Source organism: Bradyrhizobium sp. CCBAU 51627 (assembly GCF_028128765.1).
Lineage (GTDB): Bacteria > Pseudomonadota > Alphaproteobacteria > Rhizobiales > Xanthobacteraceae > Bradyrhizobium.
This window is the reverse complement of record NZ_LBJG01000083.1, coordinates 56723-98601: the sequence shown is the minus strand read 5'-3', so window position 1 is coordinate 98601 and position 41879 is coordinate 56723. Positions and strand designations below refer to the sequence as shown.

The 41879-nt window shown below is 61.0% G+C and carries 35 protein-coding genes; 22 read left to right on the top strand and 13 right to left on the bottom strand.

Annotated elements, in window-relative coordinates; translation table 11 throughout:
* From XH88_RS29495 to XH88_RS29485, 3 genes are all read right to left on the bottom strand, one after another.
* Positions 1–306: sugar phosphate nucleotidyltransferase (locus XH88_RS29495; protein WP_271671736.1), on the bottom strand; the 306-nt coding region annotated here is incomplete at its 3' end.
* A 23-nt stretch (positions 307–329) separates the two neighbouring features.
* A complete protein-coding gene (locus tag XH88_RS29490) occupies positions 330–1340 on the bottom strand; it encodes an NAD-dependent epimerase (protein ID WP_271671734.1) in 1011 nt (336 codons plus the stop codon).
* Between the two features lie 229 nt (positions 1341–1569).
* The gene (locus XH88_RS29485) at positions 1570–1956 is read right to left on the bottom strand and encodes a hypothetical protein (protein ID WP_271671733.1); all 387 of its coding nucleotides are present in this window, start codon (positions 1954–1956) and stop codon (positions 1570–1572) included.
* On the opposite strand from XH88_RS29485, the gene XH88_RS29480 reads away from it, so the two are divergent.
* The 8 genes from XH88_RS29480 (at position 1948) to XH88_RS29445 (ending at position 12432) form a co-directional block, all read left to right on the top strand.
* Positions 1948–2745 carry a glycosyltransferase family 4 protein gene (locus XH88_RS29480; RefSeq protein WP_271671732.1) on the top strand — a complete coding sequence of 266 codons (798 nt, stop codon included), beginning with the start codon at positions 1948–1950 and terminating at the stop codon, positions 2743–2745. The genes XH88_RS29485 and XH88_RS29480 overlap by 9 nt on opposite strands.
* 67 nt (positions 2746–2812) lie before the next feature.
* On the top strand, positions 2813–3973 hold the full coding sequence (locus tag XH88_RS29475; protein WP_271671731.1) for a glycosyltransferase: 1161 nt from the start codon (positions 2813–2815) through the stop codon (positions 3971–3973).
* A 657-nt stretch (positions 3974–4630) separates the two neighbouring features.
* On the top strand, positions 4631–5860 hold the full coding sequence (locus tag XH88_RS29470; RefSeq protein ID WP_271671730.1) for a polysaccharide biosynthesis/export family protein: 1230 nt from the start codon (positions 4631–4633) through the stop codon (positions 5858–5860).
* Positions 5861–6084: 224 nt separating this feature from the next.
* Positions 6085–7287: a glycosyltransferase family 4 protein gene (locus XH88_RS29465; RefSeq protein ID WP_271671729.1), complete on the top strand. Its 1203-nt coding sequence runs from the start codon at positions 6085–6087 to the stop codon at positions 7285–7287.
* 51 nt (positions 7288–7338) lie between these two features.
* Positions 7339–8538, top strand: coding sequence for a glycosyltransferase family 4 protein (locus tag XH88_RS29460; protein WP_271671728.1), 1200 nt, complete (start codon positions 7339–7341; stop codon positions 8536–8538).
* 211 nt (positions 8539–8749) lie between these two features.
* Positions 8750–10021 carry a hypothetical protein gene (locus tag XH88_RS29455; RefSeq protein WP_333909276.1) on the top strand — a complete coding sequence of 424 codons (1272 nt, stop codon included), beginning with the start codon at positions 8750–8752 and terminating at the stop codon, positions 10019–10021.
* A 178-nt stretch (positions 10022–10199) separates the two neighbouring features.
* Entirely contained in the window at positions 10200–11642 is a 1443-nt protein-coding gene (locus XH88_RS29450) for an oligosaccharide flippase family protein (protein WP_271671726.1), read from the top strand.
* Between the two features lie 43 nt (positions 11643–11685).
* On the top strand, positions 11686–12432 hold the full coding sequence (locus XH88_RS29445) for a hypothetical protein (RefSeq protein WP_271671725.1): 747 nt from the start codon (positions 11686–11688) through the stop codon (positions 12430–12432).
* A 34-nt stretch (positions 12433–12466) separates the two neighbouring features.
* Here XH88_RS29445 and XH88_RS29440 read toward each other — a convergent pair whose 3' ends face one another.
* Positions 12467–13567, bottom strand: coding sequence for a glycosyl hydrolase 53 family protein (locus XH88_RS29440; RefSeq protein WP_271671724.1), 1101 nt, complete (start codon positions 13565–13567; stop codon positions 12467–12469).
* 238 nt (positions 13568–13805) lie between these two features.
* Here XH88_RS29440 and XH88_RS29435 point away from each other — a divergent pair, with 238 nt between their 5' ends.
* From XH88_RS29435 to XH88_RS29420, 4 genes are all read left to right on the top strand, one after another.
* The gene (locus XH88_RS29435) at positions 13806–14933 is read left to right on the top strand and encodes a glycosyltransferase (protein ID WP_333909275.1); all 1128 of its coding nucleotides are present in this window, start codon (positions 13806–13808) and stop codon (positions 14931–14933) included.
* Positions 14934–15201: 268 nt separating this feature from the next.
* Positions 15202–19332: a beta strand repeat-containing protein gene (locus tag XH88_RS29430; protein ID WP_271671722.1), complete on the top strand. Its 4131-nt coding sequence runs from the start codon at positions 15202–15204 to the stop codon at positions 19330–19332.
* 208 nt (positions 19333–19540) lie between these two features.
* Positions 19541–20638 (top strand): acyltransferase family protein, encoded by a 1098-nt coding sequence (locus XH88_RS29425; RefSeq protein ID WP_271671721.1) that lies wholly within the window; start codon positions 19541–19543, stop codon positions 20636–20638.
* Positions 20639–20741: 103 nt separating this feature from the next.
* A complete protein-coding gene (locus XH88_RS29420; RefSeq protein WP_271671720.1) occupies positions 20742–22106 on the top strand; it encodes an acyltransferase family protein in 1365 nt (454 codons plus the stop codon).
* 19 nt (positions 22107–22125) lie between these two features.
* On the opposite strand, the gene XH88_RS29415 is transcribed toward XH88_RS29420, so the two are convergent.
* The 4 genes from XH88_RS29415 to XH88_RS29400 all read right to left on the bottom strand — a co-directional run bounded on the left by XH88_RS29415 (position 22126) and on the right by XH88_RS29400 (position 26921).
* Entirely contained in the window at positions 22126–23220 is a 1095-nt protein-coding gene (locus tag XH88_RS29415; protein WP_271671719.1) for an acyltransferase family protein, read from the bottom strand.
* The gene (locus XH88_RS29410) at positions 23217–24320 is read right to left on the bottom strand and encodes an acyltransferase family protein (protein ID WP_271671718.1); all 1104 of its coding nucleotides are present in this window, start codon (positions 24318–24320) and stop codon (positions 23217–23219) included. Before XH88_RS29410 ends, XH88_RS29415 begins: the two co-directional genes overlap by 4 nt.
* Before the next feature lie 10 nt (positions 24321–24330).
* On the bottom strand, positions 24331–25602 hold the full coding sequence (locus tag XH88_RS29405) for a hypothetical protein (protein ID WP_271671717.1): 1272 nt from the start codon (positions 25600–25602) through the stop codon (positions 24331–24333).
* Positions 25603–25694: 92 nt separating this feature from the next.
* Entirely contained in the window at positions 25695–26921 is a 1227-nt protein-coding gene (locus XH88_RS29400; RefSeq protein WP_442868491.1) for an acyltransferase family protein, read from the bottom strand.
* Between the two features lie 374 nt (positions 26922–27295).
* Between XH88_RS29400 and XH88_RS29395 the strand changes: the two genes are divergently transcribed.
* The 6 genes from XH88_RS29395 to XH88_RS29370 all read left to right on the top strand — a co-directional run bounded on the left by XH88_RS29395 (position 27296) and on the right by XH88_RS29370 (position 34037).
* The gene (locus XH88_RS29395) at positions 27296–28678 is read left to right on the top strand and encodes an O-antigen ligase family protein (protein WP_271671715.1); all 1383 of its coding nucleotides are present in this window, start codon (positions 27296–27298) and stop codon (positions 28676–28678) included.
* A gap of 23 nt (positions 28679–28701) precedes the next feature.
* Positions 28702–29352 (top strand): hypothetical protein, encoded by a 651-nt coding sequence (locus XH88_RS29390; protein ID WP_271671714.1) that lies wholly within the window; start codon positions 28702–28704, stop codon positions 29350–29352.
* 160 nt (positions 29353–29512) lie between these two features.
* Positions 29513–30151, top strand: a complete 639-nt coding sequence (locus tag XH88_RS29385) for a transglutaminase-like cysteine peptidase (protein ID WP_442868492.1) — start codon at positions 29513–29515, stop codon at positions 30149–30151.
* A gap of 222 nt (positions 30152–30373) precedes the next feature.
* On the top strand, positions 30374–30991 hold the full coding sequence (locus XH88_RS29380; protein ID WP_271671712.1) for a hypothetical protein: 618 nt from the start codon (positions 30374–30376) through the stop codon (positions 30989–30991).
* A 27-nt stretch (positions 30992–31018) separates the two neighbouring features.
* Positions 31019–33268 carry a polysaccharide biosynthesis tyrosine autokinase gene (locus XH88_RS29375; protein ID WP_271671711.1) on the top strand — a complete coding sequence of 750 codons (2250 nt, stop codon included), beginning with the start codon at positions 31019–31021 and terminating at the stop codon, positions 33266–33268.
* Positions 33269–33389: 121 nt separating this feature from the next.
* Positions 33390–34037 (top strand): hypothetical protein, encoded by a 648-nt coding sequence (locus tag XH88_RS29370; protein WP_271671710.1) that lies wholly within the window; start codon positions 33390–33392, stop codon positions 34035–34037.
* Positions 34038–34115: 78 nt separating this feature from the next.
* On the opposite strand, the gene XH88_RS29365 is transcribed toward XH88_RS29370, so the two are convergent.
* Positions 34116–35540 carry an undecaprenyl-phosphate glucose phosphotransferase gene (locus XH88_RS29365; protein WP_271671709.1) on the bottom strand — a complete coding sequence of 475 codons (1425 nt, stop codon included), beginning with the start codon at positions 35538–35540 and terminating at the stop codon, positions 34116–34118.
* Positions 35541–35883: 343 nt separating this feature from the next.
* Between XH88_RS29365 and XH88_RS29360 the strand changes: the two genes are divergently transcribed.
* Together XH88_RS29360 and XH88_RS29355 are read left to right on the top strand one after the other, a co-directional pair.
* Positions 35884–36159, top strand: a complete 276-nt coding sequence (locus tag XH88_RS29360) for a hypothetical protein (protein WP_271671708.1) — start codon at positions 35884–35886, stop codon at positions 36157–36159.
* Between the two features lie 169 nt (positions 36160–36328).
* Positions 36329–37063, top strand: a complete 735-nt coding sequence (locus XH88_RS29355) for a metallophosphoesterase family protein (protein ID WP_271671707.1) — start codon at positions 36329–36331, stop codon at positions 37061–37063.
* 9 nt (positions 37064–37072) lie between these two features.
* Here XH88_RS29355 and XH88_RS29350 read toward each other — a convergent pair whose 3' ends face one another.
* The 3 genes from XH88_RS29350 to rfbC all read right to left on the bottom strand — a co-directional run bounded on the left by XH88_RS29350 (position 37073) and on the right by rfbC (position 39058).
* Entirely contained in the window at positions 37073–37495 is a 423-nt protein-coding gene (locus XH88_RS29350) for a hypothetical protein (RefSeq protein WP_271671706.1), read from the bottom strand.
* Between the two features lie 110 nt (positions 37496–37605).
* The gene (gene rfbD / locus XH88_RS29345) at positions 37606–38502 is read right to left on the bottom strand and encodes a dTDP-4-dehydrorhamnose reductase (RefSeq protein WP_271671705.1); all 897 of its coding nucleotides are present in this window, start codon (positions 38500–38502) and stop codon (positions 37606–37608) included.
* A gap of 1 nt (position 38503) precedes the next feature.
* Positions 38504–39058 carry a dTDP-4-dehydrorhamnose 3,5-epimerase gene (rfbC, locus tag XH88_RS29340; protein WP_271671704.1) on the bottom strand — a complete coding sequence of 185 codons (555 nt, stop codon included), beginning with the start codon at positions 39056–39058 and terminating at the stop codon, positions 38504–38506.
* 86 nt (positions 39059–39144) lie between these two features.
* Here rfbC and rfbA point away from each other — a divergent pair, with 86 nt between their 5' ends.
* Together rfbA and rfbB are read left to right on the top strand one after the other, a co-directional pair.
* The gene (gene rfbA, locus XH88_RS29335; protein ID WP_271671703.1) at positions 39145–40023 is read left to right on the top strand and encodes a glucose-1-phosphate thymidylyltransferase RfbA; all 879 of its coding nucleotides are present in this window, start codon (positions 39145–39147) and stop codon (positions 40021–40023) included.
* 12 nt (positions 40024–40035) lie between these two features.
* Complete coding sequence (rfbB, locus tag XH88_RS29330) at positions 40036–41100, top strand: dTDP-glucose 4,6-dehydratase (RefSeq protein WP_271671702.1); 1065 nt, start codon at positions 40036–40038, stop codon at positions 41098–41100.
* A 293-nt stretch (positions 41101–41393) separates the two neighbouring features.
* On the opposite strand, the gene XH88_RS29325 is transcribed toward rfbB, so the two are convergent.
* Positions 41394–41771 (bottom strand): hypothetical protein, encoded by a 378-nt coding sequence (locus XH88_RS29325; RefSeq protein ID WP_333909274.1) that lies wholly within the window; start codon positions 41769–41771, stop codon positions 41394–41396.
* Between the last annotated feature and the right edge of the window lie 108 nt (positions 41772–41879).

Sequence of the window (41879 nt, the reverse complement as noted above, 5' to 3'; positions counted from 1 at the left end):
TTGCGCAAACGCCGCGCCGGCGGCGATCGCGGGGCCGGAGTCGCGCCGCATCGGCTCGAGGATCACGTCGGCCTCGATGCCGATCTCGGCGAGCTGCTCCAGCACCATGAAGCGGTAGGCCGCGTTGGTGATGACAACAGGGCGGTCGAACAGCGCAGCGTCGGAGACGCGCAGCAGCGTGTCCTGGAAGGTCGAGCGTGCGCCGAACAACGGCAGGAATTGCTTCGGGCGCACCTCGCGCGAAGCCGGCCAAAGCCGCGTGCCGGCGCCGCCGCACATGATCAGGGGGATGATCTTCTGAAACACTTGCGAGTAACTCACGTCAGGGGTCATAGACGATGATATTGCCGATACCATTCGACGAAGCGGCCGAGACCTTCCGCAATCGGTGTCGACGGCGCGAAACCGACATCGCGCTGGAGCGCGGAAATGTCGGCCCGCGTCTCCAGGACGTCGCCTGGTTGCATGGGCAGCAGCTTGCGGATCGCAGGCTTGCCAATGATCTTCTCCAGCGTCTCGACGAACTCGAGCAGCTTCACTGACCTGTTGTTGCCGATATTATAGAGGCGATATGGTGCAGAACTCGACGAATTCTCCGGCGCTTCCGCGTTCCAGGCCGGGTTCGGCGTCGCAGGCCGATCGAGTGTGCGGATCACGCCTTCGACGATGTCGTCGACATAAGTGAAGTCGCGCCACATTTCGCCATTGTTGAATATCTTGATCGGCTCATTCGCGAAGATCGCGTGCGTGAACAGCCAAACGGCCATGTCGGGCCGGCCCCACGGACCGTAGACGGTGAAGAAGCGAAGGCCGGTCACCGGCAGCTTGTGAACATGCGCAAAGGTATGCGCCATCAGCTCGTTGGCCTTCTTGCTCGCGGCATACAGGCTGACCGGATGGTTCACCGATTGCTCGGTCGAGTAAGGCAAGGTGCGATTGGCACCATAGACCGAGCTCGACGAGGCATAGACGAGATGGGCCAAGCCATGGCGCCGGCCGGCTTCGAGCACGGTAACAAAGCCGTCACAATTGGCGCGGATGCTGGCGACGGGATCGTCGATCGAGGCGCGCACGCCGGGCTGCGCTGCAAGATGCACGACGCGATCCGGACAGACCTCGTCGAATACGCGCGTCACTGCAGCGAAATCCGTAAGATCGATCTCGTAGAAGCTGAAACCTCTGATGGGCTGAAGCGTTGCGAGCCGCGCCCGCTTCAGAGCCGGGTCGTAATACGGAGTGATTGAATCGATGCCAACGACCTGCTCGCCACGCGCCAACAGCCGTTCGCAAACGTGCATCCCGATAAAGCCGGCAGCGCCGGTCACGATCACTGGTGGCAAAGTCGTCCTCTCGTTCGTTCCGCGCAGCAATGCCAGACCATGGCATCAGAGGCAAGGTTTGCACATTCGCGACAAATCAAATCGGTCAGTCCATGTAAGCGCATCGAAATGTGTAGGAAACATGATGGCATCATGCAGCCTTGCGTGCTATCGGCCTGCGTGGATGTTCGGGCGCCAACGTCACATGTGCTACACATCCTAGAACGCATAATCGGCACGAATGCTCAGTCTAGAGGCAGCGTTCGCGCAAGATACATGCAACAACACCCGCAAAGAAAAAGCTAGACTTTTGAAACTCTCTATCAATGGCAGGTTCCTGACGCAGTCGCTGACAGGCGTGCAACGCTACGCAGCCGAGATCGTCAAAGCGATGGACCGCCTGCTGGCGAGCGGCGAGGCCGCGCAGCAACTCCTGGCTGCAGAGTGGCAGATTCTCGTGCCGCCGGATGCGACGAGACTTGCCGAACTTCGCCGCATCAAGGTCAAGCAAGTCGGGACCTTGCGGGGACACGCATGGGATCAGATCGATCTGGCGCGCGCAGCCGCCGGCACGCGCCTCATCAGTCTCGCCAATTCCGGTCCCGTGCTTCACCGCAACCATCTCGTCGTGATCCACGATGCGCAGGTCTTCAAAAGGCCGGACTTCTTCAGCTGGAAATACCTCGCTCTGCACCGGACGCTCGGCCGCTTGCTGGCACGCACAGCGACCATTGCAACGGTTTCGACGTTTTCACGCAATGAACTTGCCAGCGTCCTCGCGCTGGACCCGGCGTCGATACCCATCATTCCAAACAGTGCGGAGCACTTCGCGTCGGTCGAGCCCGACTTCTCCATCATCGAGTCTCTGCGCCTTGAACCCTATCGATTCTTCCTCTTTGTCGGCTCGATGACGAAGAACAAGAATGTCGACACCGCGATCCGTGCAGCCGAGCGGCTCGGCCGCACGGATTTTCCGCTGGTCGTGGTCGGAGGCGACAACAATAAGGTCTTCGGCGGCGGTGCTGCGCAGTCGAGCGCCGGCATCGTGATGGCGGGCCGCCTCAAGGACGAGGCTGTCGCCGCACTCTTCGCCAGGGCTGCCGCGTTCGTTTTTCCGAGCCTTTACGAGGGCTTCGGCATCCCTCCCCTCGAAGCGATGTACTTCGCGTGCCCGGTCATTGCGAGTTCCGCCGCTGCCGTACGCGAGACCTGCGCCGACGCCGCTGTCTATTTCGATCCCCTCAACGCCGACGAGCTGTCGGCGAGAATGCGCGAAAGGATTGATCTCGGTAGGATTTCTCCGGTGGAACAAGCGAAGCAGCGGGAGCGGCTGGCGGCATATTCATGGACCAAATCAGCCGCCGCCCTGCTCCAGGTGCTCGCCAGGCCGGCTCGGCAGACCGGACCCGGCGGAACAGCACCATAACGCGGCCCAAATATTGCTGCTTGGAGGCGTTAAGGGTGATCTCCGCAAGACAAGGAAGGATCGACGGTTGTCCAGCGGCCTGAAGGTTCTGCATGTCGCCGAAACGGTGAGAGGCGGCATTGCAACCTATCTCAACGAGCTTCATCCGCACCAGCGCGCGAGCTTCGGGCGGGGCAACGTCGGCTATGTCGTTCCGTCCGACCATCGCGATGACCTGGTCAACATCGAGGATGACGCCGTCACCACCTTCCCTCGCGAGGGCCGCAACGCCCTCGGCCTGTTCGCGATGCTGTCTGCAACCATGCGCGCAGTCCGGCAGCAGCGGCCGAACATCATTCACCTGCATTCGTCGTTCGCCGGGCTCGTCGTCCGTCCGGCGCTGTGGCTGGCCTATCGACGTTCGCGCATCGTATATTGTCCGCATGGATGGGCCTTCGGCCGCGAGACGGGCCGCCTCAGCCGCGCCGTTACCGAGTTCGCCGAGCTCCTGCTGTCGAAGTTGACCCATCGCATCGTTTGCATCTCCGAGAGCGAGCGAACCGACGCCGTCAAGGTCGGTATTGCGGCGAAACACCTCGTCCTCGTGCACAACGGAATTTCCAGGCAGCGTCCCGCGCGCGACTTGTCCGCAGCGCCGTCGCGGTCGGCGAAGATCAAGGTCCTCTTCATCGGACGCCTCGACCGCCAAAAGGGATATGATCTCTTGATCGAGGCGGCGCGCGCACTCGGAGATACGCTCGATGTGCGCCTCATCGGTGCCTCGGTCGTCAGCAAGTTCCGCAGCAGCGACCTGCCGGCTAACGTTTCACTGTTGGGCTGGATGGATCGTAATCAGATCGAAGCCGAGCTCGACCAGGCTGATATCGTGGCGATCCCTTCGCGCTGGGAGGCGTTCGGCCTCGTCGCCATCGAGGCCATGCGGGCAGCCAAGCCGATTATCGCATTCCGCATCGGCGCCCTGCCCGAGATCGTCGAAGACGGCGTGACAGGCGTGCTGTGCGACGAGGTCTCGCCCGAAAAGCTGATTGAGGGATTTCGGCGCGCAGCGCAGCTGGATCTGGCCGCAATTGGCCAGGCCGGATACGAACGCTTCATCCGCCTCTACGACATCGAGCAGACCCACCGCACCTTGTCTCAGGTGTATGCCGAGGTCTTGCAAAGTGACGAGAACAAGGCGGGACAAGAGGCCAAGCTGCAGTCCGACTTTCCGAACAATCTCCGATCCTAGAACCGGCCGATCAGGTCGCCTGACGAACATCATCCCGCGGAAGGTCGGCGTCGATGACGCTTTGATCGGAGAACGACCACGCCACTGCCGACAGGACAATTGCGCAGGTCAGAAAACCGACGAATGCTATTATGGACCCGGCTTGCAGCATTGTTTTCGCTTCCCTGATTTGTTGCCTGACACCTAGTCGGAGCAGGATTAGGAAGACCTTACAAACGCCGGCATCGATGCCGGCTTTCCGGTCGAAGCCTTAATGGCGGCAGAATCACCCCGTCGAAAGAAACGACGCGCCCCTAACCGACCGCGCACGCGGAGCTGCAACGCAGGCTTACTTCAGATCGACATCTCCCGCTTGAAGTTTGGAGAGCACCGTCTCGCGGCGATGCGTGGGACGCTTCGACGACCTCGCGTCCTGCTCACGAGATCAAGTCGCCTTAATCGTGACACCGATCTGACATGCGCATGTCTGGTTTGCGCGTTGCATAGGAAATGAGAACGTGCCGCACAAATATTGGACAGCCATTCACACGGATTCGTGGAGTCAGAAGTTGCAATAAGGTCACAGCCATAAGTGCTTTACCATAAACGGGAAGACGCAGCCGTGACTCCGCACGAGGTTGGTTGCTACGGTAAATCAGATTTTACGTGAGTGAGGAAATGACATTGGCGACGACCGAACAAATTCATTGGGACTTCGGGATTAGCCGGATTCTGGCCATTGCTACGGTCGGCATTTCCTTGACGGGCTGCGCGAACGTCATTCCGCTCGATGCTCCCGATGCCGTTTCCACGCACACCAATGCCGCGCTGGTCACCGAGCCGAGCGCGCCGCTCGCGTATGCCCTGATGCCGGTCAATCCCGCCGTGATGCAGGCGACCAACGCGCTCACCGACAGCTCGGGATTGATCTTCTCCCACCTCCCCGGCGGCAATTATCGCGACGTGACGATCGGCGTCGGCGACATCGTCACCGTCACCGTCTACGAAGCCCAGGCCGGCGGCCTGTTCATTCCGCGCGAAGCCGGCGTGCGACCGGGCAACTTCGTCGATATCCCGCGCCAGCAGGTCGACCAGTCCGGCAACATCAACATCCCCTACGCCGGATCGATCAAGGTTGCCGGGCTGACGCCGCGTGCAGTCTCGAACATCGTCCGCGAACGGCTCAAGGATCGCGCCATCGACCCGCAGGCGGTCGTGAGCGTCGCCGAGCAGCGCGGCAACCAGATCAGCGTACTCGGCGAAGTCAACTCGCCGCAACGCTTTCCGGTCGACCCGGGCGGCATTCGCCTGATGGGCGCGATCGCGCGCGCCGGTGGTCCCAAATATCCGTCCTACGAGAGCACGATCACGATCAAGCGCGAAGGACGCACCTATAGCGAGTCGATGTCCTCGGTCGTGCATCATCCCAGCGAGGATGCGCTGCTCGCGCCCGGCGACGTGGTCTTCCTCACCCGCATTCCGAGGGTCTACATGGCGTTCGGCTCGACGCCGTCGCCGGGCTCGATCGGCGGCACCAACAACCGTCGCTTCACCTTCGAGAACGACAACATGTCGCTGGCCGAAGCGCTCGCCAAGGCGGGCGGCCTCGATGGCGCGCGCGCCGATTCCAAGTCGATCTTCGTCTACCGCTTCGAGCCGAAGCCGCTGCTCGAGCAGATCGGGATCGACGTGTCGCAATTCCCGACCAAGACGGTCCCCGCCGTCTACAAGTTCGACATGAGCAAGCCCGACGGCTGGTTCCAGGCCGATACATTCAGGATGCGCGATCACGACGTGATTTCGGTCGCGGAATCGCCATCGAATGAATTTATCAAGCTCATGGCCCCGCTTGACGCGGCCTCGACAAACGCGTCGAACATCTCCAGCGTCGTGGTCAACTCGAAGTAGCAGCGACAACGCACGTTCATCCGGCGAGGTCCGGACCGGATTCCTCCGTCGCGGTGGTCCGGACCGGGCCTCCATGGCCTGCTTCTTGAATATCGGATGAAGAGTCGGTCTCGTCCGGGCGCACATCGTTCACGCCGTTTTGGGACCGAATGCGATTGCAGAGCCAGCTATTGCGTGGCAAGCGAGGTGCGCCCTCCGTCATCGATCAACGCATGAGGCGATCGTTGAAGATACTCATCGTGAACACCCTCTATCCACCCGACATCATGGGAGGAGCCGAGGTATCGGTATCGCTGCTCGCAGAAGCCTTCATGCGCAATGGCCATCACGTAGCCGTCGTCAGCCTGCAGAAGGCCGGCGAGGTGTCGGTGGGCGATCGCAACGGCATCCGCACCTACAGGGTACAGATCGACAACGCGTACTGGCCGTTCGGACAGGACCGCAAGCCGCCCCGTCTCGACCGTCTGCGATGGCATCTGCGCGATACCTGGAACAGACGCGCGGCGAAGCGGTTTGGCGCTATTCTCGACACCGAGAAGCCGGATGTCGTTCACACCAACAACCTGACCGGATTTTCCGTGTCCTTGTGGGCGGAGGCCAAGCGCCGCAACATCCGTATCGTCCATACGCTGCGCGACTATTCGCTGATCTGCAAGCGATCGACGCTCTTCAGCAAGGGCGCCACCTGCGAGCAGCGTTGCCTGGCGTGCACGACGATGACCATGCCTCATCTCTATGCATCCCGGATGGTCGATGCAGTGGTCTCCAACAGCCAGTACGTGCTCGACCGGCACCTGAAACTCGGTTTCTTTCCGGACGTTGCGCACAAGGTGATCTACAACATCGCGGACTCCAGCGTCCGGCCGGCACCGCCGTCCTCCGACGCCGACATGACGTTCGGCTTCATCGGCCGCATCGAGCCGGAAAAAGGCATCGATGTCGTGCTCAAGGCGGTCTCGCTGCTGCCCGAGCAGGGCTGGCAACTCAAAATCGCCGGAAAGGGTCTCGAAGCTTACGAACGAGAACTGAGAGGAAGGTATGATAATCCGAAAATCAAATGGCTTGGCTTCGTAAAACCCACGGAGTTCTACTCCACCGTGGATATTTGTCTCATCAGCTCGGTCTGGCCGGAGCCGTTGCCGCGCACACTGATAGAGAGCATCAATGCCGGCCGGGCCACGATTTGCTCGACTGCCGGCGGAATACCGGAGATCTCTCATTTCTCGACGACGCTCGGCTCGTACGAACCGAGTGACTTCCACCGACTGGCCGAACTGATGAAGCAGGCAATCAGCGAGGCGCCCAAATGGAAGAAGGCTTTCCCACCACGGCCTGAATTTTCTGCCAGCTTCACGCCAGAAGCTGTCACCCGACAATATCTCGACGTCTATTTGGAAGGCACTTCGAACACCGATGGAGACACATGAAGAGGACTCTCGGGGTTCGTTCAAAGCCGCATTTTGGATGAGATTCTTGGCATGAGGATTTTGATCACATCGTCACTGTACCCGACACCGGGCGCGCCGAAGGTGGTCGGCGGCGCCGAAATATTCGTGCGCCGCATTGCCGAAGGCCTGCTCAAGAGCGGCGATACCGTCGAGGTCGTTCGGGCTGCGTCGTTTCCCGAACAAGCGATGGAGACGAGCGCCGGCGTCGAGGTGTACTCGGCTCCCGTCAGGAACATCTACCGGCCCTTCACCGGACAGCGAAGCGCACCAGCGAGGGGCTTGTGGCATGCGATGGAGGACTGGAGTCGAAGCGCCGAACTTGTCGCCAGCAGGATAAAGGCCTTCAGGCCGGACGTGCTCCATTCGAACAACCTCTCGGGCCTCACCACGGCGGTGTGGAAGGTCGCGGCCGAGCTTGGCGTACCGGTCCTGCACACGTTGCACGACTACTATCTGACCTGCCCGCGATGCTCGCGCTTTTCCGACGGAAAGACCTGCGAGCACACCTGCATGAGCTGCAAATTGCTGACGATCAACCGCCGCAACGCGACCCGATATCTGCGCGGCGTCGTCGGAGTCAGCCAGCGCATTCTCGACATCCATCTCGAGACCGGACTTTTCGCCGACGCCGAGCTGCGCAGGGTGATTCCGCACGCATCGACGATGCCGGTCTCCGCGCCCGGAAAAGCCCCTTCCGGCCCACCGCTGACATTCGGCTTCATCGGCCGTCTCACCGAAGAGAAGGGCATCTACAATCTCGTCAAGGCTTTCGCGGACCTGCCGCATGACCGCGTGCGGCTCGTCATCGCAGGGGTCGCAAGCGCGGAGATCCAGCACGCGCTCAGGGCGCTGGCGCCGAAGGCGCATATCGAATTTCTGGGATTCGTCGAGCCCGAACAATTCTACCGCCTGATCGACGTTGTCGTGATCCCACCGATCTGGGAGGAGCCGGGCCCGCTGGTCGTGGCCGACGCCCAGGCGGCGCGCAAGCCGTTTCTGGGGACCAGGTTTGGCGGAATTCCGGAAGCGGTGAAACGCGGCGCAGTCGGCTGGTTGACCGCGCCTGACCCGAAATCCCTTGCCGACAGCATCCTGCGGATCATCGCAAATCCGCAGGAGCTGGCGGAGATGTTCGAAAGACTGGCCAACAAGAACGACCATCGCACCTTTGCTGATGTCATCGACGAATACCGTGACGCCTTCGCGCTTCTGAGCCGGCGCCCGCAATAGTCCTGGGGATGGCTGTCTTGCGCAACGAGCCTGCTCCTTCCTGCGCCCCGCCCCGCAGCTCGAACGTCCCATGACCCGTCTGTTCGCACTCGTCGGCGTCGTCTACCAGAGCGCGGCGGCGATCATCCTCATCTTTCTGCTGGGCCGCGTCCTCGCGCCGCTCGCCTACGCCAAATTTTCGCTCACGCTTGCTTCGAGCCAGTTGCTCAGCGTGCTGATGTTCGAGTGGCTGCAATTGGCCGGCGTGCGGTTTCTGGCTGCGGCCATGAAAGAAGACGCCGCGCGGCTGAGATCGTCCCTGTTTGGCGCCGCGCTCGCCAGCGCACTTGTACTGCTGGCGATCGGAGGCCTGGCAGCCGCGGTCGTGACACCGATTTCCGCGAGCGTGGGGTTCACCGGCCTCGCACTCGCCGTCGCCCAGGGCGCGACGGATCTTCATTTCATGGTCGTCCGCGTCTCGCACCGGCTTGGCACAGCCGCCTTTCTGCTCATCCTCAGGGCCACATTGATGATCGGCGGAGCGACCGCGGGCGCATGGATCTACGGTACGGCCAATGCCGCTCTCCTGGGCATGCTGGCGGCCCAAGTCGCCAGCCTGATCGCCGGCCAGTTGCTGCATCCCCACGCCCTGCGCAGAGTGCCGCACCCCGCCCTGCTCAAGGACTGGAGCGATTTTGCCCGCTACGGGATGCTGGCCGCCGGCGCCTCAGTGCTCCACCTTTCGGTTCCCGTCTCGATCCGCTTCGTCGTGGTTTCCGCCCTGGGTGATGCCGCGCCCGCGGTGACGGCGGGATTTTCGATGGCCATCGACCTCCTGCAGCGGCCGTTCGCGGTGTTGGTCGCCGCTATCCATACCGTCAACTACCCGGAAGTGGTGCATCAATTCGAGCGCGGCAGCGCGAACGATGCCCGCGCCGCCGTGGCGCACCTCCTCGATTTCATCATGTGCGCCACCATGGTGATGCTGGGCGGGCTCATCGGCTTTCTGCCCGATGCGGGACAAATATTCGTGCCGCCGTCCATTCTGGCGAGCTTCCTGCAGACCTCGGCCGCCGCAGCCTGCTTCTATTTCATGCACTGTCACTTGCAATCCACGCTCGCGATCGTCCCGCATCTGACGAAATCCGCGTTGCGCCTCGTCGTCGTCGCTCTCTGCCAATTGTTGCTGGTCCTGGCCGTCGCCGTGCCGACACAGGCCATCACTGCAGCACCGACAGACGTCCTTATCGGCGCGATCCTCGCAACCGGAGTGGTCATTGTGCTTGCGAGCGGGCCGATGTTGCGGTTCGGCGCGGCGCCGCGATGGGGCCTCGTCGCGGCATCTGTTGCGGCCGCCGCGTTCATAGCCACATTTTCGGCCATTTCATCGCAGTCCGTGGTTTGGCTGATGGTGAAAATCGTGACAGCCGCCGCCATGGTCGCGCTGCTCGCGTGGAAGGGACGCTTCCTGGAGGCCGCCGACACATCGCGGCCGCGCGTGTAACGACAGCATGACATCTCGATGCGAGATGAAAAGCAGTCTGCCCAACAACGCGGCAACACATTTCATTCTCATTGCTTGTCTTGCCAGTTGTGCATGTGCGAGATAAACGCGCGGTAACAGGGCTGGGTCATTTGGAACCCGAGTGGGTGTCGCGCCGTGGCACCCGGAGATCGACGGAATGCTGAAAAACCTGCTGTCGATGTCCGGCATGAACGTTGTCAAATCCGGTCTGCAGTTCGCGATGACCGTGATGATGACGTATTTTGCGGCGCCCGCCGAATTCGGCCTCGTCACCTTTTCGCTGCCTTTCGTCGGATTCATCGCGCTGCTCACCGATCTCGGCATGTCGAGCGCGATGGTGCAGCGGCGCACGCTCGATCGCGATGAAGCCGGTGCCGCGATCACGCTGATCTGCGCCATCGGCCTGCTGTGCGCCGTGATCCTGGCGGCGATCGCCGCGCCGCTTGCCAACGGCCTCGAGATGGAGGGACTGGGCAGCGTTCTGGCCACCTTGTCGATTTCGGTGGTGCTCTCGATCGCCGCGCTGGGCCCGCGCGCCGTGCTTGAGCGGCATTTGCGTTATCAGATCGTGGCGAGCGTGGAGATCGTCGCCGTCATCATTTCGGTGATCACATGTGTGGCGGGCGCCTTTCTGGGCTGGGGCGTCTGGGCGCTCGTGAGCTATTACGTGGTGGTGCAGGTCGTTCGAGCTGCAGCCTTCGCAATCATTGCGCGAAGTCACGTCCGGCTTAACTTTCAGTGGAGCCGCGTGCGCTCGATCCTGACCTTCGGCGGCTGGGTGCTCGCGAGCAATCTGCTCAACTTTGCCGGCCGCGCCGTCGGCAACGTTTTGATCGGCGGCGCCGTTGGCGCGGCCGCGGTCGGTTTGTACGGGCTCGCCTATCAGATCATGATTCTGCCGCTGATGGTCATCACCTGGCCCGGCAGCGGCGTCCTGATGGCGACGCTCAGCCGTCAGGCGGTGACAGGATCGCTGAAGCAGCGCAACGAGATCATTTGCGGCGTGCTCTCGCTGACGGCGGCTGTGGTCTTTCCCAGCATGCTTTATCTCTCGTTCGGCGCCGACTACCTGTTCACGGCATTCTTTCCGGCCAAATGGACCGGCATCATCCCCTTGGTCGGACTGATGGCGATCGCCGGGGCGGCGCAGTCGATCACCGCCTACAGCGGCGCCATGCTGCTGTCGCGAGGCAAGGCACAGCTGCAATTCTGGGTTTCGACTGCCAACAGCCTTTCGACGATCGTGGCCTTCGTCGTCGGGCTCAGATTTGGGCTGATCGGGATCATCAAGATCTACCTTGCGGTGACGCTGATTGTCTCCGTTGCCACGATGCTGATCACCTCCTGGGAGACCAATCTGCCGGTTGCCAATCTGGTCAGGGCACTCGCGCCCGCAACCGTCGCCACGATCCTCGGCCTCATCGCCGCAAATCGCGCCATGGAGATTCCGGCCACACCGGCGTCAGCCTGGCTGCTTGGCACGACCGTTTACATCGTGACGATCGCGATCTGCTATCTGCTGTTTCATCGGCAGCTGGTGCGCAGTCTGCTTGGTCTACGCGATCTCGAGCTGAGCAAGGAGCGCGTCCCCGCCACCTAGCGCCGGAACGCAGAAGACCGATGAGATGAAATCGAAAGGACCCATGAACATTCTGATCATGACGGCGACCATCACGCCGAAAGCCGACGTGCGAAGCCTCGGCCGCAAGGACCCCGCCCTCCGCCGCAAGGATTATGAAGACGCGCTGTGGTTCTACGGCAGGCTGGTCGGGCAATGCATCGACCGGATCGTCTTCGTCGAGAACTCGGAATCCGACCTGTCCAGCCTCAAGGCCATCGCCCAGCAGTTGAACATCGTCGACAGGATCGAGTTCGTTTCCTTTCCGGGACTGGACTATCCGCAGATGTACGGCCGCGGCTATGGCGAGCTGTTCCTCCTCGACTACGCGATGGAAAACTCGCGTTTCATTCGGGAATGCGACGCCGATACGCCGATCTGGAAGGTGACGGGCCGATACATCGTGCTCAATCTCGCCAGGCTGATCGAGAAGCGCCCGAAGGAATTCGCCTTCTACGTCAACATGCGGAACTACCCGAAACGGGTGGTCGACATGTACATGATGGCATGGACCAAGGCAGGCTATCGGCAATATCTCCAGGGCAAATGCAAGCTGTACGAGGAGACTTCCGCCGCTGCATTCCCCGAGAAGGCGCTGCGTGACGATTTCGACGCCGCACCGAAGACGTCCAAATTCGTGCGCCGGTTCCGGACGGTTCCGCTCGTGAGCGGAATCCGCGGCCTCGACAACAAGGGATATGCGACAGACAACATCTGGAAGTTCTATATCCGGGTAGCCTTGGACCGCGTCTGCCCATGGCTTTGGATATAGGCGACATCCCGTACCGGCGCGGCGCCCGCCGCGCCTACATTCCGCGCTTACTCAGTTCCTCGGCTTCATGAGGCGCCAGCGCCTTTCCGGCGAAGCGCGACACCATGTAGAGCGGCACCTTCGGCGTATGGATGTCGTACATCAGGCCGAAGCGATTCTCCGGAGGAGCCTTGGCCGGCTCATCGAGCATCTCATAGATCAGCACGCTCTCGACATTGGCATCGACCTGGTGGGTGATGAAACCAAGAGTTGCATATAGGCTCTTATAACACGCTTCGGTCATGGGCTTGCCGGCTTCGTTCTCGTAAGTGGGCTTGTAGATCTCCGCGCAATTGACCTCGTTGAAGACGACCGGCTTGCCGTAGGACGCAAGCTTCTTGAAGAGATTGTAGGGCTGCCTGCTGCCGCCCCATGCGCGGTTCGGATTCTGATTGAGGGATTCATAATAATGGTAGGAGATGACGTCGAATCCGACGCCCTTCGACGCCATGAAGTCGAGGAAGCCGAACATGGTTGACGTGGTGTTGAGCACGCGTCGCAAGTGCAGTCCATAGTCGTGATTGATCTTGTCGATCGCGTCCGACATGCCCTTGAGGACCGCGGCCCAGTCGTTCATGGCCGGCATGTCGAATTCCTCGGCGGTCCAGCCGCGGCCGTAGAGCTTCTTGCCGCTGGAATCCAGGGCAAGAAGGTTGATCTCGTTGCCCAGTTCCCAATCGTTGATCTGGTCCTTGAAATTGACCACGAAGCTATAGGTTCTCGAATAGCCCTGCCGATACAGCGCATTCGAGTCGCCGGCCGGATACTTGCCGCCATCGGTGCGATCGCCCCAGGCAAACGGGGTCGCCAAGATCGGTTTCAGTGTGATGCCGTAAGTCTTGGCGAGCGCCAGCATGTCCCGGTACATCTGGACCGCGTAGGGATCGGTGTCCCGCGCGAGATTTGCGCCGACCCTGTATTGCGTGAGCCCACGCGCCCGCATGACCTCGAAGATCGCCTTCAGGTCCGCGCGCCGGCCATCGGGACCATCGACCCCCCATGTCAGCGGACCTGCGGCGGCATTTCCGACGGATGCCACCAGAGCGAGCAACGGCAACAGCGCCATCAGAAACAATCTCTTCACTGCCAGGAACATTGCGCCTCCACGCGCTCGAGAAACTGCATGCACGCGATCCGATCAGGTATCAGTGCATCGAGGCGAAGCCTGCCTTCACAATGTGATCACAATACGCTCGCACCGACAAAGACGCAGCCGAAGGGCGCTTGCGGAACGCGCGCAAAGCGATTGCACGGTTTTGTGGCCAAAGTTGCCGCTGGAATTGCCGTTCCAATTCCACCGAGTATCTATAATGTCGCCTGAACGGAACGACTGAATGCCGAGCGAGACTGTATCGATGAATGCCCCTCTCGAACTAACGTCGCAAATCGCCCTCGATCGCTCGACGAACGCAGGACGCTCGGTCGCATGTGTCATCGTGACCTACGGACGTCGCGAGCAATTGGTGAGACGGACGGTTGCCGCGGTCCAGGCCAGCCCTGCGGTCGGGCGTGTGATTGTCGTCGACAACGGGTGCAACCGCCCGGTGGCCACGGATGATTTCGCGCGGCAACCACCGGTCGATATCATCAGGCTCGATTCAAACCTGGGATCGGCCGGCGGATTTCACGCAGGCATCACCGCGGCTCAGCGCCTTGAGGACAAGGACCTGCGGTTCGTCCTGATCCTGGACGACGACAATGTCGGCGAGGACGGATTCCTGGAGCGCCTCCTCGCCCTGCACACGGCGCTCGGCGCGAGCGACGATATCGGCCTCTGCGCACTGCGCAGGCATCGGGGCATCTATCCGACCCTTCTCGCCGACCAGACCGCGGTGGCGATCCGCAACAACTCGTTTCTCAACTTTCATCTCGCCTCGCTTCCGTCGAAGCTGTGGCGAAGGCTCACACGTTCGACCCGGCGATCCCCGGACAATTACGGGGAATTTCACCTGCGCCGGATCGATACCGCGCCCTATGGCGGATTGCTGCTGCCGATGGCGGCCGTCAGGAAGGTTTCACCGCCAAATAAGGAGTTCGTCCTTTATAGCGACGACCACGACTACTCGCTGCGCCTGATGGATGCAGGCGTTGCCATCTATCTGACCGATGTCGGCTGCATCAATGACGCCGAGGAGTCCTGGGACAAGCCGAGCACCAGCGCGCGCAGCGCCCTGGTCAGCCCCGAGGCGCCGGCCTGGCGGCTGTATTATGCCTGCCGGAACCGGATCTTGATTGAGAAACGGTATACAACCTCCCCGATTATCTACCGCATCAACCGGATGAGCTATGTCGGTATCCTCGCGATCGAGGCAATTCTGGCTCATCGCAGTTTCAATGGCGCGCGAAAGGCGCTTCGACCGCTGCTCGAAGCCATCGCCGACGGCGACGCGCAGCGGCTGGGATGGCGCGCCGAGTATCAACTGCCCGGCGCTTCGCCATCGAGCATCGCGTCAGCGCACTAGCACGCAACGAATCATTTTCGCTCTTGCAAACGATTCACTCCGCTATCATGCAAACATTCCCGTAGAACAACGGGTCAGAGTGAATCGTAACTAGGCAATCGCGACGAGTTCCCACAGGGAACAAGCAACATCTCGCAATGTGCTGAAAATACTTGCAGTTCATTCTGCGAAAAGCCGTCGTTATCTACATCTTTAGCCTTCTTTCTAACGTCACTGAGAAACTCTGCCGCTATCCAAACAGCAACAGCGGGCATCACCAGAGCAAATCATGACGACGACCATCACGAGCACCAATCAAACTGTCTTGTCGGCAAGTGCGTTCACGAGTTCCATCGGAGTCAACACCCATGTGTCGTATGCGTGGGGCGGCTACAACAACCTCGCACTCGTCGAAGCAGACCTGAAATATCTCGGTGTCACTTCGCTTCGTGACGGTTTGACCAACATCCCGGCGGCACAACCAGTGCTAGATGGCCTGGCAAGCGCGGGCTACAAGTTCGATCTCGGCGTTTCATCGTCGATTCCGGCGTCGGGCGCAGCGGGTCTGCAGCAATACATCGATGCGCTCGACGCGTTTCAGGCGAAACACCCGGGCAGCATCCTCGCCCTGGAGGGCCTGAACGAGGTCAACCTCCAGGCGTTCAGCTACAACGGCAGTTCGACGATCGAAGCCGCCGCGCAGTTCCAGCAGGCGTACTACGCCGCGATCAAGGCCGACGCGTCGCTCGCCAAACTTCCCGTCTACAACCTCACTCTCGGCTACAACGATCCCGCCGACTTCGCGAAGCTCGGCGATCTCGGCGCGTACTCGGATTACGCCAACTCCCACGCCTATGTAAGCACCGGCACCACGCCGGGAGCCGCTCTGTCGTCGGCGCTCGATCTCGCGAGCTCGGTGTCTCCCGGCGATCCTTCGGTCATCACCGAAACCGGCTACACGACGCTGAGCACCACGCCGTTCCTCGGAGTCAACGAGGCGGTTCAGGCGAAATCGATCCTCAACACGGTAATGGACGCCTTCAAGGACGGCGTCGGCAAGACCTATCTCTACGAGTTGCTCGATCGCAACTCGTCGAGCAGCGACACCAATGCGCAGAGCCATTTCGGGCTGTTCTACGACGACGGCACGCCCAAGCTTGCGGCCACTGCGGTCCACAATTTGACGACGATCCTCAACGACGACGGAACAGGCAGCGGCCAGCCGACGAGTCCGCTGAACTATACGCTCAGCAATATGCCGGACTCCGGCAACAGCATGGTGCTCGGCAAGACCAACGGCGCCTACGATCTCGTCGTCTGGGCCGAACCGAAGGTCTGGGATCCGACGACGAACACCGAGATCAGCAACCCGAGCCAGACCGTCACGGTCCAGCTCGACGCCGTGCATCAGTCGATCAAGGTCTACGATCCGACCGGCGGAACCGACCCGATCGCGACCTACAGCAATGTCAGCTCGTTCACGATTCCGGTAAGCGATCACCCGATCATCATCGAGATCGACGGCGTCGCCCGGGCGTCCTCAGGCGGGACCCAGGCTACCGCCGTCACGGGTACGGCGGCCGAGATCGTGGCCGAGCTCGCCGACCTCTCCGCCTCGACCACACTGCAGTCGATCACGCTGACCGATACGCATGTGCTCCCTGTCGCCTCCGCATCGACGATGAGCTACATCATCTCGCACTACGGCAACGCCCTTGCGGCGATTCAGGGCGGCTACTCCTTCTCTGTCACCACCTCCACGACGAGCTGGAGCGAGACCAAGTTCTTCAATGCCTCGGGCACGCTGACGGGAACGCAGACCTCGAACTTCAGCAACGGCGTCATCACCAGCAAGTCGCTCGTCAACGTCGATTCGAGCAGCGACACGGTCCTGTACTCGAATGGCGTGAAGACGCAGGAGTTGATCGTCGGTACGGACGGCTCGAAGCAGACCATCAACTACAATCCGGACGGCAGCATCTCCAGCGAAACTGTCATCAATTCGGACAAGTCGAGCACGACGACAATCTACGCGAACGGCTTGAAGTCCAAGGTCTACCTGACCAATGCCGACGGCACGCATACCAACACGTTCTACGGCATCACCGGGCAGGCCTACACGACCCAGATCCTGGCCACCAAGGCGGACGGAACGGTCACGGCCGTCACGAACCTGCACGCCGACGGAACGACCCAGTACACCAAGGTGGTCAATGCCGATGGCAGCACCACCACGGATTTCTACAATACCGCGGGCCAGAAGACGTCGGAGGTGCACAGCTACGCCGACGGGTCGAGCCTGACCACGAACTACAACACGGCCGGCGGGGTGACGCAGACCATCGCCAAGAGCGGCGGCAACACGACCACCACGAACTATGTCGCGGGCGTGCAGACCTCGATCTACATCACCAGCGCCGACGGCACCCGTGAAACCAAGCTGTTCACGGCCGGTCAGATCAGCAGCGACCTCGTCCAGAAGACGGACGGGTCGTCGTCGATGACGATGTTCGTCAACGGGGTCAAGTCCAAGGTATATGTCACCAACGCCGACGGTACCCACACCAACACGTTCTACAACATCACCGGTCAGGCCTACACGACGCAGATCCTGCACACCAGGGCCGACGGCACGGTGACCTCCATCACCAACCTGCACCTCGACGGCACCACGCAGTACACCAAGGTCGTGAACGCGGACGGCAGCACCGTCACCGGACTCTACAACAACGCCGGCCAGAAGACGTCCGACGTGTTCAACTATGCCGACGGATCGAACCTGACGAAGACCTACAACATTTCGGGTGTCGTGACGCAGACCAACGCGAAGGCCGCGAACGGCACCACCACGATCACGAACTTCAGCGCAGGGGTCCAGACCTCGATCTACATCACCGCCTTCGACGGCACCAGGGAGACCAAGCTGTTCACGACCGGCCTGATCACCAGCGACGTGGTGCAGAGGGCCGACGGATCATCGTCCACGACGATGTACGCGAACGGGGTGAAATCCAAGCTCTACGTCACCAATGCCGACGGCACCCACACCAACACGTTCTATAACATCACTGGCCAGGCTTACACGACCCAGATCCTGAACACCAAGGCCGATGGTACGGTGACCAGCATCACCAATCTGCACCTCGACGGCACCACGCAGTACACCAAGGTGCTGAACGCGGATGGCAGCACCACGACCGACCTCTACAACAATGCCGGCCAGAAGACGACGGACGTCCGGAATTATACCGACGGGTCGAGCCTCACGACCACCTACAACACCTCGGGCATCGTGACGCAGACCGCCGCGAAGGACGCGAACGGCACCGTCACCACCACGAACCTCAGCGCCGGTGTCCAGACCTCGATCTACATCACCAGCCTCGACGGCACCAAGGAAACCAAGCTGTTCTCTGCCGGGGTGATCACCAGCGACGTCGTGACGAAGGCCGACGGATCGTCGTCGACAACTGTCTACAGCAACGACGTCAAGACGGCGACGTATGAAACGCATGCCGACGGCACGCACACCAATACGTTCTTCAACATCACCGGCAAGGCCTACACAACCGAGATCCAGCAGATCAAGGCGGACGGCAGCATCACGTCGATCACCGATCTGCACGCCGACGGCAGCCTGCAATACTCCAAGGTGGTCAATTCGGACGGCAGCATTACGACCGACCTGTACGACTCGACGGGGCACAAGACCACGGAGGTGCAGAACTATGCCAATGGCTCGAGCCTGACGTCTACCTACGACACGACAGGCAGCGTGACCCAGACGGTGGCCAAGGACAGCGGCAACACCACGACCACAAACTACAGCAGCGGCGTCAAGACGTCCGTCTACATCACCAATGCCGACGGCTCGAAGGACACCCAGACTTATTCGAGCGGCAAGATCGCCAGCGACTTCGCCCAGAACACCGACGGCTCGTCCTCGACGACGGTCTACACCGACGGCGTCAAGACCAAGATGTACGTCACCAATGCCGACGGGTCGCACGACAATTTCTACTTCAACGCCACCAGCACCGAGCACGACTTCTACAACACCGCCGGCAATCTGGCCTCTGTCGACATCCTGAACTCGGACGGCACGCACAACGCGTCGGCCAAGGTGGCAGGCATCACGCTCGCCGGCGGCGCCGGAAACGACATCTTCGCGGTGGCCGGCGCCGGCTCGACCACGATCTCGTTCGGCGGCGGCAACGACACGGTGAACGGCTTCCATGCCGGGTCGGCAGCGGGCTACGACACGGTCGCGATCTCAAAGCTGATGGCGACGGACTACAGTCATCTCCAGATCAGCCAATCGGGAGCCGACACCCTGGTCCATGTCACGGCGAATGACTCGATCCTGCTGAAGAACGTCGTCGCCGCGAACCTGACCAGCAACGACTTCGCGTTCGTCTGACCGACCCGCGAATGCGTGCGGCGGAGCCCTGCTTCGCCGCAAGCGTCGTTGTGATCCCGCGCCTCCCGCACAATCCACGCGATCGTATTGCGGTCCCTCGCCGCGACAATATTTGCCTCGACCATCATCATCGCGCCTAAAAACTAGGATTTGACCGATCACTGAAGCGATCGGTAAAGTCGGGAACCAGCGCGGCATTGAGGCGACATTGACGGATATCGAGGGCGCACGATCTCCCAACGGCGGGATCGTACCGGGAATTCAATACCTGCGCGGGTTTGCAGCCATTCTGGTCGTGATCTGGCACGTCAACTGGCTGGTCAGCCTACCGCCTTCTTATGGCGAGAGCCCGTTCCTCCTCGCCGAAACCGGCCTGTTCGGCGTCGCGATCTTCTTCGTCATCAGCGGCTTCATCATCACGATTGTTTCATTCGGCCCGATCCGCAGCACGCGCGCGGAGTTCTTTCTCCGGCGCTTCGTGCGCATCATTCCGTTCATGTGGGTATGTGTGATCGGTTACAACCTGCTGTCGCTCGCCGGCACGGCCAAACCGGACCCCGTCCTTGCGCTGAAGGCCATGGTGCTGTGGCCGATCGGGGAATTGAGGCCCTACGTCGTGTGGACGCTCAGGCATGAGTTCATTTTCTACATCCTGTTCGCTTTGACGATGTTGCGGCCACGCCCGCTGCTGCCGCTGCTGGTGGCCTGGTTCCTTGCGCCGCTGGCCTGGTACACGGCGGCGCGTCTGCTGGCGTGGCCGGAACTGCTGCATCCGGACAATACGGGCCTCGCGCTCGCAACCGTGGTCGGTTATGGCAACATCATGATGCCCAACCTCCAGTTCGGCATGGGCTTTGCCTTGGGCCTGCTATGGCTGAAAGGTCATCCGCTGGTCCGCAGCCGCTATCCAGGAGCTTTCCTGCTCACAATCGCCGCCGCCACCCTGGCGACCGCCATTGTCGGGGCAACCCTTTCGGAAGACAACGGGCTTCGGGCCTTGTGGTGGACCCTGTTCGCGACGCTGGTGGTGTGGCTCGGCATCGCCTCGACCGAACGCCCGGGACCGCTGCATTCCCTTGGCATGTTGCTGGGGGATGCCTCCTATTCGATCTATCTTACCCACGCCGCGGCCGCGATCGTGCTGATTCAGATCTCGGCCCGGCTCCACAATCCATTGCCCTCGGCTCTCTTCGTCGTTCTCGCCGTGATCGGCTCGGTGCTCGCCGGAATCCTGATCCATTGGTATGTCGAACGGCCGCTCATTGGCTATTGCCGAAGGCTGGGGCGCCGCTCGGTCGTCGCATAGCGGCGCTGGGCGGAAACCGCGATCCGATGCTGTGGCAGCAGCAGCCGCGGCCATGAATTGGCTTCAACTCCGTGGCATCCAGTGATGCCGTCCAGACAGGCGCATGAAAGGCCGTACGAAGATGTCGCAAACGGATCGAGAGGCAGAGTTCGCGGCCGTTTCGTTGCCGGGCGCGGTCGGCCGCGAGCGCCCCTCCGCTCCGTCGCGCTTCCGGCAGCTGCCCGATACGATCCAGTCGGGCCTGGCACGGTACGACACCGCGGAAACTATCCTGGCCAAGAACAACGGCCTCGGACCAGGCTTCAACATGATGCGGCACCTGCTGTCGCTGGTCATCCTGTCACATCATTGTCGTGTGGCCGTTGCCGGGCTGTTCGCCGGCGCCGCCTTCGTCAAGAAGCTCGATGAGCCGGGAATGGCGGTGTTCGTGCTGAAGGATCCAGCCGCGGCCGCCTTTGACAAGATGGGTGGATTGACCGCCCTGTCCTTCAGCCATCTGCAGGCCTCCGAGATCATCCAGGAGCTTCTCAGACCCGGCCTGATTGCGCTTGTCGGGATGTTTTTCGCGCTGAGCGGATTCCTGGTGACCGGCAGCGCCATCAAGAATCCGGATCTGAAGACGTTCTTCATCAACCGCGTCTTGCGGATCGTCCCGGCGCTCAGTGTCGAGGTGACGCTCTGCGCGCTCGTCGTCGGACCGCTGCTGACGCAATTGCCGCTGTCGCAATATCTGTCGGAGTACCAGTTCTACCGCTATTTCGGCAACATCGCCGGTCACGTCACCTTCGAGCTGCCGGGCCTGTTCCTGCACAATCCCTGGCCGGAGATGGTCAACGCCAATCTCTGGACCCTGCCCTGGGAGCTCTGGTGCTACGTCTTCGCCTTCGCGCTTCTTTTCACGCACATGATCTCGAGCGAGACGCGCAAGGTCCGCTGGATCACGCTTCTGGTCGGCGCCGCGCTGGTGGCGGAGCTCCTCGCCTATTTCATCGATCCCGCGACTTTCAACGTCCGATCCGATTCGACCAGGCTGGCCGGCTGGTATCTCGTTTTCATGTTCTTCTTCGGCATCGTGTTCCGCCTGAACGCCAGATACGTGCCGATCCACTGGACGATCTTTGCGATCTCCGCCGCCTGCTACGCGGGAATCATGTGGCTCAACGTGCTGCTGCCGCTCGCCGGCATCTTCCTGACCTACTGCACGGTCTATATCGGCATGCAGAGCTTCAAGGCGTTCGACAGCCTGTTTCGGCAGGACCTCTCCTACGGCATCTATCTCTACGGCTTTCCGATCACCCAGGCGACGATCGACATTTCCCAGCGCGTGCTGGGGTCGGACCATCGGCTTTCGCTGGCCGTGATCCTGCCGATCGTCGTGATGCTGACGCTGGGATTTGCGTCGTTCTCCTGGAACGTGATCGAAAAACCGGCGCTGCGCCTGCGACGCTTCTATCAACGGCCGGCTTGACGGCACCGGCCGGTTGCGATCAGGCCGGCCGGCGCTGCGCTGCTTCTCCAAAGAGAGCGTTGCGGCATGTCGCGTCGATCAGACGGCGGAAGCGGACCTCGATGATCTCGTAGGTCATGGCGCTGGCGATCAGCACCAGGGCCGATCCCAGGATCACGAAGCCGGACCACAGCACCCAGCGATCGAAGCCGCGGTCCACGAGCTTCAAGCCGATCATCTGCAGCGGAAACAGCACGAAGGGATGGACCAGATAGAAGCTGTAGCTGATCTTTCCGAGATATTGCAGCGGCGGCACTTTGAGCACGGCCGAGATGCCCGACCCCGGCGCAAGCACCATCCCGAACAGGAGAAAGCCGGGGATGAGGCTGACGAACGGATGGAAGAGATCGAGCGCTGCATACATTGCAACGAAGCAGATCAGGCCCGCAACGAGCCCCAGGACACCGGGAGCGGGAATTCGGATGTTGGTGGCACTGAAAAGCATGCCGATGCCGAAGAATGCGGCGATCGGCCAGTTGAGCAGGCAAATCACGGCAAGCACCATCATGGGAGCTGCCAACCACCAGTTCTTGAGCCGGACGACTGCACCGAAGCTCAGCGCAAACCAGATGTAGAACGCCCACTCGTAGGTCAGCGTCCACGCGTTCTGCTGAGCGATCGGCAAGCCGAGCGCATTCTGCAGGAAGAACAGGTTGGCGATGAATATCTCGACATAGCCAGGCAGATCCAACCCTCGGAAGAACTTGTATCCGACAAACGGCCCTACCAGAAACAGCGTCAGGTGCAGGATGACGAAGAGCGGCATGATGCGCAGGACACGGTCGTAGAAGAACTTCCCGATCGAGGCGTGCCGTACGAGGCTGGCGGGAATCAGGAAGCCGCTGATCATGAAGAATAGCTCGACGCCGTGACCGCCCGAGTTGAGCACTGCCTGGAGCCATGGCCAGATCGGCGGCAGAAAGCCCGCGCCCGGGACATCCGGCATGCCGCCCTTCGGCATGTCGCGAAAGTGACAGATCAGGACGGTGAGCGCAGCAATGCCACGCAATCCCTGAATTGACGCCACGAATGCGCCGCCGGACTCCGCGTAGGTTTTTTCGGCCTGGCTGCTCATTCGGCCCCCTGTCCCCGCAGCGACGGCTGGAGCGCGACCGCGGCAAATGCCTGCGAACGAAACCGGTGACCAAAGGTCACCATCGGCTTCTCCACAGCCAGATAGTTCAACCAGCTGACTAAGATCGACACCAAAACAACTCCGACGACGAAGAGTGACCATTGCGCCGGGCTCTGACCCGTGCCGAAAAACTGCACGATCACAACCAGCACATAGGGCCCCATCAGATAGACCGAGTAGCTGATGCGGCCGACAAAGGACAGAACGCTCGAGGCTCCGCGCTCGCCAAGACCTGCAAACGCCAGAAACACGCCGGCGGCTCCGATATAGGCGGCGCCCATGCCGTAAGCGCAGAAGAAATTGTCCTGATAGTCCACGCCGTAGCGCCGGTAGGCGCAGGCCGCAACATAAAGCACATAGAGCAGCCCGCAGAGCGCGACATTGCGCCACTGGGATCGTTCGCCGAACACGGCATCGCGGACCACCTTGCCGAAGAACATCGCGGTCAGGTCCAGCATGAGCTCGAGCAGGCCCCAGAACAGGTGGCTCTTGACGAAGGGAAAGGCAACAATCGCGAGCAGGGACGCGGCGACGATGATGCAGATCGCAGTCCAGCGGGCCCTGAGCAGACCGATCGCGAACAGCGCGATACACGCAACATAGAAGATCAATTCGACGGCCAGCGTCCAATATCCGATGTTGAGGTTCGCCACATTGACGAACATCTGCAGCATGGTGATGTTGGCAACGACCTGCGACAGAGGAAATGTCTTGCCCTCCAGCGCCGGCGCAAGCAGCAGAACGACGGCGATCGAGACCCAATAGGCCGGGTAGAGTCTGAAAAAGCGGCTGATGGCAAAATCGCGAATCGGCGCAGGGCTGTTCGGGAAACTGTTAGGAATGACGAAGCCGCTGACGAAGAAGAACAGCACAACGCCGAAGCGGCCGAAATTGAAATATTCGCCGACCGCATCGTGGAAGACCCGGTAATAATCGCCGGACGCCTGGTTCAGCACGATCTGCTCAAGGGCATGTTGCAGCAGCACGGCAATGACCGCGATGCCGCGCAGCGTGTCTATAAATGCGAGCCGTCTGTGCATCGCCGGTCCTTCAACCCGACTCGTTCAACCTGGGCACGGCGCCGGCCATCGCCGGCGCGCCGTCGGGAGCGATCGCGCGCCGCGGTGGCTTAAGCCCGCGTCTCTCCTGGAAGAACGAGGAAGCCCGTCGCGAGAACACCTCGCTGAAGATGAACGACATGATCAGAAGGCCCGATGCCGGCCCGTAGTCGGCCACCGTGATGCTGAAAATGTTCATCACGAACGTGAGCGACAGCTTATAGATGTCCGTCGTCAGCAAGGTCGCGCGAATCACCATGAACATGAAGATGATGAACGGCACGCCGAACATCAGGTAGGTCGTGAGGTAGAAATTGTCCACCGACACCCAGTACGAGGCCAGATTCGAGAATGCGGCCTGCGGGTAGTTGAAACAGCCGACGCCGCATCCGGTGACGTAGGCAATCGGCATCAACTGCGTCAGATAGATGAACGGTTTTTGCCAGCTGTTGTTGATGCGGTCGATCAGGCTGAAGAATAGATCCTTGGAGCCGACCGACGTCCCGCCGAAGATCAGGATCAGCAGAATGGGGACAAGAATCGCCAGATAGGACCAGATCGCCAACATCCTGACGGTCGGGAAGCGTAATCGTTCCGGCAGCAATCGAACGACGATCAGCGCCGCCAGATACATGACAAGCACGCCCAGGGTGGTTTTGCTCGTCGTCAGCTTCAGCGCATAAAGGGCGACGCCTCCGAAGAACAGACACCACCAGATGTTCTTGCGTATCGAGGTCGTCACGAAAGTGGCCAGGATGAAGAGGCTGACCACGGTGTTGTCCTCCGAAAAGCCGGACAGCCGCTGCTCGGCACCGGACCACCAGACCCGGCCTGCCTGCCTTTTGATGCCGAAGGCCTCGTAGTTGTAGCCCACCCACGGCGCTTTCCAGTGCGCTGACAGGATCACACCGAAGATTGACACGTAGAACAGGATGGCCATCAGCACCAGGAGCTTCTTGTACGAGCCGGTCTCCGCGTCGCAGAAGCAGAACCCGATGAACACCGGCAGCATCATCTTGAAGGACGAAGCCAGCGCCGTGGTGTTCCCGAGGAAGAGATAGCCGATTCCGAGCGACAGGAAGATCTGCAGCAGCACCAGCACCGCAATGATGCTCCGGTTGCGAATGATGCAGCGATAGATGAACAGGCCGAGGCAGACCAGACCGAAAGCATCCGGAACGAACCAGAGCGGCGTCAGGTGATAAATGGAAAAGTAGTAGCGCAAGGCGGCCGAAAAATCGTCACGCAGGAAGTACGTGCTCAACGCAACCGCTTCGAGGCTGAACGAGCTCCACAAGAACAGCGGAGCTCGCTGTATCGCCACCATGCTTCGTTGCACTGTCGTCATACTCGTCCTTAGCCTGATAGACGTGTGGAGGGCGCGGCCGAGCCCGTCGAAAATTCCGGCGACTTGCGGAACATGTTCCTGACCAGCCGGCCGCCGGGCAATTCGACATAGCGATAGGTCAGTTGCGAGAGCGCGAGGACGGCCGCGAGCACGATCGCAAGGTTCAGCGTCGTCGCCAGGCCGGGATAGATGGCATCCAGCGCCGCGACGGGGCGCGGACCGATGCCGCGAACGAAATATTCGGCAAAGACGACGACGAATGCGTGGACCATGTAGATCGAGTAGGAGCGCTGGCCGAGCCAGATCAGCGGCTTCGTCGTCAACAGTGACGGCACGACGGCAGCTTGCGGGAACGCCAGCAGCGAGCCGAGAAACACGGCAAACGTCACCGGCGCAAGGAAGCTGACCCACGGATAGGCTTCGATCAGGGAGACATGGACCACGCTTGCAACCATCGCGACGAACTGAATGGTGCCCTGGGCCCCAGGGCTGATCGTGCGCGGCAGACCTTGCACCGCCCTCACCGTGAGTACACCGAGAAAGAAACTTACGAAGCATCGCAGGATGCCCCAATCATATTGAGCGCCCAGATGCGGCCTCGCGATGACCACCGTGAGTACCAGCCAGCTCACGATCGCGAGCGCGGCGGAGAGAACGTAGAGCCAGACCAGCGAACCGAAACGCTGGGCCACCAGCAGCACGACGCCGAACACGAGATAGGTGTAGAACTCGACACTGATGCTCCAGCTCGGCGCGTTCCAGTTCAAGTAGTGGATGAATCCAAGCGAATGGAGCAGGAATACGTTGAGAAAGAAGGAGTACCCGTTGTTGACCTCGAACGCGGTTGGAGCCGCGATGACCACGCCCGCCAGCAGCAGCCCAAGTCCGATGCGCGCGAGACGAAAAAGAAGCATGACGAGGAGCATGACAATGTGCAGCGGATATACGCGCGCAAACCGCCGCAGCATGAACTCGCGCAAGGAGAAATGCCCGAAGTCCGGTTGCACGTAGCTCAACGACATCACCATGCCGCTCAGCACAAAGAACAGGTCGACCAGAAATCCGCCGCTACGGAAGAAGGGGCCGTCGAGCCAGGCGTGGTTCGGAAATGCCGCGAGGAAGGTCGGCATCAAGATCACGTGGTGAATGACCACGGTGACCGCGGCGATTCCTCGAATGCTGTCCAGAGTAAGGACATGTGCTTTCTCGCGATGAACAGGCACCGTCACGGCCATTTCCTTGCACCTTGCAGTGCAACATCTCTACTGAGCATTCGACGCGAATACAATGTCCGCCCGGCACTCGTCGCATGCATTTCGTTTTGGAGGAGTCGTGCACCTCGCAAGAGGCGGCACGACGGCTAATTTGCCGCAGGAACGTGCCCGTCAGCGAAAAAGACAGACGAAGATCGCTTGCCTCGACCACGAGCAGCGCGCCGTCTGCGACATAGCTGGCTTGTCAAGACGCCGGGGGCATTGATGTTGTGCACCCTGCATGTTCGCGAAGCAGCGCAACTAGCCTATTCATTCGGCACGAATGTGGCAAAAGGGCATCGAGCTTTCAGGAACTGGATTGCGGGAGTCGCAGCGCGACTCCTCAGGAGTTGATTTTGTATAAGACTTCGCGGTTTGCGGCGATCGGCGTCTTCGTGTTGGCCCCGCTCCCCTTCGGCTCCGCCGAGACGGTGTGGATCTGCATCTGGACTGTGCTGCTCGCGTTCAGCCTTATCACTGCCGATTTGCGCAGCGCCACCGTCGACGATTTCCGTTTGCTGTCGCCGCTGTTCGTCGTCCTTGTCGTCGTCGCGGCGGTGATCACGATGCAGTTATGGCCGAATCCAGCCTTTCATCAAGGCGATCCAGCGTGGGCGGCGGCGCGAGCCGTAACGAGCAGAGATCTCCCTGATCGCGTCTCCGTTACGGCGAACGGTCCCTGGCTCGCATTCGGCTATCCGCTGCTGTTCGCGCTTGCCTTCACGCGTGCAGCCTACATCGCAACGAACGCGGAGCATGCGCGGCAGCTGCTGCGTATCCTGGCCTGGGCAGGCCTCGGCTACGCGCTCTATGCAATCCTGGCCGGAATTGGCGATCCGACCACGCTCCTGTTCCGTCGCAAGGAAGCCTATCTCGGCTTCGTCACCGGAACGTTCGTCAACAGAAACACGGCTGCCACGTTCTTCGGAACGTGCGCGCTGCTGTTTCTCGCGCCATTATTGCGCTTTATCTATCGCCAGGATCGGCCGGCCCGCCCGCCGTCGCGGCGGATGACGGCACTGATTGCCTATTATCTCGCCTCGCCATTTGCACTGGCCGGCGGCTTTGTCGTTTGCCTGGTGGCGACGGCCATGACGGGTTCGCGCGCGGGGCTTTTGCTGCTGATCCTGACCGTCTTTCTAGCGACCGCGCTGTTCTTTGCGCCGCTACGCGTCAGCAAATTTCGCCGCTGGGGATGGATTGCGGGGACAGCCGTCGCGCTGCTCTTTCTGTTTCAGCTCGTCGGCGGTGCCGTGGCGGGAAGAATTTTGACCTACGGCCTCGTCGATGAACAGCGGTTCACAGCGTACCGGGCCGTACTGATGATGATCCAGCAGCATCCTTGGCTCGGAATCGGGTACGGAAACTTCGAGAGTGCCTTTCCGGCCTACAGGCCCGATGCGCTGGGCAGCCTCGGCGTGTGGGATCGTGCGCACAGCACGCCGCTTGAGCTTGCAGTTGAGCTCGGCATCCCCGCCGCGTGTTTGATTATGGTCACATGTCTCTGGTATCTTTACCAGCTGCTAAACGGAAGCTTGCATCGGCGGCGCGACCGCTACATACCGATTATCGGCGCAAGTGTGGCGACGCTAGGCTTCTTGCATACGAGCATCGACTTTTCGTTGCAGATCCCCGGCTTCGGCGTGTTCTTCGCAGCCATCACCGGCTGCGGGCTGGCACAATGCAGGTCCTCGGCGGAGCAAAAAAGTAGCGTAATTGCGGCTTTGCCAATATGTTGAGACAAATTTGCTTGCAAACTTTCATGATTGCATCATTGAGGAGTCGAATGCTTAAAGCCGTGGGGCTCGGGGCCACTTTGCTTGCGATGACAGCAGCGACATCGGCCTTTGCAGCCCAGCCCAGCTGCGTTCCAAATCCCGCCGCGGTGAGCTCTGAACGGGCCATCGAGTTCCTCGATAAGCCCGAGGCTTTGCTCAACCAGTTCAAAGACGGTCAGGGCGGCCTCGCGTCTCAGATCCGGGATCTCCTGACCAACAGACCTGAAACGCTGGAGGGCATGATCTCACTCGCCAAGGCGAGCTCGGATGACCAGGGCCGCGCGGTTGGCGCAGGAATGGGCACCGCTGCCGCGGTTTGCGTGCTGACGCAGCCTCAGTTTGCTCAGGAAATCCAGGCCGTCGTGTTGAAGACAGAAAATGCCGGGCTGATTCAGTCCTTTACAAGCATCACCGGTGATATTCCGACTGAGGCGATCGTGGGCGCGGCCGCGAACGGCGACACGAGCGCGGGCGGCGGACAAGGCACGACGGCCGATCAGCGCGGCGGCGGGACAATCAACTCGCCTTCTCCCATCTCGTTCACCTCCGGAGCGAGCCCCGCCATCCAGACGAACGCCTTGTTTGCGGCCTCGACCGGAACGTCATCGCTGACCGCCACCAGCCCGTCGCGCTAGTCGGGGAACGAATTCAACCTAAGCGGATTAATTAACCAGAGCCGGCCGCGTGAAAGCGTGGCCGGGCATTTGCGTTCAATTTTAGAGGTTCGGGGAACCCGGCCCTAAAATCTCTGTGCGAGACCTGTTGCGTCAAGTAGGACGGATAACGGGGGATAAGATGAAACTGTTGTACGCGCCGTTGCTCGCAGCCGTCATCGCGTGCGCCAGCACCACGGCAAAAGCCGGGTCGGATACCGGACAACGTCCGGTCGAAGCGTCGTTCATCCAAGAATTCGACAACACGCTCGCGCCGATGAACTTCGTCAAGTTCTGCATGAACAACGCCGCGGAATGCCGCGCCGATGCCGACGAACGCAGTCTGCCGCCTGCCGATGCTGCCATGGCGGTGCTTCGGCAGGTGAACATGTCGGTCAACCAAGCCATCGCACCGATGCACAAACCGACGGATCCGATCGCCGCAAACTGGACGGTTGCTCCAGCGGCCGGCGACTGCAACGACTATGCGGTCACCAAGCGGCACCAACTGATCGCGACGGGATGGCCGCAGGCCGCCCTACGCCTTGCAGTTGTGCGGATCGACGGCGGACAGGGTCATCTCGTGTTGGTTGCGCGGCTTTCGGATGGCGACGTCGTTCTGGACAACCTGTCCTCGAGCGTTCGCCCCTGGGACTCGCTGGGCTATGAGTGGATATCGATGCAGTCAGGCAGCGATCCCCGCTTCTGGGTGAACATCGGCGATCACGGACGCCGGCTTCGCGACAAGCGCTTTGCGCAGGCTGCGGGTTCTTCGCTGTGATCAATTGAGCAGCAGCGCCTCACCGCACAGAGCAAGCTTAACCTAGGTCAACGCCCGCGGCTTTTGCCGCGGGCGTTGCGTTATGTTTGTGCACAATGCGGCACTCGCGCCGTACTAAATTCGTTATGAATTTCTGCAGTTTCAGACTATATTTTGCACCGCACAAGAATTTGACATAGTTAAGCGCGACACTGATTTGAGCGAAGCCTTGCGGCGGTTTGAATGAACGTGATGAGTGGTTTGGCCCTGCCTCTACGACAACGATTTGCCGGTCGCAGTCTGGGCGCCCTGGGTGCGATCAGCTTGGCGTTGCTGATTGTGGTGTGTGCGGCAGGTCGCTGCGAGGCGCAATGCGTCGAGCAATCGGACCGGGTCCCCGTGACTGTCCTGCAAGCCTTCCAGTTCGAGCCAGCGTCGCTGCTGCGCGATGTTCGCAACGACCGCAGCAAGCTCACGGGTCGCCTTGCCGCCTATATCGTCACCGATATATCCATCCTTCCTTCGGTGCACGACCTCATCAGCGAGTCTTCCAACGTCGAGCGCGCCGCGATTGGCATGGCGCTGCGCCGAGCACAGCTGGTCTGTGTGCCCCGCAAGCCCGAAAATGCGCAGAAGATCAGTCAGTTTGTACAAAAGCTGGCGGATTCAGCGGTGAGCTCTGGTTACTCTGCGGAGCTGGAGGCCGTCGAATTCGATCCGAATTCGGTGGCTGGCCAGACAACGGGAAGCGCGCAAACGCCGCCAACCAAGAAGCCCTCAGACGCTGCGAACAGCCTCATGACTGGCGAATGGAGTACGGAAATCGGCGATCCGTTCACTCTCGCGCCACTCCCCCAATAATCTCACGTCAGGTCGATGAACATTCAGATGTATCAGCCCAGAGAGCATTTTCACGTTCAGGAGCGGACCGCTCTAGAGTTGGCGGGCGCCACGCTCAGCATCGAGCGCATCATCGGGATTCTGCGCCGGCAGTGGCCTGTCATTGCAGCCGTGGTCGGCGCCGCCGTGGCGATCGTGCTGGTCTATCTGCTGACCGCGACGCCGATGTACACGGCGAACACGCGGATCCTGATGGATACCCGCCAGACGCAGGTACTCGACAAGGACAACAACGCATCCAACGCGCTCATCGACCCCGGCTTCGTCGACAGCCAGGTCGAGATCATCACCTCCGACGATCTGATCCGGTCCGTCGTCCGTCGCATGAACCTGACGGAGGATCCCGAGTTCAACGGTTCGGATCCTGGCCTGCTTGGCGCGATTATCGGAAAGGTGATTGGCCTGTTCGGATCGGACGGACCTGCGTCGAAGGAACGCATCGAACGCGGCACTGTCGCCGCGGTGGAGAACAACCTCAAGGTCGAACGCCTGCTGTCGACATACGTCCTGTCGGCCAGCTTCCGTTCAAGGGACCCCGACAAGGCGGCCCGGATCGCCAACGAGATCGCGGATGCCTATATCGTCGGCGCTCTCGACGCGAAGTACCAATCCACCAAGCGCGCCAGCGAATGGCTGCAGCAGCGCAGCGCCGAGCTGCGCGAGCAGGCGACCGCCAGCGACCGCGCCGTGCAGACCTTCAAGAGCCAGAACAACATCGTCGGCACCAGCCGCGGTCTGATGAACGAGCAGCAGCTCACCGACGTGAACACCCAGCTCGTGCAGGCGCGGGCGGCCACCGCCGAGGCCAAGGCACGATTGGATCGCATCGACGGGATCAGCGACAAGGACCTTGCCCAGCCGACGGTTACCGATGCGCTCAACAATCCCGTGATCACACGGCTGCGCGCGCAATATCTCGATCTTTCGGCGCAATATGCCGATTGGTCGGCCAAGTATGGAAAGAACCATCAGGCCTCGATCAATCTCGCCAATCGGATGGAGGAGCTGCGCAAGTCGATCGCGGACGAAGTCAAGCGGATTGGCGATGCCTATCGCAGCGACTACGAAATCGCGAAGAGCCGCGAGACGTCGCTGGAGCAAAACCTCAAGAATCTCGTCAGCCAGGCGGGCAACACGGGCCAGGCGCAGGTGAAGCTGCGCGATCTCGAGAGCGCGGCCGACACTTACCGCAACCTGTACAACAACTTCCTGGAGAAGCAGCAGCAGGCGATGCAGAACCAGAGCTTCCCGATCAGCGAAGCCCGCATCATCAGCACGGCCGTGAAGCCGGATCGCAAGAGCTCGCCCAAGACGGTACTCTCCCTGATCGGTGCCCTGTTCGGCGGCCTTTGCTTCGGCCTGGGAGCCGCCTTTGCCCGGGAGATGCTGAGCGACGTGCTGCGCTCCTCGAGCGAAGTCGAGGACGAGATCGGCGTCAAATGTCTCGGGGTGCTTCCGGCGATCGGCACGAAGCCGATGGGCTCGCCGCGAATCCGCGCGCTGCGATCGCCTGATGGCGCGCAGCTCGAGGCAAGCGCCCAGCTTTCCCGCTACGTCATCGATCATCCCTTCTCGCGCTATGCCGAGACCATGCGCAACATCAAGGTCTCGATCGATCTCGCCCGCCTGTCCCGCGAGGTGAAGGTCATCGGCATCGTGTCCTCGCTTCCGAAGGAAGGGAAAACCACGGTTTCAGCCAACTTCGCGCACCTGACCGCGTTCACCGGAAAGCGCGTGCTGCTGATCGACGGCGACCTCCACACGCGTTCGCTGACCAAGGAGCTCGACGCGACCGCCAAGAGCGGATTGATCGAGGCTCTCAAGGACCCGCAGTCGGTCGGACATCACATCAGGCGGAGCGCCGAGACCGGACTGGATTTCCTGCCCTCGTTCGCCGTTTCGCGCATGGTGAACTCGGCCGACATCATGGCCTCGAAGGCGATGGCCGATCTGCTGTCGTTGCTGCGAAACGAGTACGATTACATCGTCATCGATCTGGCTCCGGTGATGCCGGTCACCGATGCCAAGGCCATCAGCCATCTCATCGACGCGTTCATTTACGTCATCGAGTGGGGTCGGACGACCCGGACCGCCCTGCAGGAATCGATGTCGAGCTCCGAAGGCATTCAGAAGAAGGTGATGGGCGCCGTGCTTAACGGTGCGAACCCGAAGATGCTGAAGCGCATCGAGGGTTATAAAGGCTCGCACTACAACGCCTATTATGTCGAGGGCGCCTAGAAAAAGCGCATCTCGCGCCTGGCACTGGCTGGCGCGAGGCGCCAGCTTCCTGCTGGGCGCATCCGCTCTCGCCTGGGCGGCATCGGCTCTCCCCAATCTGACCGACCTCAGCGTGTCGCGCGTGGCCAGGCAGATTGCCGCCGGCGAGAGCTACGACGCCTCGCTACTGAGGCAGATCGTCCAGGCGAACCTGCCCGCGGCTCAGCGCCAGTGCGACCCCAAGGCTCTTCGGGAACTACTCGTCCTGCAATTGTCGGCCGCTGACATGACCGTCCGCGGCACCGATCTGGTGCAGGCGGATGCGGATGTCAGTGCCGTACGGCGGATGAGCAGGATCCTGCTGGCGTGCGCGCCAACCGAGTCGCTCGGATGGTTGGGGGCATTCTGGTCCGGCGCCCGCCAGGAGGGAATGACAGCAACAACCCTCGCGTTTCTGGCCCAATCCTACCGCTTGGCGCCGCACGAACTCTGGCTGCAATTGATGCGCGTGCCGCTCGCTTTCCGAGCCTTCCAGGCTCTGCCGCCGGAGCTGACGGACGGCGCGGTCCAGGATTTCAACGACGTGTTCCACGACCGGCTGTTCAGCAGTGCGGCCGCCCTCTTCGTCCAGTCTCCGGCATCGGCCCGCAGCAGGCTGCTGGATGTGACCTGTGACCTATCGGAACGGGAGAGGATGGCGTTCTGGTATCTCGTTCGAGCTGCAGGCGGCCGGATCCAGCATCGGTGCTATCCGCCGGACGATCGGCCGCGTTATCTGCTCGACAATTAAGAGTGCGTTGATGACCGGACACAGCCGCCGGCGTTCGGTCGCTTAGACGGCCCGCGCGAGCGGCGGATTTCGGCCCGCTCAGTAGGCTTCCTGGTGAATCAGCGCCAGCGCGGTCTTCAGGATGATCCTGATGTCGAGCCAGATGCTCCAGTTGCTGACGTACCAGACGTCATACTCGACGCGCTTCTCCATCAGGTCGATGGTCGGCGTCTCGCCACGGAAACCGTTGACCTGGGCCCAACCGGTCAGGCCCGGCTTCATGTGATGCCGATACACGTAGTTGCTGATGAGCTGGTCGTAATAATTGTCATGCGCGAGCGCGTGCGGACGTGGTCCGACCAGCGACATCTCGCCGCGCAGGACGTTCCAGAGCTGCGGCAACTCGTCGATGCTGGTCCGCCGCAATACGCGACCGACGCGGGTGACGCGAGCGTCAGACCTGGTCGCCTGGGTCACGGTATGGCCGTTCTCCGCCACCGTCATGGATCGAAACTTCCAGATCTGGAACGGCTTGCCGTTGAAGCCGCGCCGGGACTGCTTGAAGATCACGCTGCCGATGGAATCCAGCTTGATCATGATCGCGGCCGTCACCAGCAGCGGCGCCAGCAGCAGCAGAGCGAACGAGGCAAGACCGATATCGAGGCAGCGCTTCTGCGCCCGCTCGAACACGGTGAGCGGCGCGCGCTGGATCTCGATTGCAACCGTGCCGCTGACGGGCTGGAACGGACGCGAGACCAGATCGGCGATCGGGAAGTCCGGCAGGAGGCGGATCGGCTGGGGGACCACGCGCAGGTGCTGGCTCAGCTTCTGGAGCAAAGGCATTTCGTCCCAGTCGATGACGAGCAGATATTCTTCCACGTCTGCAGCCCGTCCCTGGCGCACCACATCGCGAATCTCGTGATCCCAACCTGCACCGTGTTCGGACGAGTCGAGGACGAAATGCCGGACAACGTTGAAGCCATGCTTGCGCAGATCCTTGAAGCGGCTCGACGTGAAGTCGAGCGGCTTGAGGCTGAGGAGAACGACTTTCCTGTCAACCAGACGGCCTCTGGCATAGCTCGAGTTCAGGGCGGTGCGCCACAGCACCCGGAGCCCGCCCAGAGCAACAACGCCGGTCGCGGCAAACAGCAGAGTGGTTCCACGCGACAGATCCGCCGACGATTTGAGCAGGAACGCCTCGACCGCAAGAATTGTTAAGGAGACGACCCAGATCGCAAGCGCCTTGCGGAGCTGCCAGACCGTATTCAGCAGACGATGGTGATCGTAGACGCCTTGGAAGTACGCAATCGTCACGAACACGGCGCTAACCACGAGGCCCGCGCCCACCGACGAATCCTGCTCGGCGACGAGCAGGCGGTACAGGCCGCTCGCCGCGAAATAGCTGAGCAGGAGGGCAAGGAAGTCGCCTCCGATCAGAGCGATCTGAAGTGGTCGTTGGAGAGCACCGCGCCGGTTCGATACAGCCGAGTAGTAATTTTCCGAACCATAAGTTGCTACAGCCATCCGAACCTCGCTGCCACGTCACGCACTCGCAATCGGACCATTGCAAGCAGTCGATTCGAATTTGCGATGCGTCGCGGGCAATCTCTTAACTAAACAAAGCAACATTGCGGCACTGCAGTGAAAAAATCAAATCGATTTTTCTGCAACGCAACACCTCGACGCATGAGTGCTCAAGCGACTGTCACAGCGCTGACATTTCGCCGAGCACTCCGCCGTCTTTCGCGCCATGCGCGCTATTCCGGCGCATCACATCGCGTGCATTTGAACGGATATTCAACCCTGTCGCTTAAGCCGTCATTAGGTCGGCCCCATTAACACTCATGGCCGTTTGGGGAGCTGTGCCGTGAGTACCGTAATCGTTTTCGCTTTGCTGATCGGATCGTTGCTGGGAGGCCGCTTCCGAATCTTTATCGTGCCTCCGGCGATCGTTCTCGGTGCGACGATGCTGGGGCTGGTATCAGCCTGGCAAGGACATGGATCAGCTCACATTCTCGGCATGATCCTCGTGTTTTCGGCAGCGCTCCAGCTCGGCTATTTCTGCGGCGCGCTCCTGGTGCGGGCGCGAGCGACAAACCGTCGCGGACCGGCCGCGCCATCATTCGACGGCAGCTTCGGCTAAGCCACGCCCGCGCGCGTCGAAACAAGGTCCAACAACCACGGTTGATCGAGCGGACGCACGAACGAGCGTCCACATCGCATGAATGGGGAAAAAAGCGGCTCGTGATGACCCGATTTCGCCGATAGCATATTGACATCCCGGGCGAAGCACTCTGAAAGAGTTGCACCTCATGGTCATGACCGCGACTCAAAATTCGCCCCGGCCTAAGCTGCCGAACGGCGTGCGCATCTACGCCCTCAGCGACATTCACGGCTGCGCGCATCTGCTCGAGCAGATGTTCGCCGTCATCGATGCCGACATGGCGAACAGCCGGCCGTATCGCGCAATCGAGGTCTTTCTCGGCGACTACATCGATCGCGGACCGGACTCGCGTCGTACCCTGGATCTCCTGATCGGCCGCAGCCGCCACCGCAACACGGTCTTTCTCAAGGGCAATCACGAGGCCTATTTCAGCTCGGTGCTGGACGATCCCTCGCGCACCGCCGACTGGTTTCAGTTCGGCGGCATCCAGACCTTGATGTCCTATGGAATCTCGGCGCCGCCGGACCTCAGCAAGGACGAACAGTCCGATCTCGTGCGCGAGCTCACGTCTGCGATGCCGCCTCAGCATATCGCGTTCCTGCGGCAATTGCGGCCTACATTCACATGCGGCGACTTTTTCTTCGTGCATGCGGGCGTTCGTCCGGGCATCCCACTGTCCGAACAGCGCGAGCAGGATCTGCTGTGGATCAGGGACGAATTTCTCCAGAGCAAGAAGCGTTTCGGGAAATACGTCGTGCACGGCCATACGCCGGTGCGGCAGGCCGAGCTGCTCGAGAATCGCGCCAATATCGATACCGGAGCCTATGCCACCGGCAACCTGACGCTGCTGTCGATTCAGGGCAACAGCATGCTCGCGATCTAGCGAGGCGCCTCAGTTGGTCTGGCTCGCCGACGGCCGGTATTCGGGGAATCGGCTGAGGATCGCCGCCTTCAGGAACTTGAAATGGGCGATCGAGGCGCCGAGCTCCTTGAGTCTGCGCTGGCCGTTCAGGATTTCCTTGTCGAACAGATCCTGGTGGTGATTATCCAGCGCCTCGCGCTCGAGATATTCGTCATCGCCGTTGCCGATGGTCACGGCGGCGCGCGCCAGCACGTCTTCCACCCGGCGGTTCAGGCCGGATTGTTCCCGCTCCGCGGCATTCAGCGCGTTCTCGACCGCGACCATGATCGCTTCAATGCGCGTTCGATCGGTTTCCGCGTCGCGTTCGGGCGAGCGGGCACGGAATGTCTGCTCTCCGCCGAAACGGTCTTTCAGGAAATTATGCGTGCGGGCCCGCAAGAAGAGCTGAAACATGCGTGCATTTCCGGTTCGAGGCGCCAGGACCGGAAAATGGGCCCTGGATGGTTAACAAAGGTTAAAGGCCGCGAAACGTTGCGCTCCGATTCCGCCTTGTGAACCGGCGTTTACATCGTCGCCCGAAGTGCATCCAGCTCGCGATCGAGCGCCTGCTGCCAGCTCGGCGGCGTGATTCCGAAGCGCTCGCGCAGCCGCCTCAGATCGAGGCGGGAATTGGACGGCCGCTTCGCCTTGACCGGAAATTCGTCAGAGCGGATTGGAACGATTTCCTTCACGGCGAATTTCGCGCCCCGCGACCGCAGCCCGGCGACGATCGCAGTCGCAAAGCCGTGCCAGCTGGTCTCGCCTGCGCAGACGAGATTGACAACGCCGCTTCGCTGCTCGAAGGCCTTGCCGAGGCCGTCGTCGCTCCATGGCAGCATTGCAACCACCGCTTGTGAAATCGCATTCGCTGTCGTCGGCGCACCGATCTGGTCGACAACGATCCGCAACTGCTCGCGTTCTCCAGCCAGCCGCACGATTGTCTTGAGAAAATTCGTACCGGTTGCAGCGTACACCCATGAGGTGCGTGCGATCACATGCAAGGCACCGGCTTCGGCAATGGCCAGATCGCCGGCGAGCTTGCTTTGACCATAGACCGAGAGCGGAGCCGGCGTGCTGTCCTCGTGCCAGGCACGATCGCCGGAGCCATCGAAAACATAATCTGTCGAGAAATGCACCAGCGGCACGCCGCGCGGCGCGGCCCATTGGGCGATCGCTCTGGGGGACTCCGCATTGATCCGAAAAGCGAGCTCTCGCTCGTCTTCGGCACGATCGACAGCGGTATAAGCCGCGGGATTGACGATCAGATCCGGCTTGATCGTTTCAAGCTTGTCTGCAAGCTGGTCCGGCCGCGACAGGTCGAACTGGTCGCGCAACGGCGCAACGACATCGGCCCGCTCGCGAAGCAGCGGAAGCAGCGCTCCGCCCACCTGCCCTGCAGAGCCCGTCAGCAGGATTCTCATGTCAGATCTCCCCGTAACGCGGGAGATTCTTCACATCTGCAAGCAACGGCGCGTCGGTATCCTTGGGCGACAGCGACGGATCCGCGAGACCCCAGTCGATGCCGATCGCAGGATCGTTCCATCGAATAGAGATCTCATCCTTCGGACTATAGAGCGCGTCGCATTTATAGAAGAAGTCGGCGGTCTCGGAGAGAACCGCAAAGCCATGCGCGAAACCGCGAGGAACCCACAATTGCCGGTGGTTGTCCTCACTCAATTCGACAGCAACATGACGCCCAAAATTTGGGCTGCCGATGCGAACATCGACGGCAACATCCAAAACGCGGCCGCGCAGCGCCGACACCAGCTTGCCTTGCGTGAAAGGATTCTGGAGATGCAGCCCGCGCAACACTCCATGACGCGAGCGTGACAGATTGTCTTGAACGAACGGTCGCGTAACCCCGCTCTGCGCATAGCGCTCGAATTGATAGGTCTCCAAGAAAAAGCCGCGTTGATCACCGAAGAGCTTCGGCTCGATGATCAAAACTTCGGGCAGATCTGTCTTGATAACGTTCATTCCAGCGACTTCAGCTCCGCGCACATAACGATCTTGTGCAGCGCACACTATCTGATATTTACAGGTTGGTAAACCAGAGGGACCGAATGAAAGGAATCATACTCGCTGGCGGAACTGGCTCGCGCCTTTATCCCGTCACGACAGTGGTGTCGAAGCAACTGCTTCCGGTTTTTGACAAACCGATGATCTACTATCCGCTCTCGACATTGATGCTGGCGGGAATTCGCGACATTCTCATCATCTCGACGCCGCAGGACAAGCCGCTGTTTCAGCGCTTGCTCGGCGATGGAGACGAGATCGGCGTCAACTTCTCCTACGCCACCCAGGAGACTCCTCGTGGTCTTGCCGACGCCTTCATCGTTGGCCGCGAATTCGTCGGGTCGGATTCCGTTGCCCTGGTTCTCGGAGACAACATCTTCTACGGCCACGGACTTCCGGAAATGCTCGGCAAGGCGGCGGCACGCACGAGCGGCGCCACCATCTTCGGCTATGTCGTCAACTCACCCGAACAATACGGCGTGGTCGAGCTCGGCGCTGACGGCCGCGCGCGCTCGATCGAGGAGAAGCCCAAGAAACCGAAGTCGAACGTGGCCGTGACTGGCCTTTATTTCTACGACAACAGCGTCGTCGACATCGCGGCAGAGATCAAACCTTCCGCGCGCGGCGAAATCGAGATCACCGACGTAAACAACGCCTACCTCGCCCGCGGCGACCTGTTCGTCGAAGTGCTCGGACGCGGGTTTGCCTGGCTCGACACCGGCACGCACGCATCTCTGGTCGAAGCCAGTCATTTCGTGCAGATCCTGGAACAGCGCCAGGGATTGCGCATCGCCTGCCCGGAGGAAATTGCCCTGCGGCGCGGCTACATCTCTCTCGAAGCCTTCGCGAAGGTCGCCGAGAAGACCGCCAAGAGCAGCTACGGCCAGTATCTGCAATCGGTGGCCCGTTCGTTCGCTCACGACTGAGGCAGATCATTCATGCGTTTCAAAGGCTCCACGATCTTCGTCACGGGCGGTGCGGGTTTCATTGGCTCCGCAGTCGTGCGTCATCTTCTCCGTGACACGCAGGCGCGCGTCGTCAACATCGACAAGCTGACCTATGCGGCCAATCTAGATTCGATCCCCGACGCCGAGGCGAACCCGCGTTATGCATTCGAGAAGCAATGCATTTGCGAGGCCACGTCGCTTCGCAAGCTGTTCGAGAAATACCAGCCCGCCGCGGTGATGAACCTCGCGGCAGAGAGCCATGTCGATCGCTCGATCGACGGTCCCGGCGAATTCATCCAGACCAACATCGTCGGCACGTTCACGCTACTGCAAGAAGCGCTGCGATATTGGAGAACGTTGAGCCCGGACCAGCGCGCGCAGTTCCGCTTCCTCCACATCTCCACCGACGAGGTGTTCGGCTCGCTCGGCAAGGACGGTTATTTCACCGAGACCACGTCCTATTCGCCCAATTCGCCCTACTCTGCGAGCAAGGCGTCGTCCGACCATCTGGTCCGCGCCTGGCGTGAGACCTACGACCTTCCGACGATGGTGACGAACTGCTCGAACAATTACGGCCCCTATCACTTTCCCGAGAAGCTCATTCCTCACATCATCATCAAGGGCCTCGCCGGAGAGCCGCTGCCGGTCTACGGCGACGGACAGAACATCCGCGACTGGCTCTACGTCGAGGATCACGCCAAGGCGCTCGCCCTCGTTCTTGAGCGCGGTGCGATCGGCGAGACGTACAATGTCGGCGGTCGAAACGAGCGTACCAACCTGCACGTTGTGGAAGGCATTTGCAACCTGCTCGACGAAATGTCGCCACGCCCGGCGGGCTCCCGGCGGGGCCTTATCTCCTTTGTCGCCGACCGCCCCGGCCACGATCGCCGCTACGCCATCGACGCCTCGAAGCTCGAGCGCGAACTCGGATGGCGCGCTGACGAGAATTTCGAAAGCGGCTTGGCCAAGACGGTTCGCTGGTTCTTCGAAAACCGGAATTGGTGGCAAGCCATTCTCGACCGCGGTTATCAGCAGAAGCGCATCGGCTTGGGATAGGGAATCGGTCGGCCATTCGCGATCCTGTGGTCCCGCAAGACATTGGCGCCCGGCCGGCGAGGTCGAACCGCAAAAGGGATATGCAAGCGGATGGACGAATGCTTCTTGGTCTGGATTCGCGGCCTGGACGGACGTCCCAAGCCGCAGGTCTGGGACGCGGATCAATTTTCCGGCCCCGAATGGAAGTTCAGGCACGTCATCGCCCGGCATGCCCTGGACGCGAGGGTGCGGGGAATGGGGCTGGACAGACTGGCGAAACTCTTTCCTGCGCCACCTGGCTTCGCAGAGTGGACCTAAGCTCCGGTCGTAGACGCAAAATCAGGCCCATCGACGCGGCTCTGCGTCATCCAGAGTTTCCACGCGCCTTCATGCTTGGCATATAGCTCCAGCCAGCGTTCCTCGTCGGGAGCAGGCCGGCAACCGTGCTCGACCCGCATTGCCTCAGTTCGACCGCCGTCCGGTTTGCTGTCGAGCCGCTCGAACTCAAAGGTCTCCTCGGGCGTAAGACCGATCAGAACGCGCTTGCCGACCGCATCGACAAAGTACCGCCGCGGCGCATTGTTGTCCTTGAAACAAGTCATGCCAAACCTCTTTGGTGTCGACGGGCCGCCAGCGTTTCCCGACGACGATCGCAAATCCCACTCAAACACCCGCATGAAGGTCACCGCCACCGCGAGCTCTCCTCGCGGCGGTCTCCTTTTGACGCAACGATCTCAGCTTCGAGTTGTGTCGAGATCGTGATGACGGTCGCTGATTTTGTGCTCAAGGGCGCGAATTTT

What these genes read in the sequence shown, in the direction of transcription:
- rfbA (WP_271671703.1), top strand. Translation starts at nt 39,145, where the DNA reads ATGAAAGGAATCATACTCGCTGGCGGAACTGGCTCGCGCCTTTATCCC.
- XH88_RS29355 (WP_271671707.1), top strand. Translation starts at nt 36,329, where the DNA reads ATGGTCATGACCGCGACTCAAAATTCGCCCCGGCCTAAGCTGCCGAAC.
- XH88_RS29380 (WP_271671712.1), top strand. Translation starts at nt 30,374, where the DNA reads ATGAACGTGATGAGTGGTTTGGCCCTGCCTCTACGACAACGATTTGCC.
- XH88_RS29430 (WP_271671722.1), top strand. Translation starts at nt 15,202, where the DNA reads ATGACGACGACCATCACGAGCACCAATCAAACTGTCTTGTCGGCAAGT.
- XH88_RS29350 (WP_271671706.1), bottom strand. Translation starts at nt 37,495, where the DNA reads ATGTTTCAGCTCTTCTTGCGGGCCCGCACGCATAATTTCCTGAAAGAC.
- XH88_RS29420 (WP_271671720.1), top strand. Translation starts at nt 20,742, where the DNA reads ATGAAAGGCCGTACGAAGATGTCGCAAACGGATCGAGAGGCAGAGTTC.
- XH88_RS29390 (WP_271671714.1), top strand. Translation starts at nt 28,702, where the DNA reads ATGATTGCATCATTGAGGAGTCGAATGCTTAAAGCCGTGGGGCTCGGG.
- XH88_RS29470 (WP_271671730.1), top strand. Translation starts at nt 4,631, where the DNA reads ATGACATTGGCGACGACCGAACAAATTCATTGGGACTTCGGGATTAGC.
- XH88_RS29445 (WP_271671725.1), top strand. Translation starts at nt 11,686, where the DNA reads ATGAACATTCTGATCATGACGGCGACCATCACGCCGAAAGCCGACGTG.
- XH88_RS29365 (WP_271671709.1), bottom strand. Translation starts at nt 35,540, where the DNA reads ATGGCTGTAGCAACTTATGGTTCGGAAAATTACTACTCGGCTGTATCG.
- XH88_RS29410 (WP_271671718.1), bottom strand. Translation starts at nt 24,320, where the DNA reads ATGCACAGACGGCTCGCATTTATAGACACGCTGCGCGGCATCGCGGTC.
- XH88_RS29415 (WP_271671719.1), bottom strand. Translation starts at nt 23,220, where the DNA reads ATGAGCAGCCAGGCCGAAAAAACCTACGCGGAGTCCGGCGGCGCATTC.
- rfbD (WP_271671705.1), bottom strand. Translation starts at nt 38,502, where the DNA reads ATGAGAATCCTGCTGACGGGCTCTGCAGGGCAGGTGGGCGGAGCGCTG.
- XH88_RS29460 (WP_271671728.1), top strand. Translation starts at nt 7,339, where the DNA reads ATGAGGATTTTGATCACATCGTCACTGTACCCGACACCGGGCGCGCCG.
- XH88_RS29400 (WP_442868491.1), bottom strand. Translation starts at nt 26,921, where the DNA reads ATGGCCGTGACGGTGCCTGTTCATCGCGAGAAAGCACATGTCCTTACT.
- XH88_RS29450 (WP_271671726.1), top strand. Translation starts at nt 10,200, where the DNA reads ATGCTGAAAAACCTGCTGTCGATGTCCGGCATGAACGTTGTCAAATCC.
- XH88_RS29440 (WP_271671724.1), bottom strand. Translation starts at nt 13,567, where the DNA reads ATGTTCCTGGCAGTGAAGAGATTGTTTCTGATGGCGCTGTTGCCGTTG.
- XH88_RS29435 (WP_333909275.1), top strand. Translation starts at nt 13,806, where the DNA reads ATGCCGAGCGAGACTGTATCGATGAATGCCCCTCTCGAACTAACGTCG.
- rfbB (WP_271671702.1), top strand. Translation starts at nt 40,036, where the DNA reads ATGCGTTTCAAAGGCTCCACGATCTTCGTCACGGGCGGTGCGGGTTTC.
- XH88_RS29375 (WP_271671711.1), top strand. Translation starts at nt 31,019, where the DNA reads ATGTATCAGCCCAGAGAGCATTTTCACGTTCAGGAGCGGACCGCTCTA.
- rfbC (WP_271671704.1), bottom strand. Translation starts at nt 39,058, where the DNA reads ATGAACGTTATCAAGACAGATCTGCCCGAAGTTTTGATCATCGAGCCG.
- XH88_RS29385 (WP_442868492.1), top strand. Translation starts at nt 29,513, where the DNA reads ATGAAACTGTTGTACGCGCCGTTGCTCGCAGCCGTCATCGCGTGCGCC.